53 protein-coding genes and 2 tRNA genes (2 of these 55 cut by a window edge) are annotated in these 54343 nt (G+C 67.9%); 18 read left to right on the forward strand and 37 right to left on the reverse strand.

Annotated features, from left to right (window positions below):
* Positions 1–660 carry the start of an EAL domain-containing protein gene (locus tag METRZ18153_RS0119065; RefSeq protein ID WP_020166243.1) on the reverse strand. Its footprint begins 873 nt before the window's first position, so the window shows 660 of its 1533 coding nt (coding positions 1–660); the start codon lies at positions 658–660; its stop codon lies beyond the left edge, outside the window.
* 153 nt (positions 661–813) lie between these two features.
* On the reverse strand, positions 814–1728 hold the full coding sequence (locus METRZ18153_RS0119070; RefSeq protein ID WP_020166244.1) for an asparaginase: 915 nt from the start codon (positions 1726–1728) through the stop codon (positions 814–816).
* 189 nt (positions 1729–1917) lie between these two features.
* Here METRZ18153_RS0119070 and METRZ18153_RS0119075 point away from each other — a divergent pair, with 189 nt between their 5' ends.
* Positions 1918–2148 carry a hypothetical protein gene (locus METRZ18153_RS0119075; protein WP_020166245.1) on the forward strand — a complete coding sequence of 77 codons (231 nt, stop codon included), beginning with the start codon at positions 1918–1920 and terminating at the stop codon, positions 2146–2148.
* A gap of 30 nt (positions 2149–2178) precedes the next feature.
* On the forward strand, positions 2179–3024 hold the full coding sequence (locus METRZ18153_RS0119080; protein ID WP_020166246.1) for an EamA family transporter: 846 nt from the start codon (positions 2179–2181) through the stop codon (positions 3022–3024).
* A 10-nt stretch (positions 3025–3034) separates the two neighbouring features.
* On the opposite strand, the gene METRZ18153_RS0119085 is transcribed toward METRZ18153_RS0119080, so the two are convergent.
* The 16 genes from METRZ18153_RS0119085 to METRZ18153_RS20720 all read right to left on the reverse strand — a co-directional run bounded on the left by METRZ18153_RS0119085 (position 3035) and on the right by METRZ18153_RS20720 (position 16705).
* Positions 3035–3919 (reverse strand): helix-turn-helix domain-containing protein, encoded by an 885-nt coding sequence (locus METRZ18153_RS0119085; RefSeq protein ID WP_020166247.1) that lies wholly within the window; start codon positions 3917–3919, stop codon positions 3035–3037.
* Between the two features lie 139 nt (positions 3920–4058).
* Positions 4059–5114, reverse strand: coding sequence for an alpha/beta fold hydrolase (locus METRZ18153_RS0119090; protein ID WP_020166248.1), 1056 nt, complete (start codon positions 5112–5114; stop codon positions 4059–4061).
* Between the two features lie 87 nt (positions 5115–5201).
* Complete coding sequence (locus tag METRZ18153_RS0119095; protein WP_020166249.1) at positions 5202–6848, reverse strand: flavin-containing monooxygenase; 1647 nt, start codon at positions 6846–6848, stop codon at positions 5202–5204.
* A 670-nt stretch (positions 6849–7518) separates the two neighbouring features.
* A tRNA-Lys gene (locus tag METRZ18153_RS0119105) sits at positions 7519–7594 on the reverse strand.
* A 36-nt stretch (positions 7595–7630) separates the two neighbouring features.
* Positions 7631–7706, reverse strand: a tRNA-Lys gene (locus METRZ18153_RS0119110).
* Positions 7707–7787: 81 nt separating this feature from the next.
* On the reverse strand, positions 7788–8903 hold the full coding sequence (locus METRZ18153_RS0119115; protein WP_020166251.1) for a YeeE/YedE family protein: 1116 nt from the start codon (positions 8901–8903) through the stop codon (positions 7788–7790).
* Between the two features lie 46 nt (positions 8904–8949).
* On the reverse strand, positions 8950–9642 hold the full coding sequence (gene queC / locus METRZ18153_RS0119120; RefSeq protein ID WP_020166252.1) for a 7-cyano-7-deazaguanine synthase QueC: 693 nt from the start codon (positions 9640–9642) through the stop codon (positions 8950–8952).
* Positions 9639–10391 (reverse strand): tol-pal system protein YbgF, encoded by a 753-nt coding sequence (gene ybgF, locus METRZ18153_RS0119125; RefSeq protein ID WP_020166253.1) that lies wholly within the window; start codon positions 10389–10391, stop codon positions 9639–9641. The genes queC and ybgF overlap by 4 nt, the downstream gene beginning before the upstream one ends.
* Complete coding sequence (gene pal, locus METRZ18153_RS0119130) at positions 10391–10951, reverse strand: peptidoglycan-associated lipoprotein Pal (RefSeq protein ID WP_020166254.1); 561 nt, start codon at positions 10949–10951, stop codon at positions 10391–10393. Before pal ends, ybgF begins: the two co-directional genes overlap by 1 nt.
* Before the next feature lie 47 nt (positions 10952–10998).
* Complete coding sequence (tolB, locus tag METRZ18153_RS0119135) at positions 10999–12273, reverse strand: Tol-Pal system beta propeller repeat protein TolB (RefSeq protein WP_020166255.1); 1275 nt, start codon at positions 12271–12273, stop codon at positions 10999–11001.
* Between the two features lie 34 nt (positions 12274–12307).
* The gene (locus tag METRZ18153_RS0119140) at positions 12308–13141 is read right to left on the reverse strand and encodes an energy transducer TonB (RefSeq protein ID WP_020166256.1); all 834 of its coding nucleotides are present in this window, start codon (positions 13139–13141) and stop codon (positions 12308–12310) included.
* Entirely contained in the window at positions 13141–13551 is a 411-nt protein-coding gene (locus tag METRZ18153_RS0119145; RefSeq protein ID WP_020166257.1) for an ExbD/TolR family protein, read from the reverse strand. Before METRZ18153_RS0119145 ends, METRZ18153_RS0119140 begins: the two co-directional genes overlap by 1 nt.
* 24 nt (positions 13552–13575) lie before the next feature.
* A complete protein-coding gene (gene tolQ, locus METRZ18153_RS0119150; RefSeq protein ID WP_019916233.1) occupies positions 13576–14253 on the reverse strand; it encodes a protein TolQ in 678 nt (225 codons plus the stop codon).
* On the reverse strand, positions 14250–14696 hold the full coding sequence (gene ybgC, locus METRZ18153_RS0119155; protein ID WP_020166258.1) for a tol-pal system-associated acyl-CoA thioesterase: 447 nt from the start codon (positions 14694–14696) through the stop codon (positions 14250–14252). Before ybgC ends, tolQ begins: the two co-directional genes overlap by 4 nt.
* Positions 14697–14994: 298 nt before the next feature.
* Complete coding sequence (locus tag METRZ18153_RS0119160) at positions 14995–16536, reverse strand: cryptochrome/photolyase family protein (protein WP_020166259.1); 1542 nt, start codon at positions 16534–16536, stop codon at positions 14995–14997.
* The gene (locus METRZ18153_RS20720) at positions 16529–16705 is read right to left on the reverse strand and encodes a DUF2256 domain-containing protein (RefSeq protein WP_232416093.1); all 177 of its coding nucleotides are present in this window, start codon (positions 16703–16705) and stop codon (positions 16529–16531) included. The genes METRZ18153_RS0119160 and METRZ18153_RS20720 overlap by 8 nt, the downstream gene beginning before the upstream one ends.
* Before the next feature lie 99 nt (positions 16706–16804).
* On the opposite strand from METRZ18153_RS20720, the gene METRZ18153_RS0119170 reads away from it, so the two are divergent.
* The gene (locus METRZ18153_RS0119170; protein ID WP_020166261.1) at positions 16805–17911 is read left to right on the forward strand and encodes a sensor domain-containing diguanylate cyclase; all 1107 of its coding nucleotides are present in this window, start codon (positions 16805–16807) and stop codon (positions 17909–17911) included.
* Between the two features lie 3 nt (positions 17912–17914).
* Here the strand turns inward: METRZ18153_RS0119170 and METRZ18153_RS0119175 are convergent, their stop codons facing one another.
* From METRZ18153_RS0119175 to gshA, 3 genes are read right to left on the reverse strand one after another with little or no spacing between them, the layout of a single operon-like run.
* A complete protein-coding gene (locus METRZ18153_RS0119175) occupies positions 17915–18949 on the reverse strand; it encodes an FAD:protein FMN transferase (protein WP_020166262.1) in 1035 nt (344 codons plus the stop codon).
* The gene (gshB, locus tag METRZ18153_RS0119180; RefSeq protein ID WP_020166263.1) at positions 18933–19883 is read right to left on the reverse strand and encodes a glutathione synthase; all 951 of its coding nucleotides are present in this window, start codon (positions 19881–19883) and stop codon (positions 18933–18935) included. The genes METRZ18153_RS0119175 and gshB overlap by 17 nt, the downstream gene beginning before the upstream one ends.
* Positions 19884–19890: 7 nt before the next feature.
* Positions 19891–21213 carry a glutamate--cysteine ligase gene (gshA, locus tag METRZ18153_RS0119185; protein WP_020166264.1) on the reverse strand — a complete coding sequence of 441 codons (1323 nt, stop codon included), beginning with the start codon at positions 21211–21213 and terminating at the stop codon, positions 19891–19893.
* 132 nt (positions 21214–21345) lie between these two features.
* On the opposite strand from gshA, the gene METRZ18153_RS0119190 reads away from it, so the two are divergent.
* On the forward strand, positions 21346–22968 hold the full coding sequence (locus METRZ18153_RS0119190; protein WP_020166265.1) for an ABC-F family ATPase: 1623 nt from the start codon (positions 21346–21348) through the stop codon (positions 22966–22968).
* An 8-nt stretch (positions 22969–22976) separates the two neighbouring features.
* Entirely contained in the window at positions 22977–23837 is an 861-nt protein-coding gene (locus tag METRZ18153_RS0119195; RefSeq protein ID WP_020166266.1) for a DUF3293 domain-containing protein, read from the forward strand.
* Between the two features lies 1 nt (position 23838).
* Here the strand turns inward: METRZ18153_RS0119195 and METRZ18153_RS0119200 are convergent, their stop codons facing one another.
* From METRZ18153_RS0119200 to METRZ18153_RS0119215, 4 genes are all read right to left on the reverse strand, one after another.
* Positions 23839–24336 (reverse strand): FxDxF family PEP-CTERM protein, encoded by a 498-nt coding sequence (locus tag METRZ18153_RS0119200; RefSeq protein WP_020166267.1) that lies wholly within the window; start codon positions 24334–24336, stop codon positions 23839–23841.
* Between the two features lie 149 nt (positions 24337–24485).
* Positions 24486–25208 (reverse strand): anti-sigma factor, encoded by a 723-nt coding sequence (locus METRZ18153_RS0119205; protein ID WP_020166268.1) that lies wholly within the window; start codon positions 25206–25208, stop codon positions 24486–24488.
* Positions 25205–25777, reverse strand: coding sequence for a sigma-70 family RNA polymerase sigma factor (locus tag METRZ18153_RS0119210; RefSeq protein ID WP_020166269.1), 573 nt, complete (start codon positions 25775–25777; stop codon positions 25205–25207). The genes METRZ18153_RS0119205 and METRZ18153_RS0119210 overlap by 4 nt, the downstream gene beginning before the upstream one ends.
* Positions 25778–25816: 39 nt before the next feature.
* The gene (locus tag METRZ18153_RS0119215; protein ID WP_020166270.1) at positions 25817–26224 is read right to left on the reverse strand and encodes a COG4315 family predicted lipoprotein; all 408 of its coding nucleotides are present in this window, start codon (positions 26222–26224) and stop codon (positions 25817–25819) included.
* Between the two features lie 198 nt (positions 26225–26422).
* On the opposite strand from METRZ18153_RS0119215, the gene METRZ18153_RS0119220 reads away from it, so the two are divergent.
* Together METRZ18153_RS0119220 and METRZ18153_RS0119225 are read left to right on the forward strand one after the other, a co-directional pair.
* On the forward strand, positions 26423–27970 hold the full coding sequence (locus METRZ18153_RS0119220; protein ID WP_020166271.1) for a hypothetical protein: 1548 nt from the start codon (positions 26423–26425) through the stop codon (positions 27968–27970).
* Positions 27967–29592: a hypothetical protein gene (locus tag METRZ18153_RS0119225; protein WP_020166272.1), complete on the forward strand. Its 1626-nt coding sequence runs from the start codon at positions 27967–27969 to the stop codon at positions 29590–29592. The genes METRZ18153_RS0119220 and METRZ18153_RS0119225 overlap by 4 nt, the downstream gene beginning before the upstream one ends.
* A 10-nt stretch (positions 29593–29602) precedes the next feature.
* Here the strand turns inward: METRZ18153_RS0119225 and phoR are convergent, their stop codons facing one another.
* On the reverse strand, positions 29603–30907 hold the full coding sequence (phoR, locus tag METRZ18153_RS0119230; protein WP_020166273.1) for a phosphate regulon sensor histidine kinase PhoR: 1305 nt from the start codon (positions 30905–30907) through the stop codon (positions 29603–29605).
* Positions 30908–30964: 57 nt separating this feature from the next.
* Positions 30965–31654, reverse strand: a complete 690-nt coding sequence (phoB, locus tag METRZ18153_RS0119235) for a phosphate regulon transcriptional regulator PhoB (RefSeq protein WP_020166274.1) — start codon at positions 31652–31654, stop codon at positions 30965–30967.
* Positions 31655–31804: 150 nt separating this feature from the next.
* Here phoB and METRZ18153_RS0119240 point away from each other — a divergent pair, with 150 nt between their 5' ends.
* From METRZ18153_RS0119240 to METRZ18153_RS0119255, 4 genes are all read left to right on the forward strand, one after another.
* Positions 31805–32242, forward strand: coding sequence for a gamma-butyrobetaine hydroxylase family protein (locus METRZ18153_RS0119240; RefSeq protein ID WP_020166275.1), 438 nt, complete (start codon positions 31805–31807; stop codon positions 32240–32242).
* A gap of 7 nt (positions 32243–32249) precedes the next feature.
* Positions 32250–32987, forward strand: a complete 738-nt coding sequence (ubiE, locus tag METRZ18153_RS0119245; protein WP_020166276.1) for a bifunctional demethylmenaquinone methyltransferase/2-methoxy-6-polyprenyl-1,4-benzoquinol methylase UbiE — start codon at positions 32250–32252, stop codon at positions 32985–32987.
* A gap of 100 nt (positions 32988–33087) precedes the next feature.
* Positions 33088–33975 (forward strand): Tim44 domain-containing protein, encoded by an 888-nt coding sequence (locus tag METRZ18153_RS0119250; RefSeq protein ID WP_020166277.1) that lies wholly within the window; start codon positions 33088–33090, stop codon positions 33973–33975.
* A gap of 2 nt (positions 33976–33977) precedes the next feature.
* Positions 33978–34562: a ubiquinone biosynthesis accessory factor UbiJ gene (locus tag METRZ18153_RS0119255; protein ID WP_020166278.1), complete on the forward strand. Its 585-nt coding sequence runs from the start codon at positions 33978–33980 to the stop codon at positions 34560–34562.
* Here METRZ18153_RS0119255 and glpD read toward each other — a convergent pair.
* The 10 genes from glpD to METRZ18153_RS0119305 all read right to left on the reverse strand — a co-directional run bounded on the left by glpD (position 34547) and on the right by METRZ18153_RS0119305 (position 43075).
* Entirely contained in the window at positions 34547–36022 is a 1476-nt protein-coding gene (gene glpD, locus METRZ18153_RS0119260; RefSeq protein ID WP_043364336.1) for a glycerol-3-phosphate dehydrogenase, read from the reverse strand. The two genes, METRZ18153_RS0119255 and glpD, sit on opposite strands and share 16 nt — an antisense overlap.
* A 79-nt stretch (positions 36023–36101) precedes the next feature.
* Complete coding sequence (locus METRZ18153_RS0119265; RefSeq protein ID WP_029143885.1) at positions 36102–36524, reverse strand: F0F1 ATP synthase subunit epsilon; 423 nt, start codon at positions 36522–36524, stop codon at positions 36102–36104.
* Positions 36525–36592: 68 nt separating this feature from the next.
* Positions 36593–37996 carry a F0F1 ATP synthase subunit beta gene (atpD, locus tag METRZ18153_RS0119270; RefSeq protein WP_019916204.1) on the reverse strand — a complete coding sequence of 468 codons (1404 nt, stop codon included), beginning with the start codon at positions 37994–37996 and terminating at the stop codon, positions 36593–36595.
* A gap of 34 nt (positions 37997–38030) precedes the next feature.
* A complete protein-coding gene (atpG, locus tag METRZ18153_RS0119275; protein WP_008063739.1) occupies positions 38031–38900 on the reverse strand; it encodes a F0F1 ATP synthase subunit gamma in 870 nt (289 codons plus the stop codon).
* A 21-nt stretch (positions 38901–38921) separates the two neighbouring features.
* Positions 38922–40460, reverse strand: coding sequence for a F0F1 ATP synthase subunit alpha (atpA, locus tag METRZ18153_RS0119280; protein WP_020166281.1), 1539 nt, complete (start codon positions 40458–40460; stop codon positions 38922–38924).
* A gap of 10 nt (positions 40461–40470) precedes the next feature.
* A complete protein-coding gene (locus METRZ18153_RS0119285; protein ID WP_020166282.1) occupies positions 40471–41007 on the reverse strand; it encodes a F0F1 ATP synthase subunit delta in 537 nt (178 codons plus the stop codon).
* 4 nt (positions 41008–41011) lie between these two features.
* Positions 41012–41485: a F0F1 ATP synthase subunit B gene (locus METRZ18153_RS0119290; RefSeq protein ID WP_019916201.1), complete on the reverse strand. Its 474-nt coding sequence runs from the start codon at positions 41483–41485 to the stop codon at positions 41012–41014.
* Positions 41486–41530: 45 nt separating this feature from the next.
* A complete protein-coding gene (atpE, locus tag METRZ18153_RS0119295; protein ID WP_008063733.1) occupies positions 41531–41773 on the reverse strand; it encodes a F0F1 ATP synthase subunit C in 243 nt (80 codons plus the stop codon).
* A 59-nt stretch (positions 41774–41832) separates the two neighbouring features.
* On the reverse strand, positions 41833–42723 hold the full coding sequence (gene atpB, locus METRZ18153_RS0119300; RefSeq protein WP_019916199.1) for a F0F1 ATP synthase subunit A: 891 nt from the start codon (positions 42721–42723) through the stop codon (positions 41833–41835).
* 1 nt (position 42724) lies between these two features.
* Entirely contained in the window at positions 42725–43075 is a 351-nt protein-coding gene (locus METRZ18153_RS0119305; protein ID WP_020166283.1) for an ATP synthase subunit I, read from the reverse strand.
* 274 nt (positions 43076–43349) lie between these two features.
* Between METRZ18153_RS0119305 and METRZ18153_RS0119310 the strand changes: the two genes are divergently transcribed.
* The 7 genes from METRZ18153_RS0119310 to METRZ18153_RS0119340 form a co-directional block, all read left to right on the forward strand.
* Complete coding sequence (locus METRZ18153_RS0119310) at positions 43350–43661, forward strand: ArsR/SmtB family transcription factor (RefSeq protein ID WP_019916195.1); 312 nt, start codon at positions 43350–43352, stop codon at positions 43659–43661.
* Positions 43658–44845, forward strand: a complete 1188-nt coding sequence (locus METRZ18153_RS0119315) for an alanine racemase (protein WP_020166284.1) — start codon at positions 43658–43660, stop codon at positions 44843–44845. The genes METRZ18153_RS0119310 and METRZ18153_RS0119315 overlap by 4 nt, the downstream gene beginning before the upstream one ends.
* Positions 44846–44860: 15 nt before the next feature.
* Positions 44861–47002, forward strand: a complete 2142-nt coding sequence (aas, locus tag METRZ18153_RS0119320) for a bifunctional acyl-ACP--phospholipid O-acyltransferase/long-chain-fatty-acid--ACP ligase (RefSeq protein WP_020166285.1) — start codon at positions 44861–44863, stop codon at positions 47000–47002.
* 23 nt (positions 47003–47025) lie between these two features.
* A complete protein-coding gene (locus METRZ18153_RS0119325) occupies positions 47026–48243 on the forward strand; it encodes an amidohydrolase family protein (protein WP_232416095.1) in 1218 nt (405 codons plus the stop codon).
* A gap of 63 nt (positions 48244–48306) precedes the next feature.
* Complete coding sequence (locus METRZ18153_RS0119330) at positions 48307–49884, forward strand: hypothetical protein (protein WP_020166287.1); 1578 nt, start codon at positions 48307–48309, stop codon at positions 49882–49884.
* Positions 49881–51755 (forward strand): MFS transporter, encoded by a 1875-nt coding sequence (locus METRZ18153_RS0119335; protein ID WP_020166288.1) that lies wholly within the window; start codon positions 49881–49883, stop codon positions 51753–51755. Before METRZ18153_RS0119330 ends, METRZ18153_RS0119335 begins: the two co-directional genes overlap by 4 nt.
* A 28-nt stretch (positions 51756–51783) precedes the next feature.
* Positions 51784–54343 carry the 5' portion of a DUF2339 domain-containing protein gene (locus METRZ18153_RS0119340; protein WP_020166289.1) on the forward strand. 155 nt of this gene lie beyond the right edge of the window, so the window shows 2560 of its 2715 coding nt (coding positions 1–2560); it begins with the start codon at positions 51784–51786; its stop codon lies beyond the right edge, outside the window.

Raw genomic sequence — 54343 nt, forward strand, 5'->3', positions numbered from 1 at the left:
CTGCGCGCCGACGGCGACGATGGGCAGCTGCGCCGACTGCGCGACGGCATACAGACGGTCACCCTGGATGCGCTCGCGACCGGTCACCGCGGTGTCGATCATGCTCGGCAGCAGCGGCTGGTCGAGGTGGGCGAGCGGCAGCCAGTCGGTGGTGCTGAGCACCGCCAGCTGGGTGTCGCCGACCGCGCGCGCCTGGAAGTGGCTGGCGTGGATCAGCGCGATGTGGCTGCCGCGACCGATGGCTACCGACGGCCGCGCGTCGTCCAGCGTGTGGGTGACGCGGAACCAGATCTGCCGCCCCTTGCCGTCCGACCAGTCGGCCGCCGGCAGCACGCGATGCGCGTCGCTGCCCATGCTGCTGCAGGCGATCTGGCCGTTCTCGACATAGGCGATCTCGCGCACGAAGGGCGTGCAGTAGGCGATCTGCCGCAGCCGCTCGACATGGGCCGGCGAGCAGGCCGGCTGCGGAAAACTCTGCAGGCCGCCCAGTTCGGACTGCGCGTCGTCGAACACCTGTTCGGCGCGCGCCAGCGCCTGCTGCGCCAGCGCATCGAGATGCTGGGTTTCCACCCGCAGCGTGTACGCCCAGGAGAAATAGAGCGCAGCCGCCACCGGCAGCAGCCCGGCAAGCAGGGCGGCCACGGTCAACAGCGTGGTCAATGCGCGACGTCGCATCGGAGGCGTTCTTCGATTATGGCGGCCGCTTGGGCGACCTTGTTCTTGATGTGCACAGAGCCGGAAGTTTAAGCGCTTGCGACCCCGTCGCAGCGCGCCCACGGCGGAATCTTCGTGCTTTTTTGTGAATGCCCGGCGTCAGCGCAGGCTGAGCATCAGTTCGATGCGCGCCTGCACCGGCGTCAACGCGCCGGCCGACGGCAGTGCCGGCGCGGTCGTTTCGACGATGCAGCCACGGCCGATGCGGGTCGCGCGCAGCACCGCGACACCCGCCGCCTGCGCGCGCAGCAGCGCACTTTCGAGCGCGGCGGACAGCGTGCCGTTGCCGGTGCAGGCGGCGACGATGCCGCGTGCACCGAGCGCCACCAGCGCGTCGACCAGCACGCCGTCGACACCGGCCGCGCTGACGACGATGTCGACGCGCGGCCAGTCCTCGCGCTGCGTGCAGGCCAGGCCGAGCGCCTCGCCCGCGGGCCAGTCGCGCAGCTGCCGCAGATGCCCCTCCTCGATATAGCCGAGCGCACCGGCGTCACCGGAATCGAAGGCGTCGATGCGGAAGGGGTGCACCTTGCGCACATCGCAACCGGCGTGCACCGCACCGGCGATGCAGGCGAGCACGCCACGCGCGCCGGCCAGCGCGGCGACCCGCACCGCGTCGAGCAGGTTCTGCGGGCCGTCCGGTGCCAGCGCGTTGGCCGGGCGCATCGCCGCGGTCAGCACCACCGGCTTGGCCGGTGCCAGCACGCGATGCAGGAAGTAGGCGGTCTCCTCCAGCGTGTCGGTGCCGTGCGTGATGACGATGCCCGCCACCTCGTCGCGTGCGAGGTGATGCGCGGTGCGTGCGGCCAGCGCCCGCCAGATGGCGAAGGACATGTCCTTGCTGTCGACCTGCGCCACCTGTTCCGCTTCCAGCGCGAAGCCGGCCAGCGCCGGAATCGCCGCCAGCAGGTCGCCGACGGCGATCTGCGCGGCGGTATAGCCGACGTTGTCGCCGGCCTGCCGGGCCTGACCGGCGATGGTGCCGCCGGTGCCGAGGATGACGATGCGTTTCATCGTGTCGGTTCGCGAGTGAAGTTGCCGCATTCTCGCGGAGCGCTCGCGGCACGCGCAAGCGCGCGCGTGGTCGAAGCCGGCGATGCGGCTTCACAGGTCGCCGCCGCTTCGGACACAATGCAGGCCGCCGGGCACCCGCGGCGGCTTGCCCGCCGTCGGCGCTGCGCCACCTCTCACTGGATCTCATTCATGCGCGTACTGTTCTTCTTCGCCGCCCTCGGCTTCGCCATCGTCGGCATGTCCGGGGTGACGCTGAGCCTGCTCAACCTGATCGACGAAAGCCAGACCGGCGGCTGGCCGCTATGGCAGTCGCTGATCATGACCGCGGTCGGCGTCGCCGGCTTCCTGTTCTGCCTGATCAAGGTGATACGCGGCGTGCGCGAGGAAACAGCGCCCGCGCCGCCGAAGCAGGTCGACTGATCCGGCGCCCGCACGGCGGAGGACGACGGCATGCCCCTGGACGTGATGGCGGTCGTACTGTTCGCGGCACTGCTGCATGCCGGCTGGAATGCGCTGGTGCGCAGTTCGCAGGACACCTTCGCCGACACCGCCTTCATGGTCGGCGGCGCTGCGCTGTGGGCGGCCTGCCTGCTGCCGCTGCTGCCCATGCCGGCGCCGGCCAGCTGGCCCTGGCTGGGCGCGTCGGTGGTGATCCACGTCCTCTACTTCTCGCTGGTGGCGCTCGCCTACCGCGGCGGCGAACTGGGCCTGGCCTATCCGCTGATGCGTGGTTCGGCACCGCTGCTGACCGCGCTGGCGGCGACGCAGCTGCTCGGCGAACGGCTGTCGCCAGGCGCCTGGACCGGCATCGTGCTGATCGGCGGCGGCATCCTGCTGCTGGCTGGCGACGCCCGGCGCCGCGGCCACCTGCACCTGGGCTCGGCCGCGCTGGCGCTGGCCAATGGCGCAGTGATCGCCTGCTACACGCTGATCGACGGCCGCGGTGCGCGCCTGTCCGGCAGCGCCTTCGGCTATACGGCGTGGATGCTGCTGCTGAGCGGTCTGTTGATGCTCCTGCTTTTCTGCCTGCGACGTGGCCGACCCGAGCTGGCGCGGCTGCGCGGCAGCGGCCGACGGGCAGTGATCGGCGGGGCCGGCACGCTGGCGTCCTACACGCTGGTGCTGTGGGCGATGACGCGCGCGCCGATCGCGCTGGTGGCTGCGCTGCGCGAAACATCGGTGGTATTCGCGCTGCTGATCGCCGCTGGCGTACTGAAGGAAACGGTCAGCCGGCTGCGCCTCGCCGCCATCGTCGTGGTCGGCGCCGGTGCGATCGCACTGCGGCTGCTGCAGTGAGCGGTGCGTCCTAGCCGCGCGCGGCGCGCAGCTTGGCCGGTGTCGTGCCGAGCCGTGCGCGCAGCACGCGGGTCATGTGCGCCTGATCGGAAAAACCGCAGCTGGCGGCCACCTCCTTGACCGCCAGATCGCCGGCGGCGAGCAGCTGGCGCGCACGCTCGACGCGACGGTCGATCACGAAGGCGTGCGGCGCACGGCCCTGCGTCTCGCGGAAGCGGCGGTGGAAGGTACATACGCCGAGACCCGCCGCCTCGGCCATGTCTTCCAGCGTCAGCGCTTCGTGCAGGCGGCTGTCTATCAGGTCGAGCACGCGGCGCATCTGCGCCGGCGACAGGCGGCCGCCCGGCAGGTCGTGACGGAAGGTGACCTGGGCATACCTGCGCAGCAGGTGCACCGCCAGCTGGGTGCCCAGCGTCTCCGCATACAGCGGACCGCCCATTTCGGGCTGCACCGCCTCCTGGGTGATGGCGTCGGTGATGGCGAGCAGCGTCGGGTCGCGCGCGCACAGTACGTCGTGCAGCCGCACCTCGGCCACCGGCCTGTCCATCACCTCGCCGGCCACGCGCGACATCAGGCTGTTGGACAGATAGACGTGCGACACGTCGATCTGCTGTGTCCAGTGCCAGTGCGAGGCCTCTGACATGGTGAGCAGCGAGGCGTCACCGGGACGGCAGTCGGCACGCGACCAGCGCTGGTCGAAACAGCGGTCCATCGGCGTCTGGCCGGCGGCGTAGCGCACGACCATGAAGTGGTCCAGCGGCGGAATCGGTACGTCGAGGCCGGCGTATCGGTAAGAACGATGACCGACGCCCTTCCAGCCGAGGTTGTCGCTCGACGAAAGCACCTCGCCGGGCACCCACTGGGGCAGTTCTTTCGGCGTGATGATGTTCGGCATGTCGTTCTCCCCCGACGAGAAGGCCGGACGCGGTCCGCTGCGCCGCCGGTCGCGCCTGCCGGCACACGCCGGCAGGCAGGGGCAGCTTAGCAGAGCGTCCGGCGCGCCGAGGTTGCAGCGCAGCGAAGCGGCCGCCTGTTCAGCCGGCCGGTGTGGCGAGCAGTTCCGCCAGGTGGCCGTCTACCTGCGCCACCATCGCCGGGTCGGTGCCGAGCAATGCGAAGTGACCGTCGATGCTGTCCAGCACACGCAGCTCGCTGCCGGCCACCAGGCGCTGTTCGCGGCGGCAGTCCTCGGGCGGGAAGAACATGTCGTGGCTGATCGGCATCACGTACATCTTCGCGCGCACGCGGGCGAGCGCGGCCGCGAGATCACCGCCGGCATGGCGGCTGACGTCGCCGCGCTGCCACTTCCACGCCATGCACAGCAGGTCGTTGGCGTCCATCGGCCCGAAGTAGCCGACCATGAAGCGCTCGACGAAATCGGCGACCGAGTCGAAGCCGAGCACGCGGTGCCGCCCTTCGCGGAAGAAATCCACGCTCCAGCCCATCACCGTCCACAGCTTGGCGTGACGGCGCAGACCGTCGATCACGTCGTACGAGGCGGCGTAGCGGCCGCCCTTGAAGTTCGGGTCGGTGACGATGGCTTCGATCAGCGTTTCGGCGAACAGGTAGTCGTGTTCGCTGTTCTTCGCGGTGCCGGCGATCGGCGCCGCGCGCAGCACGCGGTCGGGAAAGCGCACCGCCCACTCCCAGGTCTGCTGCGCGCCCATCGAGCCGCCGACCACCAGCGCCAGCTTCTCGATGCCGAAGTGCTGCGACAGCAGACGCTGCTGCGCGCGCACGTCGTCACCGATGCGCACGCGCGGAAAGCGCTCCATCGCGATGGCGCCGTCGCTGTTGTGCGGTGAGCTCGACAGGCCACTGCCGATCTGGTTGATCTGCACGATGAAGTACTTGTCCGGGTCGAGCGCGTGGCCCTTGCCGATGTAGACCTGCGCGATGATCTTGCTGGTGCCCGAGTACCAGGTGGGCACCAGGATGGCGTTGTCCTTGCGGGCATTCAGCGTGCCGTGCGTAACCACGGCCAGCCGGCAGTCGGGAATCGTGCCGCCCTCCTCCAGCTCGAGCGCGCCGATGCTGATGAGCTCGTAGGGGCCGTGCATGTCCTGGCTGTAATAGTCGTTCTGGATCATCTTCCTGCTCCTCCGTCGTCGCCGTCACCGGGCGGTGCGGCGCTGTGTCCGGGCCCGGCCGGCGATGCCGGCCGGGTGCATCGCCGATCAGGCGAAGGTGAAGCCGCGATAGCCGCTGGCCGCGACCTCGTCGCACTTCTGGCGGTAGGTGCCGACGCCGCCGATGTAGGACAGCAGGCGACGCGGCTTGCCGGCGACGTTGGTGCCCATGTACCAGGAGTCGGTCTTCACCACGAGCGTCCTGTTCGCCGTCTCGTCGTGGTGGGCGACCCACTGGTCCTGCAGCGCCTGAGACGGCTCGATCACCTGCTGGCCCTTGTCGCGCATCGAGCGTATGCAGGCGGTGATCCAGTCGACCTGCTGCTGCAGGCAGGTGGTCATGTTGCACAGCGCGGCCGACGGCGCCAGCGGCGCGCCGGTGGTGAACATATTGGGATAGCCGTGCACCTGCAGACCCATCGTGGTGCGGATTTCCTGGCCCCACTCCTCCTTCAGCGAACGGCCCTCGCGGCCGCGGATGTCGATGCGGGTGAGCGCGCCGGAGCCGGCGTCGAAGCCGGTGGCGAGCACCAGGATGTCGAGCTCATGCACGGTGCCGTCGGCGGTCATGACGCCCTCGGGCACGATGCGCTCGATCGGCGCCTGCTTGACGTCGACGATGTCGACATTGGGCTGGTGGAACACCTCCAGGTAATTGCTCTCAAGCGGCACGCGGTGGGTGCCAAAGCCGTAGCTGGTCGGGATGAGCTTTTCGCACAGCGCCGGGTCCTTGATGCGCGCGCGCATCTTGTCGCGCACGAATTCGGACACCACGTCGTTCACCTTCTCGTCGAAGAACATTTCGGCGAAGGAGGCCAGCCACAGCGACAGCGAGCCGTCGGCCCACAGCCGCTCCAGCACTTCGGTGCGCTGCGCTGGCGTGAGGTCGGCCCAGGCGCCGTTCTCGAAGTCGTATTCGAAGCCGGAGAAGGTGCGCGCCACGCGGTCGCGGATCTGCGCGAAGCGCTCGCCCTGCTTCGCCCAGTCGGCCGGGCTGTACTTCGGGTTGCGCATCGGTATCACGTACTGCGGCGTGCGCAGGAACACCTTCAGGTGGCCGACCTGCGGCGCGATGGTCTGGATCACCTGGATGCCGGTGGCACCGGTGCCGACCACGCCGACCCGCTTCCCGACGAATTCGACCCGCTCCTTCGGCCAGCGTGCCGTGTGGTGGATTTCGCCGCGGAAGCTGTCCTGCCCCGGGAACACCGACGTCAGCGGCGCCGACAGCATGCCGGTGCAGCAGATCAGGAAGCGCGCCGTCACCGTGTCGCCGGCGTCGGTGGTGATCGCCCACTGCCGCCGCGCTTCGTCGTAGCGCGCCGCGGTGACGCGGGTGTCGAAGCGGAAGTGCTTGCGCAGGTCAGCGCGATCGGCGACGTAGTTCAGCCAGCGCTCGGTTTCCGGCTGCGCCGGGAAGCGCTCGCTCGGCTGCCAGTTCTTGAACATGGCTTCGTCGAACCAGTACTGGTAGATCTCCGCCTCGGAGTCGAAACGCGCGCCCGGATAGCGGTTCCAGTACCAGGTGCCGCCGACGCCGGACCCGGCCTCGAAGCCCTGCACCGACATGCCCATCTCGCGCAGCCGATAGACCTGGTACAGCCCGGCCACGCCGGCGCCGATCACCACCGCGTCGAAGGTGCTTGCACCTTCGGTCGCTCCCGCCGCTTTTGCGGCCACAGTTGCTTCGCCCATCTTCCCCTCCGTCATTTTGACTATGTGCAGAACCCGGAATGCCCCCGCGCGGGGCGGGACCATCTGGCGCTGACTGTAGGGATGGGCGGATGGACGGGCTTGAACAATCCCGGCAAATCTTTGAACGATCCGGGAGGTGCTGTACCCAGGGCGGGGGCGCTGCTCAGGCACTTGCCCGGTTCAATGCCTCGATTGACCACGCAACTTCTCGCGCTGTCGCCAGCAAGAGCATATGCTGAGCGGGTCGAGCGCCAGCTGCCGGCAGCAGCCCTCTGAAACGTTGTCCTGCGGGAGACACACCATGACCGACGTATCTGCACTCCCAGTCAGGCTCTGCCAATTCCGCTTCCGATGTGGTGCCAAGTGGGGCGATTTGGCATTGACCGAGGTAGATACCATCCGCTTCTGCCACGAATGTGGAAAGGAGGTCGTCCTGTGCGCAACCGGGACGGAGCTCGTGGCAGCGATGGAGCAACGACGATGCGTTGCGATCGATATCGCGCCTGTCGATTTGGGAAAGCTGGAGCTGGTGCCAGCCCCTCCGGACCAGCCGATTGAGCTGATGACGCGACTGATCGGGGAAGTAGGCTAGATCCAGACCACACGCACGTTGCGACGCCGCAAAAAGAAAAAGGCCAGTTCCGGAGAACTGGCCTTTTGCTTCTGCATCTGGTGGGTTGTGAGTGGCTCGAACACTCGACCTACGGATTAAGAGTCCGCTGCTCTACCAACTGAGCTAACAACCCGGAAACTTGCTTCGCGTACTGCTTCGGCCCACCGAGTGGTGGGTCGGGCGAGACTCGAACTCGCGACCAACGGATTAAAAGTCCGCTGCTCTACCGACTGAGCTACCGACCCTCGCCTTGCGAAGACCGCGGACTATAGGTGAGAGGAAGGGCTCTGTCAACCCGGAATTTGACTCCAGACACACCTCGCAGCTCAGTCGCGCATCAGCCACCACATGGTCGCCTTCATGGTCAGCGCCGAGCCGGCGATGATGGCGAGCAGTGCGATGGCCGAACCCAGCGCGAGCGTCGATACGCCGGTGATGCCCTGACCGATGCTGCAGCCGGAAGCGAGCACGCCACCGATCGCCATCAGCGCACCGCCGATGCCGTGACGCACGACATCGGCGGTGCCGCGGAACCACTCGACGCGGAATTTTCCGCTGGCAATGGCATGGATGAAGGCGCCAACGACGACACCGGCCAGCGCCATCAGGCCGAAGTTCAGCAGTGCGGCATTGGTCGGGTCGAGCAGCCAGCGCGCGCCGTCGGCCATCGGGCCGACAAAGGTGTAGGACTGCGCCTCGACCCGGCTCGGCACGACGTCGGCGAATTCGGCCCATTCCTTCCACGCCGCGGCGCGCGGGCCGGCGGTCAGCCACCAGCCGGCCAGCACCGCCAGACCGAAGCCGATACCGCCGGCCACGTGGTCGATGTTGCGGCGGAAATCGGCCGAGGCGAAGGCCCACACGGCCAGTGCGGCGGCGATGATCCAGGCCAGTGCACGATTCAGCGTGGCGGCGTCACCGCCGACCGCAGCGGCAACGACGGAACCGAGCGCCTGCGAATCGATGCCGCGCGCGTCGAGCGACAGCGTCCAGTCGTTCATCCAGCCGAAGGCGCTGGCGTAGAAATCGGTGAAGATCATCAGATAGGCGAACACGGCGCCGACCGCCAGCACGAACAGCGACTTCAGGTTGCCGCCGCCGATGCGCACCAGCGTCTTGTTGCCGCAGCCGCTGGCCAGCGTCATGCCGACGCCGAACATGAGGCCGCCGACGATGTAGCGCAGCCAGGCGAGCTGCGGCGTGCGGTAGGGCGGATAGGTGGTGCTGAGGTCGACCACGCCAGCCGATTCGAGCCCGACCAGGCCGGCCATGGCGGTGGCGATCGCCAGCATCCACGAGCGCATGCGGCCGAGGTCGCCGATGTTGATCCAGTCGGACACCGCACCCATGGTGCAGAAGCCGGTGCGCGAGGTGAGCGCGCCCAGCGCGACAGACAGCGCGAACACGGCTGCCAGTGTTTCGGTGTGGATGTTCAGTTCCATCGTCGTTCCGGAGCGGTAACGCCGCCCCGGAATGCGGGACGACGGTTCAGCGGTAGCGCGTCGGGTCCGCCACCCCGGCTGCCGCGAATCCCTCGCGCCGCAGGCGGCAGGAGTCGCACACACCGCAGGCGCGGCCTTCATCGTCGGCCTGGTAGCAGGACACGGTCAGCGCGTAATCGACGCCGAGCTGCGCGCCGGCACGGATGATACCCGCCTTGGTGAGGTCGATCAGCGGCGCGTGCACGGTGAGCCGCGCGCCCTCGACCGCTGCCTTGGTCGCCAGGTTGGCCATCGCCTCGAAAGCCTTGATGTACTCCGGGCGGCAATCGGGATAGCCGGAGTAGTCCACCGCATTGACGCCGCAGAAGATGTCCTGAGCGCCGAGCACTTCGGCCCAGGCGAGCGCCAGCGACAGCATGATGGTGTTGCGCGCCGGCACGTAGGTGACCGGGATGCCCGGCGCCACGCCACCGGTCGGCACGTCGATCGCGCTGTCGGTCAGCGCCGAGCCGCCGAAGGCGCGCAGATCGAGCGCAATGGTGCGGTGGCCGGCCGCACCGAGCGCCCTTGCAACGCGCTCGGCAGCGACCAGCTCCGCCCGGTGCCGCTGGCCGTAGTCGAGTGACAGGCAGTGGCAGTCCAGCCCCTGCGCACGCGCCATCGCAAGCACGGTGGCCGAATCGAGGCCGCCGGACAGCAGTACGACCGCGGCCCTGCCGCCCCTGCCCTGCCCGCTCACTTCTTCTGCGCCGCCTGCTTGATGCGCTGGCGCGCGACGTCGGCCGAAGGCGTGCCCGGATACTGGGCGATCACCATGTCCAGCGTCTTCTTCGCACCCTTGGCATCGCCCTGGATCTGCTGCGTGTTGGCCAGACCGATCAGCGCTTCCGGCGCCCGCACGTCGGCCGGCCACTGCGCATGCACCTGCTGGTACAGCTCGGCGGCCCGCGAGTAGGCCTTGGTCTGGAAGGCAGCGCTGGCGGCCCAGTAATGGGCAGCCGGCTGGAAGCTGCTCTTCGGCCAGCTCTTGATGAAGGCTTCGAAGGCCAGCTGCGCCTCGGCGTACTTGCCGCCCTTGAGCAGGTTCAGCGCCGCCTCGTAGTCGCGCGGCTCGGCGGCCGGATCGACCTCGGGCTCTGCTGCGGCGACCGGCTTCGTCTCCAGTGCACGCAGGCGGGTGTCGAGATCGAGGTAGAAGTCCTTCTGCCGCTTGGTGGACGCCTCCAGCTCGTAGGTGAGCACCTCGACCTGGCCGCGCAGCTTGGCGATTTCGCCGCGCAGCGCCTCGATCTGGTTGTTCAGATCGAGCTGCGTGCGCTGCGACTGTTCGAGCTGCCCCTCGAGCTTGCCGATGCGCGCCTTGGTGTCGGCGCGCAGGTCCTCGATGCGCTGGCGCGCGACCTCGTCATCGAACAGCGCTGCCCGCGCCGGAGCCGCGACGATGAACAGCGCGGCGAGCGCCGCCGCGACCCCGTTGCGGGCCTGCATCAGAACTCACCCGAGTAGAGCATTTCCGAACGGCGGTTCTCGGCGTACGACGCTTCGTCGCTGCCCACCATGCGCGGCTTCTCTTCGCCCAGGCTGACCGACTCCAGCTGCGCTTCCTGCACGCCCAGCAGCATCAGCGCGCGCTTGACCGCCTCGGCACGCTTCTGGCCCAGCGCCAGGTTGTACTCGCGCGAACCGCGCTCGTCGGTGTTGCCCTGGATGAGCATCTTGAACTTCGGGTTGGCGGTCAGGAACTTGGCGTGCGCCGAAATCAGGCTGGCGTAGCTGTCCTTGATCACGTAGCTGTCGTAGTCGAAGTAGATGATGCGCTTGGACAGCGGGCTGTTCGGGTCCTTCAGCTGGGCGAGCAGCGCCTCTTCGGCCGTCATCTTCTTGCCGTCGACCGACGGCGGCGTGACCGGCGAAACGGAGGGACCGGTCGGTGCGGCCGGGGACTTGTCCTCGGTCGGCGCGGCGGGTTGCTCCGGACCGGTGGACGAGCAGCCGGCCAGCACGGCCAGTGTCAGGGCTGCGATGGAAAGCTTGGTATGGGTGCGCATGGTGTTGGCCTCTCTGGTTTCGCTACTGCGTGGGGTTGTGACGGTATTTACGGTTTGTTGAACGGGCCCCAGGCCGGCTCGCGGACATCGCCGCCAGCCTGCCCGGACAGTTTCTGCTTGACGCGGCCGTCGGCCGACACTGCCGACAGCACGCCGCGTCCGCCGATCTCGGAGGCGTACAGGATCATCCGGCTGTTCGGTGCGAAGGACGGCGATTCGTCGCGCGACGAATCGGTCAGGATCTGCGTCTGCCGCGTCGCCAGATCCATTGCCGTGATCTGGAAACGGCCGCCATTGCGCGACACATAGGCCAGCGTCTTGCCGTCCGGCGACAGGCGCGGCGTCACGTTGTAGCTGCCTTCGAAGGTGACGCGTTCGGCGTTGCCGCCACTGGCCGGCACGCGGTAGATCTGCGGGCTGCCGCCGCGGTCCGACGTGAAGTAGATGTACTGGCCGTCCGGCGAGAACTGCGGTTCGGTGTCGATGGAACTGGAGCTGGCGATGCGGGTGAGACCGCTGCCGTCAGCGTTGATCGTGTAGATCTGCGACGAGCCGTCCTTGGTCAGCACGATGGCCAGACGCTTGCCGTCCGGCGCCCAGGCCGGCGCGGAGTTCGATCCCTTGAAGTTGGCCACCACCGAGCGCGAGGTCGAGGTCAGCGAATGCACGTAGATGATGGGCTTCTTCGCCTCGAAGGACACATAGGCGAGGCGCGTGCCGTCCGGCGACCAGGTCGGCGAGATGATGGGATCGGCCGAGCGCAGCGCGATGCGCGGGTTCTGCCCGTCGGCGTCGTCGATGGTCAGTTCGAAACGCGTGCCCTTCTTCACCACGTAGGCGATTTGCGTATTGAACACGCCGCGCTCGCCGGTCATCTTTTCGTAGATGAAGTCGGCGATGCGATGACCGGTTTCCCGCACGGTGGCCGGCGCGAACACGAAAATCATGCCGTCCGGCTTGCCCTGGCGCGCGATGTCGTACAGGCGCATGCGCACTTCGTAGCGACCGCCCGGCACCGGCAGGATGCTGGCCAGCGCCAGCGCATCGGCGCCGCGTTCCTTCCACTGGTTGAGGTCCACGGCAGCGTCCTGATGGACCGGAGTGCTGCCCGGGTCGACCAGCTTGAACAGACCGCTGCGCTCCAGGTCGGCGCGCACGACGCCGACCAGCGCCTGCGGCAGCAGGCCCTCGCCGGCGAAATTGGCGATGGCGATCGGAATGCGGTTGGCACCGGAGCCGGTAATTTCGACCGTGAGCTGGGCGTGGGCGAACTGCGCGGCGAACAGCAGCGCGGCGGCCATCAGTCTGAAGAGCTTGATCATCGGATCCTTTCCGTAAAGTGTCTGCAGGCGCCGGTCACTCGGCCAGCGGCCGGAATTTCAGTTCCAGGTTGCGCTCGAACACGGCCGGGTCTTCCGGCTTGGGCAGCGGCGACGACTTCACGATGGCGCGCAGTATCGCCGCATCCAGCGCCGCATTGCCGGTCGACTGTCTCAATCTGGGCTCGCCGACCACCGAACCGTCAGGCAGCAGCGAAATCGCCACCACCGCTTCCGGATTTCCGGACGCGCCGGGCGGCACCACCACGTTGGGCTTCACCTTGGCGCTGATGCGGCCGGCCCAGGTTTCGCGCGCCTTGCTGCGCGCGCCATCGGCCGCCAGCTTGGCCATCAAATCCGCTTCCTGCGCGGCCTGGCGGCGCATCTGGTCGGCGCTTTCGCGGGCCAGCGATTCCTTCAGCAGCTTGTCCTGCAGTTCCTGCTCCAGCCGATTGTCCGGCTTGGGCGGCACCTTGGGCTCCGGCTTCTTCTCGACCTTCGGTTCCGGCTTGGGTTCCGGTTTCTTCTCCACCGGCTTGGGCGGCTCGGGTTTCGGCTCCACCTTGGGCGGCGTCTTCGGCTTCGGCGGCTCCTTCAGCGCGATGTCAGGCTTCGGCGGCGGAGGCGGCGGCGGTTCCACCACCGGCTCCGGTTGCCTCTCGACCACCGGTTCCCGCGGCGGCGGCGGACGCACCGGTGCCTCGATTGGCGGCAGGCTGCCCACCAGTTCGACCTGCACCGCGGCCGGCTGGCTGGTCTGCCAGCGCACGCTGTAGAACAGGAACAGACCGAGCAGCAGGTGCATGCCGGCGGCCAGTGCGGCCGACTGCCACTTGCCGGGCTGCGGACGGTTCAGTGCGAGATCGCGCATCAGCGGGCCGGTTTCGCGTTCTGCCCGGTCTGCACCAGCAGGCCGATTCGGGTGAAACCATTACCCTGCAACGTATCCATCACGAGCAGGATTTCCTCGTAGCGCACCGCCTTGTCGCCGGCCACGACCAGCGCGCGGCTGGCGTCGCCGCCCTGCATGTCGCGCAGGCGGCTCACCAGCGCGTCGCGCGTGACCGCCTCTTCCTTGCCGCCCTTGTCGCGATCGCGCAGCGCCAGCTTACCGTCGGCTTTCACCATCACCTCGATCGGCTGAGCCGGCGTCTGCGAGGCCTGACCGACGCTGGGCAGTTCGATGCTGCCGGTCGGCGTGGCCTGCGGCGCGACCATGAAAATGACGAGCAGCACCAGCATCACGTCGATGTAAGGCACGACGTTGATCTGGTTCATCATGCGGCGCTGTCTTCTCATCGCCGCTTACCGGGCCTGGCGTTGCAGGATGTTGGAGAACTCTTCCATGAAGCTCTCCCAGCGGATGGAAATGCGGTCGATGTCGTGCGCGAAGCGGTTGTAGGCGACCACCGCCGGAATCGCCGCAAACAGGCCGATCGCGGTGGCGACCAGCGCCTCGGCGATGCCCGGCGCCACCTGGGCCAGCGTCGCCTGGCCGACGTTGGACAGGCCGCGGAAGGCGTTCATGATCCCCCACACGGTACCGAACAGGCCGATATAGGGGCTGACCGAGCCGGTCGAGGCGAGGAAGGCGGTGTGCGATTCCAGCTCGTCCAGTTCGCGCTGGTAGGTCGCCCGCATCGCGCGGCGTGCACCGTCGACCGCGGTCGCCGTGTCGATGTTCTGCCGCCCGCGCAGCTTGGTGAACTCGCGGTAACCCGCTTCGAAGATGCGCTCCATGCCGCCGGCGTTGTGGCGGTCGTTGGCCGCGCTCTGGAACAGCGCGTTGAGGTCGCCGCCGGACCAGAACTCCAGTTCGAACTTGTCGGAACTGAGGCGCGCCGCGCGGATGGCGAAGGACTTGCGGAAGATCCAGTACCAGCTCATGAAGGAAATGCCGACCAGCAGCGCCATCACCAGCTTGACCAGCAGACTGGCGTGCATCACGAGCGAAATGATCGAGAGGTCTTCGGAAAGATTCATGTGAGGGTGGAAACGGAAGGCTGGATGGAAGGAAGCAGGCGCTCACGCAGCGCTGCGGGCAGCGATACCGGACGGTTCTTCGCCATGTCGATCGACACCACACGGACCACGCCGTCGAACAGCAGTTCGTCGCCGCGGTACAGGCGCTGCACGAAATCGACCGCGGCGCGCGTGGTCGAGGCAATGTGGCTGCGCACTTCGAGGGCGTCGTTGAAGCGGGCCGGTTTCAGGTATTCGCCCTGCACCGACCGCACGACGAAGCCGACGCCCTGCGCCGCCATCTCGACCTGGTCGAAGCCGAGCGCGCGCAACCATTCGGTGCGCGCACGTTCGAGAAAGCGGAAGTAGTTCGCGTAGTACACCACGCCGAAGCTGTCGGTATCTTCGTAGTAGACGCGTACCGGCCACGAAAAGCCGGCAACGTGCTGCGCTGGTGAAGTCATGGCGCGGGATTTTACCCGACCCGCGCCCCGGGCTTTGCGCAGGGCAGCAAATTCGCTTCGAAAGGGGATGTAACAACCGGCCGGGGGGAGAACCGCACCCCGAAGCGGGCGCCGGGCGCGGATCGGGCGCGATCTCCTTGGGAGCGGCCTTGGCCGCGACAAGGCTGTTGCGGGCCGCCGGCTTCGATAGCGGCCGCTGTCGGGGTCAGAAGATCCCTCCCACAGAACCCTGGACCGGGCCCCGGCCGCTCATCGTGCGCATCCCTGCGCCTCCTGGCAGGGACCGACCAGCCCTCGCTTACAGATCGTCGAGGCCATCCAGCATCTGCCGGGCACGGTCGCCTATCGCCGTCCGCTCGGCCGGCGCGAGCTTCTGCAGATTCTTCGCCATCAGCGCGGTGCGCGGATTGGCGGCGAATTCCGCCTCGTGGCGGTCGAGGAAATGCCAGTACAGCACGGTCACCGGGCAGGCCGCTTCGTCGCTGCGTGCCGACGGGCTGTAGCGACAGCCGTCGCAGTAATTGCTCATGCGCTGGATGTAGGCACCGCTGGCGACGTAGGGCTTGCTGGTGAAACGGCCGCCGTCGGCGTACAGCGCCATGCCCGCCACATTGGGCAGTTCCACCCATTCCACCGCGTCGACATAGACCGCCAGATACCAGTCCTCGACCTGCTGCGGCGCGATCTCCGCCAGCAGCGCGAACTGGCCGGTCACCATCAGGCGCTGGATGTGGTGGGCGTAGCCGTGGCGCAGCGTCTGGCCGATGGCGGCGCGCATGCAGTTCATGCCGGTGTCGCCGGTCCAGTACCAGCGTGGCAGCGCGCGGGCGTGGCCGTAGTGATTGGCGTCGCGCATCCGTGGCATGTCCAGCCAGTACATGCCGCGGATGAATTCGCGCCAGCCGATCACCTGGCGCACGAAGCCCTCGACCGACTGCAGCGGCAGGCCCCGCTCACGCCAGGCGGACACCGCGGCGGCGACCACTTCGCGTGGCGACAGCAGCTTCAGGTTCATCGCCGCGCTGAGCCGTGCGTGCCAGAGCCAGGGCTGACCGGTCCACATCGCGTCCTGGTGATGGCCAAACAATTCGAGCCTGTGCGAAACGAAGTCCGCAAGCGCTGCCAGCGCCTGCTCGCGCGTGACCGGCCAGTCGAAGTCGGCGGTCGAGCCCGGGTGGTCGGCGAAGCGCACCTCGACTTCGGCAATGACCTCGCGGGTGATCGCGTCCGGCTCGAAGCGCAGTGGCGGCGGCACCAGGCCGGGCCCCTTGCGGCCGAAGCCGCTGCGGTTGTCGGCGTCGAAGTTCCAGCGGCCGCCGGCCGGTTCGTCGCCATCCATCAGCACACCGTGCCGTTGGCGCATCATGCGGTAGAAGAATTCCATGCGCGGCTGCCGGTACTTCTTCGCCCAGTCGGCAAAGCCGGTGCGCGAAATCATGAAGTGAAGGTCGTCGCGCAGGTCGAGCGCCACCCGCTCACGCTCGCACAGCGCCCGGATCGCCTGTTCCAGGCGCCACTCGCCCGGCTCGACCAGCACCATCTTGCGGGGCACGTGATCGCGCAGCCGCGCGGCGAGGATGTCGACCAGGTCTTCGCTGTCACCGTCGCCCAGCGCGCGGTAATCGACCGTCCAGCCGCGGCCGCGCAGCGCGTCGGCGAAATGGCGCATGGCAGACAGGAAAAGCGCACTGCGCGCCTTGTGGCTCCAGACATGGGTCGATTCACCCGCCGCCTCGATCATCAGCACGCGGTCACGGCCCGGATCGAAACCGTCGAAGGCGGCCGATGCGTGATCGAGCTGGTCGCCGAGCACCAGCACCAGATGACGGACCTCAGACATGTTGACCGCCCTTGCGGCGGCAGGCCTCGGAACAGTACTTCACCGCCTCCCAGTTGTTGCGCCAGGCGCGCCGCCAGGTCATGTCACGGCCGCAGACCGCACATGGCTTGCTTGGAAGAAAGGTCTTGTTGCCCTTGTGTCTGGATTGCATCGCTGCCGTCGCGCTCATGAGTACCGCCTCTGGACAGGCAGCGCGGCCGCCGGTTTCATTGCGGCGCCGACAACCACGTATCCACTCAAGCGAGCCGCCGGGCCGCCCGATAATCGAATGATGAAAACTGCTCCGCTCCCCGAAGACGAGGCGCAGCGCCTGCAGGCACTGCGCGACCTGTGCGTGCTCGACACGCCGCCGGAACCGGCGTTCGATGCGCTGACCGCGCTGGCGGCGCAGCTGTTCGACATGCCGGTCGCGCTGGTGAGCCTGATCGACGAATCCCGCCAGTGGTTCAAGTCGGCGCATGGGCTGTGCCTGCGCGAAACGCGGCGCGACGCCGCGCTGTGTACGCACACCATCGTCGCGCCGCAAGGACGCATGGTGATCGAGGACACGCTGAACGACGCTCGCTTCGCCGACAACCCGCTGGTGGTCGGCACGCCCGGCATCCGCTTCTACGCCGGCGTGGCCCTGCTCAATCCGGACGGTCTGCCACTGGGCACCTTCTGCCTGATCGATTTCAGGCCGCGCAGCCTCGACGTTCGCCAGCTGGACCAACTGGGCGCGCTGGCGGCGCAGGCCGAGGCGCAGCTGCATCTGCGCATGCGCGTGCAGCAGCTGCATGCGCTGACGCGGGAAATGCGGCAGCAGCACGAACTGCTCGAACGCCAGCGTCAGGCGTTGCAGACGCGCTGCGAGGAGCTGGCGACCGAAGCTCACGTCGATGCGCTGACCGGCAGCGGCAACCGTCGCGCCGGCGAGGCGCGGCTGGGCGAGGAATTCGCGCTCGCCAGCCGGCTGCAGCTGCCGCTGTCCGTCTGCCTGATCGACGTCGATCACTTCAAGGACGTGAACGACAGCTACGGCCACCCGCACGGCGACGAGGTGCTGCGTCGCGTGGCCCGGCTGATCGGCGAGGCGCTGCGCGCCAGTGACTACGTCGCGCGCTTCGGCGGCGAGGAGTTCCTGGTCGTGCTGCCCGGTGCCGAACCGGCGACCGCGCGCGCCGTCGCCGAACGCATCCGCACGCACGTCGCAGACGCGCACTGGGAGCGCCCGCCTGTGCTCACCATCAGCGCCGGCGTTGCCAGCCGCAGCTCGACCACCACCTCGCCCGAACACCTGCTGCAGCAGGCGGACAAGGCGCTCTACCGCGCCAAGGCCGGCGGCCGCAACCGGGTCGAATCCGGCGCCGCACCGGCGGGCACCCACGGCGACTGACGCTCAGCGCTCCGGGGCCGCCGTGCGCTGCGCCATTGCTGGCGTCATGTCCACCGAACCGTCGGCGTCCACGCGCAGCGCCATCGTCACGCCCATGCGTTCCGCCAGAGCCCGCCAGCCTTCGCGACCGACGATGAACAGCGGCTTGCTGTCGGCGTCGGAACGGGCGCCGGCGTGCGGACCCGCCGGCATCAGCACGGTCAGCGACTGGGTATGGCGCACCGGCTCGCCGCTGCGCGGGTCGATCAGGTGGCACAGGCGCTCGCCGTCCAGTTCGAAATAGCGCTGGTAGTCACCCGAGGTGCCGATCGCCTCGCCGTCGTGCAGTTCGACCGTGGCCAGCGCCTCCGGCTTGCGCGGATGCTGGACGCCGATGCGCCACGGTGTGCCGGCCTTGCTGCCGAGCGCCATCACATTGCCGCCGATGTTGACCAGCGCGCAGCAGACGCCGCGCGCGCGCAGGATGGCGGCGGCGCGGTCCAGCGCATAGCCCTTGCCGTAGCCGCCGAGGTCGAGCTGCACCGCCGGGTTGCGACTGGACACCGTGGCGCTGCCGTCGGCGCGCGGCGTGATCACCAGATCGGCCATGCGCGGCTTCGCCGCGACCAGCGCGTCGCGCCGGGCGGCTTCGGGCCGCCGCGGCACGAATTCGTCGGCGTGAAAGCCCCAGGCCTCGACCAGTGCGCCGGCGGCCGGATTGAACAGGTCCTCGCCGCGCGCGGCGGCGGCCTGTACCTCGACCAGCAGCGCGGCGGTCTCGGCATCGACGTCGGCCGTCTGCCCGGCCGCGAAGGCGGTGTTCAGTCGCGTCAGCTCGGACGGCTGCCAGGCGTGCAGTTTGCGGTGCAGGCGGTCGAACTCGCGCAGCACCTCACCCAGCGCGTCGCGCGCCTGCGCGCGGTCGAGGCCGTACACGACCACTTCGACGCGGGTGCCGAAAACGAAGGATTCCTGGCGCTCGATCTGCTCCTTCGCGCCGCAGCCGGCGAGCAGCGCAAGCAGCAGTGCGGCGGCGAAACGCTCAGCGCGTCGTCGCACGTTCGAGCGCGTCGACGAACATGGCGGCCACGTCGAAGCCGGTCTGTTCGGTGATTTCGACGAAGCAGGTCGGGCTGGTGACGTTGATTTCGGTCAGCCGGTCGCCGATCACGTCCAGCCCGACCAGCAGCAGCCCGCGCGCCGCGAGTACGGGCCCGAGCTTGCGCGCGATCGCGAGGTCGGATTCCGAGAGGGGCTGGGCGACGCCGCGACCGCCGGCGGCCAGGTTGCCACGCGTTTCGCCCGCCTTCGGGATGCGCGCCAGACAGTAGGGCACCGGCTCGCCGTCGATCAGCAGCACACGCTTGTCGCCCTGCGCGATCTCCGGGATGAAGCGCTGCGCCATCAGCGTGCGTGCGCCGTCCTCGGTCAGCGTTTCGATGATGACGTTGCGGTTGGCGTCGTCGGCACGCACGCGGAAGATGCGCGAACCACCCATGCCGTCGAGCGGCTTCAGGATGCAGTCGGCGTGCGTATCGATGAAGGCATTGATGGCGGCGACGTCGCGGCTGACCAGCGTTGGCGTGATCAGGTCCGGGAATTCGCAGATCGACACCTTCTCCGAGTGATCGCGGATCGCACGCGGATGGTTGAACACGCGCACGCCGGCGGCGGCCGCGCGCTCCAGCATCCAGGTCGCGGTGATGTACTCGAAGTCGAACGGCGGGTCCTGCCGCATCAGCACGGCGTCGAATTCGCGCAGCGCGCGCGGCTGCGTGTCCAGCGCAACGTACCAGGACGCATCGCTGCGCTGCGGCTGGATGCGGGTGGCGGTCACCATCACTTCGTCGCCGTGCAGGCTCATGCTCTGCCGCTGGATGGTCCAGATCTCATGACCGCGGCGCGCTGCCTCGCGCATCATCGCGATGCTCGAATCCTTGGCCGGCTTGAGCTTGTCGAGCGGATCGACGATGAAGGCGAGGCGCAGGTTCATGTCGGTCTCAACCCCGCAGTTCGGCTTCGAGCGCCTCTTCCGCCGGCGTCATCGGCAGACCACGCTCCAGTTCCAGGCTGGCCGCGACCAGCGCAAGACGAGCGACGACGCCATAGGCGTAGAAGCGGTTGGGCGGCGCGTCCGGCGCGCAGCCCGGGTCCGGCATCGAGCAGCAGGATTCGAAAGCCAGCGGCTTGAAGTGCATGCCCGGCGCGTTCAGGTTCTCGTCGATGCCACGCTCGCCGTGCACGCGGTAGAAGCCGCCGACGACATAACGATCCATCATGTAGACCACTGGTTCGGCCGCACCGCCATCGACGCTTTCGAAGGTGGGCACGCCTTCCTGGATCAGCACCGAGCTGACTTCCAGCCCCTCCTTCACCACCGCCATCTTGTTGCGCTGCTTGCGATTCAGGCCGACCACCTCGGACGGATCGCGCACCGTCATGATGCCCATGCCGTAGGTACCGGCATCAGCCTTGACGATGACGAAGGGCTCGTGGTCGACGCCGTGCTGCGCGTACTTCTCGCGGATGCGTGCGAGCAGCGCACCGACGCGCGTGGCCAGACATTCCTCGCCGCTGCGTTCCTGGAAGTTGATGTCGCCGCACACGTCGTACAGCGGGTCGATCAGCCACGGATCGATGTCCATGACCGACGCGAAACTGCGTGCGACTTCGCTGTAGGCGTCGAAGTGCTGCGATTTGCGGCGCGTCGTCCAGCCGGCGTGCAGCGGCGGAATGAAGGTCTGCTCATTGACGTTCTGCAGCAGCTCCGGCACGCCGGCCGACAGGTCGTTGTTGAGCAGGATGGCGCAGGGATCGAAACCGGCGACGCCGATGCGCCGACCGCCCGGCAGCCGAATCAGCGGTTCGATGGTCAGCGTCTGACCGTCACCGAGGTCGAGCGGCGTCGGGCCGGCGAGGTCGGGAATCAGGCTGCCGATGCGCACGTTCAGACCGGCGAGCTTCAGGATCTGCGCCAGCCGGGCGACATTGCGCAGATAGAACAGGTTGCGCGTGTGGTTTTCCGGCACCAGCAGCAGGTTGCGTGCTTCCGGGCACAGCTTCTCGACGGCCGTCATGGTGGCCTGCACGCACAGCGGCAGGAATTCGGCGTTCAGGTTGTTGAAGCCACCCGGAAACAGGTTGGTATCGACTGGCGCCAGCTTGAAGCCGGCGTTGCGCAGATCGACCGAGGCATAGAAGGGCGGGCTGTGCTCCAGCCACTGCGAACGGAACCACTGTTCGATGTCGGTCTGGCGTTCGAGGAATCGGCTCTCCAGCGCGAGCAGCGGGCCGGTGAGCGCGGTGGTCAGGTGAGGCACCATGGGCGTGAGCGGGCGCGATCCGCAATGAGGTTCAGGCGCGCGGATTCTACACCCGCAGCCGGGGTCACTTCCCCGGTCCGGTACAATCCGGGCTTCTTGCGCATCCGCGCATGCCACACCCTAGTGAATCCCATGCTGTCCGCTTCCAACATCACCATGCAGTTCGGCGCCAAGCCGCTTTTCGACAACGTCAGCATCAAGTTCGGCGACGGTTACCGTTACGGCCTGATCGGCGCCAACGGTGCCGGCAAGTCCACCTTCATGAAAATCCTTGCCGGCGTGCTCGAACCGACCGCCGGCAACGTGTCGATCGACGCGCACGAGCGCATGGCCTTCCTGCGCCAGGACCAGTTCGCGTTCGAGGACCAGCGCGTGCTCGACGTGGTCATGATGGGCCACGCCGAAATGTGGACCTGCATGAAGGAAAAGGACGCCATCTACGCCAACCCGGACGCGACCGAAGAGGACTACATGCGCGCCGCCGAACTGGAAGGCCAGTTCGCCGAATACGACGGCTACACCGCCGAGGCGCGCGCCGGCGAACTGCTGCTCGGCGTCGGCATCCCGACCGAACAGCACAATGGCCCGATGAGCCAGGTCGCGCCGGGCTGGAAGCTGCGCGTGCTGCTGTGCCAGGCGCTGTTCGCCAACCCGGACATCCTGCTGCTCGACGAACCGACCAACAACCTGGACATCAACACCATCCGCTGGCTCGAACACACGCTGAACGAGCGCAACAGCACGATGGTGATCATCAGCCACGACCGCCACTTCCTGAACCAGGTGTGCACCCACATGGCCGACCTGGACTACGCGACGATCCGCCTCTACCCGGGCACCTGGGACGACTACATCGAAGCCTCGACGCAAGCGCGTGAACGCGCGTCGGCGGCCAATGCGAAGGCGAAGGAACGGGTGGCCGAACTGCAGAGCTTCGTGCGCCGCTTCTCTGCCAACAAGTCCAAGTCCAAACAGGCCACCTCGCGTCTGAAGATGATCGACAAGATCAAGATCGAGGAATTCAAGCCCAGTTCGCGCCAGTATCCGTGGATACGCTTCGACTACGACCCGAAGGAGAAGCTGCACCGGCAGGCGGTCGAACTGGACAACGTGGTGTTCGGCTACGACGGCGGCCCGCAGATCCTGAAGGGCTTCACCGCCACCTTCGACGGCGGCGACCGCGTCGCCATCATCGGCGAGAACGGGGTCGGCAAGACCACCTTCCTGAAGCTGCTGGTCGGCGAACTGACGCCGCAGCACGGCTCGATCAAGTGGGCGGAAAAGGCCCGCCTTGGCTATTTCGCGCAGGACCACTCGGCCGATTTCGACAGCGACGCCAACCTGACCGACTGGATCAGCGGCTATGTGCGCGAGGGTGGCTATGAGGGCGACGACGCGATCACGCTGATCCGCGGCACGCTCGGCCGCCTGCTGTTCGGTGGCGACGACGTGAAGAAGGCGGTGCGCGTACTGTCCGGCGGCGAACAGGGCCGCATGATGTTCGGTCGACTCATGCTGCAGCGGAACAACGTGCTGCTGCTCGACGAACCGACCAACCACATGGACATGGAATCGATCGAGTCGCTGAACGCCGGCCTCGACGCCTTCGACGGCACGCTGTTCTTCGTGTCGCACGACCGCGAGTTCGTGTCCACGCTGGCCACCCGCGTGCTCGAAATCCGCGGCGACGGCCAGATCATCGATTACCGCGGCGGCTACGAGGACTACCTCGCCAGCCAAGGCATCGACGACTGAGCCCGTCTGTGAGCAATACGCCGAACACCTGTCCCATCTGCGACGACGCGCCCGGCCATCACTGGCTGTGGCGCGACGACCGGTTGCGCGTGATCGACGCGCGCGACGCTGACCATCCGGCCTTCCTGCGGGTGATCTGGAACGGTCACGTGCGCGAGATGACCGATCTGGCCGACGCCGACCGCGATCACCTGATGCACGTGGTGTGGCAGGTCGAGCGCTGCGTGCGCGAAATCGCGCAGCCGGAAAAGATCAACCTCGGCAGCCTCGGCAATATGGTGCCGCACCTGCACTGGCACGTGGTCGCGCGCTGGCAGGACGACGCCCATTTCCCGGGTTCGGTGTGGAGCGCGAAGCAGCGCGACGGCGCACCGCGGCCTCGCGTACCGGCCGCGCTGTGGCGCGCCACGCTGCTGGCCCGTCTCGGCCTGCCGACGGTGGCCGTCAGCGACGCGCTGACCGGCGCCTACGAAGGTACCGACTACATCGTTGCGCTGCCCGACGGCGAAACGACACTGCACGTCGGTGCACCGTCACCGGCGCTGGACCGCTGGCTGGCGACGCAGAACGCAGCACAGTGGGCGCTGCTGGCGGCCGCCAATCCGTGGTCGGCACGCTGCGACGACGACGCCAACCGCGCCGCCCACACGGCACTGCGCGCATTGCTGACGCAGCGCGGTCTGCCGCTGCTCGACGCCGAGAACCGCACGGCCGAAGCCGGCTGGACCGAGCCCTCGCTGCTGTGCGCCGGCCTGACGGCCGAAGAGGCACTGCGCATCGGCGCCGCCTTCGGCCAGAACGCGGTGCTGACCGGCGATGCCGGCGGCACGGCCCAGCTGCGCTGGTGCGTGCGCCGGCAGACCGACTGACTTAGCGAAGCTTCATGCGCCGGCGCGCCACTGCGCCGACCGCCGCCAGCCCGGCCAGCAGCATGGCCGCGCTGGCCGGCTCCGGCACCGCTGCCGTGATGCCCAACCGGTAGCTCGCGTCGGCCAGCGTGTTATCCACGCCATCGACGGTCACCAGGAATTCGGTGCCCGTGGCGAACGGAAAGGTGCTGCCACCGCCGGTGAAAGGTCCCCACGCGAAGGTGAGATTGCGGCCGAAGGTGCCGACGATTTCGTTGCCGTTCAGAAACACCGACAGCGAGGCGCGTGAGCCCAGCCCGAGGTTGGAGAAGTCGAGCGTGAAATCGACCGGCTCGCCGACGGTGAAGCTGAAGCTGTCGGCGAAGCTGCCGAGCTGCTGTTCGAAGCTGAAGGACTGGCCGGCGACCAGAGTGCCCAGATCGACGCTGGCTGCGCTGGCGTGTGCGGCGGGCAGGACGGTCAGCGCGGCGATCAGTGCGGTGCGGATGGAAGTGTTCATGACGGACTCCGTAGGATGAATGAAGGATGAAAGCGTCTGCTTTCATTCGTCATCTACGAAGCCGGACACGCAACGGAGACAGGCAGGTGACGACGGACTTGCCGGCAGCGTGACGGATGTCACCGTTGCCGCCCGAGACCGCGATCAGATCACCACAGCTTCACGCAATGACCGCGCAGCAGGAAGCCGCCCGACGGCTGCGCCGCGGCCGCGCCGACCGGCTCGATCGACACCGCCAGTTCATCCACCGTCGCCAGCAGCGCTTCCGACGTGCCAGCCATCGTGATCACCTGTTTGGCGTCGGCGCGCAGCACGCCGAGCCGGAAGGGCGCTGCGTCTTTCGGCAGTGCCCACAGCACCGCCTGAGCGCCATCGGGCACCAGCAGCGGCTGCAGCAGCTTCACGCTCAGTTCCACCCCGTGCCGGCGCGACGACGCCAGCGCGGCGGGCTTGCCGGCGGCGTCCTGCAGCAGACCGACATAGCTGGCCGGAAGCACCGCGTGCTCAGGCAGGTCGGACGGCAGCACCCACTGCGGCTGCTCGCGTACCACGCCGACAGCCACCAGCAGGCCGAAGGCGAAGCCGAGCGCCGGGCGCAACCAGTCGCGCCAGCGCCGCTGCGCCACCGGCCGGGGGCGCGGTGCAGCGCCGGTGCGCCGTTCGACCTCCGCCCACACCGCGGGCGAGGGCTGCACCGGCGGCACGGCCGCCGCCAGCGCGGCGCCATGCATTTCCCAAGTACGCAGCGCGCGCGCCGCCGCCTCGTTCGACCGCACCAACCGCTCGAAGCGGCGGCGCGGCAGCCGGCCCAGCGTGCCGAACACATAGGCGGCCGCGAGGCGGTCGAGCAGTTCCGGGTGGTCGTATTTCATGCCAGCCGCTCCATGCAGCGGCGCAGCTTGTCCAGGCCCCGGCGCAGCCACACCTTGACGCTGCCGATCGGCGAACCGAGGTGTTCCGCCAGTTCCGAATGCGACAGGCCGTGGTAGTAGGCCAGCGCCAGGCACTGGCGCTGCGGCCCGTCGATGTCGTCGATGCAGCGGCGCAGATGCAGCGCGTCGGCCGCCTGTTCGAGCAGGCCGAGCGGACTGGGCCGGTCGTCGCCCAGCGCGGCGACACCGCCCTGCCCGTCATCGTCGTCGTCCAGCGATTCGGCCCGCCGCAGCGATTCCGCACGCAGCAGGTCGAGCGCCCGGTTGCGCACGACCGAGGTGAGCCAGGTCATCGGCTGGCTGGCGTCGGCGCGGTAGCTGTCGGCGCGGTGCCACACGCTGGTGAACGCATCCTGCAGCACGTCTTCAGCCAGATCGCGCCGGCGCAACAGACGCAGCGCGACCCCGAGCAGCTGCGGCGCGCAGGCATCGTAGAGCTGACGGAAGGCCTGCCGGTCGCGCAGTGCGACGCGCGCCAGCAGCCTCTCAAGCTGGACCGGATCGAGCATGCCTGCATGATGCCATGCTCATCGATCGCCCGCGGACCATCAGTAGTCCCGCGGCCGGTAGCTGCCGGCCTCGGCCGGCGCCTTGGCGCTGTCGCGCACGACGTGCCAGACGCCGCCGCGCCCGTCGCCGGTGGTCTGTCCGGCCTCGTTGTCGCCCACGTAGTAATAAAGCGGCTTGCCGCGGACCGCCCATTGCCGGCTGCCGTCGCTGCGCGTGACCAGCGTGTGCTCGCCGGTCGCGCGCGCATCGGCGGCCGCGACGAAGGGCGGCCACAGCGCGGCACACCGGTCGTAGCAGGCACTTTTCCCGGTGCTGTCCTTGTCGAAGGTGTACAGCACGCGGCCGGCAGCGTCGGTCAGCAGTCCTGCCGTGCCGACCACGGACTGGGCATGGACTGTGCTGCAGACGGCTCCCAGCAGTGCAGCGTAGAGGGCACTCCTGATCATCGTGATTCTCCTTCCTTGCAGAGGTTCGACACCCGGAAATCGTGTGTCCGGATCGATATACGGACGGATGAACACATCGGAGACAGGAGCGGCGGAAATTTGCTGTCAAAAAGAATGTCCGCCGTGCCGGCCTCCCGCGCGCAAACTGCGGCGTACACATAGAATTGGTTACATTGGCTTACATCGCCCCCCGATTTCATGCACGCCTTCGCTCTGCCCGCCCTCAGCCACAGCACGCACCTGCCGGAGTTCTCCGACGCGCGGGCTGCGCGTGACTGGCTGCAGGGCGTGGACAGCAACCAGCCGCTCGCCACGCAGGCCCGTCTGCTCGGTCAGCTCAACCTGCTGAACCGCTGCAGCATCAGCGCCGGCGAGCGGCTGCGCATCGCCGAGGAGCTGCGCGACACGGTGCTGGAAGTGCAGACCGCCACCGCCAACCGCTTCGTCGGCCGCCCACTGCCGCTGTCCGCCGGCGAACGAGCGGCCTTCGATGCCAATCAGGGCATGTGGGACACGCTGGTCACCGCCTATCTGCACTGCCTGTCTGCCGCGCTCGACGGCGACGGCGCAGTGGTGGGCCAGACCGGCCTGATCGCCCATCGAGCCTTGAGCGCGCTGGCGCTGATGCAGCTCGACGCGCTGCGCACCGCCCATCTGCCGCCGCCCGGTTACTGGCGACGCGTGCACGCCTGCTACGACGCGGCCGCCCGGCTCGGCGCGGCGGAGCGCAAGATCCGCGACGACGCCATCCATGACGAACGCCCGACCAGCGTGCGTGCCGCCTACGTGCTGTGCGTGCTGCTGCACACCTCCAGCCCTTTCGGTCTGACCCACCGCCAGCTGCGTGTACTGCATCGCTGGCTGGGCAAGTGGGCTGGCAAGGTGGCGCTGTTCGACACACCGGTACCGAACAGCGCCCTGCCTCCCCTGATGCTGGACCTCAGCACCGACGAACCGGTGGCCCGCACACCGCAGCCGGACAGTCGCCTGCGCTGGCTGGTGCTGGACGAGTTTTCGCACAGCGTGCGCAAGCGCATGGCGCTGCTGGCGCAGGGCGAAACACCGCTGGCGCTGCGCCTCGGCGACGAACTGAGTCCGGCCCAGGCCGACCGCCTGCTGCGCCATCTGCATGCGCACTGCTGCCGCGGCGGCCTGACCCGCGCCGAGGCGCGCCGGCCGCTGCAGCAGAACGCGTCGGTGGTGATCGGCATGGGCGCGGTACAGCAGTTCCTCGGCAGCGGCGAGTGCGCCATCGGCGACTCCGGCAACCGGCCGGAAACGGTGGCGACCGGCTATCTGGTCGAGGACTGGCGCATCCTTGACGACAGCCCGACCGGCCTGCGCCTTGGCCGCCGTGCCAGCAGCGACGGCGCGCGCATTGGCAGCGGCATGTTGCTGGCGGTGCGGCCCGACAACAGCCCGCACTTCATGCTCGCCCACGTGTGCTGGATCATGGCGGTCGAAGGTGAGTTGCAGATGGGCATCAGCATGCTGGCCGGCGCGCCGCGTCTGGTCGATCTCGCGCGTACCCCCGACGGCAGCGGCGAACACGAGGCGCGCGGCGTGCTGATGCCGGAAGTGCCGCGCATCGGTCAGCCCGAATGCGTTGCGCTGCCCAGCGGGTGGTACCGCAAGTCGCGCGACATCCTGCTCACTGCAGACGACAGCAAGCGGCGCGTGCGGCTGGTCGAATCCATCGAACGCGGGGCCGACTTCGACCTCGCCCGCATCGAGCCGTCAGCATGAACGCGCCCGCACCGACGCCGGGCATGCTGAACTACCGCGACGCGCAGCAGTGCCGCGCGCTGATCGCCGAGCTGCCGCTGACCAACGTTCCGCGCGTGCGCGACACCCTGACGCGCATGCTCTACGGGCTGCGCCAGACACCGCCGCGCAGCGCCGACTACCTCGACGTGCTGGAAGCGATGCGCGCGCCGCTGCACTTCCTGCAGGAAAGCCTGGGCAAGCGCTACAGCAGCCGGCCGGTCGCGCCGGGCAGCACCGAGGACGGCGTGCTGCGCCAGGTGGTCGCACTGTGGATGGCGATGGCGCAGGCGTACGCGCAGGCTGCCGAGAAGGCTGACCTGCACCCGCTCACCGACGCCCAGTTGGCGCTGGTATGCCAGCGCTGCGTGCTGTACGCCAGCCGCGCGGTGATCGAGTATTTCCGCGCCCGACGCACGCTGCCGCGCGGCCTCTGGCTGGAACTGCACGGCTACTACAGCACGGCCGAGGAATGGGGCTTTGCCACCCAGCCGGTGGCCGACAGCCTGAAGGAAGGCGGCTACCCGCAGAGCGCGGCCGAGTCCTACTGCAGCGTGCTGCTGGTCGACCTGGCCAACCCCTACGGCCGCAGCCCACGCGAATTCGAGTGGGTGTGCCGCTGGGCCGACCAGTACGCCGGCCTGACCGAAATCATGCCGGTGTTCGGTGGCACCGATGCCCGCACCTACGCGATCGACCTGAACCTCGACAGCGGCGCCAAGCCGCTCGAAGTGTTCGCCCGCACGCCCAACCTGCGCCGGCTCGGTTCGGCGCGGCTGGCCAGCGAGATCGAGCGCGTGGTGGCCGGCCTGAAGCAGGGGCTGTCACCGGAAACGCTGGGGCTGGGCGCCGACTGTCACCCGCTGTCGGCTGGCCGCCTGCTGCTGCAGCTGTACAAGCCCTGGTGTCATGCGGCCAACCCGCGCCGCTTCCAGCGCCGCAGTGGCGACGGCGAGATAGATATCGCGATCAGCCAGGAGGCGATGCATTACCTGATCGCCGGCGAAGAGTTCGTGCAGCCGCCGCCGGCGCGCATCTACAGCCACAGCGATTTCGTCGACATCGCCACCTTCGGCGAACGGGCGACCGACGGCGCCGGCCTGGCCGTGCGTCAGGCCAGCGCCCGCGCGCAGTACCCGACCCAGCACTGGGCGGTGCTGGACCACAGCGTGATGGGTTATCGCCTGCGCGCACCACGCGAGACTGCTGCGATCGAGTATTCGCAGATGCTGGCGGTGTTCGGCCCGGACTCGGAACACTGGCGCCTGGCGCGCGTGTCCTGGCTCATGTACGAGCACGACGGCCATCTGATGACCGGCCTGCACGTGCTGCCGGGTACCCCGCGTGCGCTGTCCGTGCGTCCGCTGGCCGACGAAGGCATGCCGGCCGAGCGCTTCATTCGGGCCTTTCTGCTGCCGGCCGTGCAGGTGATGGGCGAAGAGGCGTCTCTGGTGCTGCCGCGCGGCTGGTTCCAGGCCGATCGCAAGCTCGAAATCTTCCTGAATGGCGCGCTGCGCGCAGTGCAGCTGACCCGCCTGCTCGCTTTCGGCGTCAATTACGAACGCGCCGCCTTCAGCGAGGAAACACCCGCAAACGGCGTCTGAGCGACGCCGCTCAGAGTGCGGGCAGCGTGCGGCGGGCGGGAAAGCGGACGGTGAAGCGGCTGCCCTGACCGGGCTGGCTGTCGATCTGCAGCGTCGCCTGATGCCGTTCGAGCACATGCTTGACGATGGCCAGACCGAGGCCGGTGCCGCCGGTTTCGCGCGAACGGCCGCGGTCTACGCGGTAGAAGCGTTCGGTCAGTCGCGGAATGTGCTGGGCATCGATGCCGATGCCGTTGTCGGTCACCGAATACTCACCACAGCCACCCACCACGCGCCAGGCGAGCTTCACGCTGCCGCCGTCCGGCGTGTAGCGCACCGCGTTGCTGGCGAGGTTGCCGAGCGCGCTGCGCAGGTCGCGCGCGCAGCCGAGCAACGCACCGGGCGCACCATCGACGTCCAGCGTTACCGTGTGCCGGCCGGACGACAGCGCCCGCGTCTCGACCAGCACGATGTCCAGCAGGTTGCGCATGTCCACCGGTTCTTCCGGTGTCGGCGTGTCGGTTTCCAGCGCCGACAGCGTCAGCAGGTCGTCGACCAGGCGCTGCAGGCGCACCGACTGCTGCTGCGCCATGCGGATGAAGGACAGCGCCTGTTCCTGCGGCAGTTCGGGCAGCGCGTCCTCCAGCGTTTCGAGGAAGCCGTGGATCACCGTCAGCGGCGTCTTCATCTCGTGCGACACGTTGGCGACGAAGTCGCGCCGCATCGTTTCGAGCTTTTCGAGCTGGGTGATGTCGCGCGTCAGCAGCAGCTTCTGATCGTCGCCGAAGGCCACCACCCGCAGTTGCAGCGTGCGGCCGGGCTGACGCGGCGAGGGCATCGACAGAGGCTCGCCGTAGTCGCCGGACTGCAGGTACTCGGCAAACTCGGGCTGGCGCACGAGGTTGAGAATGGGCATCGCGATGTCGCGCCGGCCATCCAGCCCAAGGTGTTCCTCGGCCATCGGGTTCAGCCACTCGATCAGTTCGTCGCGCGACATGATGAGTGTGCCGTCGGGCATCGCGCGGCTGGCTTCGCGCATGCGCTCCAGCCGGCTGCGCAGGTCCTCGCGCTGCTGGCGGGCGTTGCGCTCGCGCCGTGCCAGCTTGGCGAACAGGAATTCCCACTGGCCGGCACCGTCCGGCAGTTCGGCGTCGCTGGTCGAGTTGAGCCAGCGGTCGAAGCGGCCGATCTCGTACTGGTCGCGCAGACTGCCGGCGAGCAGCAGCGCGCAGGCCAGCGCCAGCGCCGGTGCCAGCGCGTCGGCCGCCAGGCCGATCAGCACGCAGATGAGGATGAGCGCGACGCGCAGGGCGGCGCGGAACCAGAATTCACGCATGAGGAGCGTATCGAGCAGTCACGGCGCCGGATTATGGGCGCTCACGCGCAAAACGGCTCACTCCTTCTGGCAGGACAGGCGATAGCCGCTGCCGCGCACGGTCTGGATCAGCGCGTCGTGTCCGCTCGCTTCCAGCGCGCCGCGCAGGCGGCGGATGTGCACATCCACCGTGCGCTCCTCGACGAACACGTGGTCGCCCCACACGCTGTCGAGCAGCTGCGCACGCGAATGCACGCGCTCGGCGTGGGTCATGAAGAAGTGCAGCAGGCGGAACTCGGTCGGGCCGAGCACCACGGCCTGGCCGCGGGCGGTGACGCGATGCGTGGCCGGATCGAGGCGCAGGCCGTCGATCTCGACCGGGTCTTCGGTCGCCTGCGGCTTCTGCCGGCGCAGCACGGCCTTGATGCGGGCTGCCAGTTCGCGCGGCGAGAAGGGCTTGGTGACGTAGTCGTCGGCGCCGGTTTCGAGACCGGTCACCTTGGACTGTTCGTCGCCGCGCGCCGTCAGCATGATGATGGGCACGCCACGCGTGCGCTCGTCGGCGCGCAGACGGCGTGCCAGATCGATGCCGCTCTGGCCGGGCAGCATCCAGTCGAGCAGCACCAGATCGGGCAGTTCGGCCTGCAGCAGGCGCAGCGCGGTTTCGGCGTCCGCCGCGCGCAGCGGATCGTGGCCGGTGCGGGTGAGCGTGACGCTGATCAGTTCCTGGATGGACGGTTCGTCCTCGACGACGAGTATGCGGGCCATGACGGTATGCGAGCGTGGGATGACGGGAACGCGACGCAGTCTATTTCAGTATGGTGACGGTTTAGTGACAGGGTCTTCGGTCTGTCTGCAGGGCCATCCTGACGGGCCCGGGGTATCATTCCCGACTCTTTGCAGCGGACACGGAACATCATGGCAGGACTGGACAAGGACACCCCCATCCCCACCGAGATCAAGGTGCAGCAGAAGTCGAAGGTGATGGAAGTCAGCTTCGACAACGGCCGCAGCTTCAGCTTCAGTTTCGAGTTCCTGCGCGTGTGCTCGCCCTCGGCAGAGGTGCGCGGCCACGGGCCGGGGCAGGAAACGCTGCAGATCGGCAAGCGCGACGTCGACATCACGCGGGTCGAACCGGTCGGCGCCTACGCGATCAAACCGGTGTTTTCCGACGGCCACGACAGCGGCATCTACTCGTGGGATTACATCTATCTGCTGGGTGAGAATCAGGAAGCGCTGTGGGCCGACTACCTCGCCCGGCTGGACGCCGCCGGCGCTAGCCGCGACCCGGCCCTGGTGCCGCCGCCGGCCGCCAAGGGCGGTTGCGGCAGCGGCGGTTGCGGCCATCACCACTGAGCCTGCGATGAGCGACAACTCCACCGATTTCGGCTTCGAGCGCGTACCCGAGGCGGCCAAGGCCCGCCGCGTGGCAAGCGTTTTCTCGTCGGTTGCGCGTCGTTACGACATCATGAATGACCTGATGTCGGCCGGCCTGCATCGCGCCTGGAAAGCCTTCGCGATCGAAATGGCCGGTGTGCGCGCGGGCCAGCGCGTACTCGACGTCGCCGCCGGCACCGGTGACCTGACCGTCGCGCACGCGAAGCGCGCCGGCGCCAGTGGCGAGGTGTGGCACACCGACATCAATCCGGACATGCTGCGCGAAGGCCGCGACCGCCTGCGCGACGCCGGCTTCGTGCTGCCCAGCCTGCTGTGCGACGCCGAGAAGCTGCCCTTCCCCGACAATTACTTCGACTGCGTCACCGTCGCCTTCGGCCTGCGCAACATGACGCACAAGGACCGCGCGCTGGCCGAGTTCCGCCGCGTGCTGAAGCCGGGCGGCCGCGCACTGGTGCTCGAGTTCTCGCGCGTCGCCAAGCCGCTCGAAAAGGCCTACGACCTGTATTCGTTCAAGGTGCTGCCCTGGCTGGGCAAGCGCGTCGCCAACGACGAGGCGAGCTACCGCTACCTCGCCGAATCGATCCGCATGCATCCGGATCAGGAAACGCTGGCCGGCATGATGCGCGAGGTCGGCCTCGGCCGCGTCGAGTACTTCAACATGAGCGCGGGCGTGGTGGCGCTGCATCGCGGTTTCAAGCTCTGAAATCCGACAGGTGAGGCGAACGATCCGCGCATTTCGCGGTCAATTCGTGTGCTAAGTTTCGCTCTCGCGTTTTCGCACCACCTTTGATGGAGACATATCGATGAAGAATTTCCTGTGCGCGCTGTGCGTGGCCGTCGTCGGCCTCGGCGGCGCCATGCATGACGCCGAAGCCGCCAAACGCATGGGTGGCGGCAAGTCCTTCGGTTCGCAGCGTGATTCGACCACGATGCAGCGCGACGCCACGCCCACCTCGCCGACGCAGAACGCCACCACCGCTCAGCGCCAGGCGCAGCCTGCAGCGCCCGCCGCCGCACAACCGGCCAAGCGCTCGTGGATGGGCCCGCTGGCCGGTCTGGCCGCCGGCATCGGTCTGGCCGCACTGGCGTCCCACCTCGGTTTCGGCGAGGAAATGGCGTCCTTCATGATGATTGCGCTGCTGGTCATGGTCGCCCTCTTCGTCTGGCGCATGTTCGCCGCACGCCGCAACGCGCCGCAGCAGCAGGGCATGCAGTACGCCGGCGCGACCGCCGGCCCGGGCACCGCCCCCCAGCGCTTCGAAGCGGTGGCCCCGGTCGCCGCCTCGGCGCCGGCAGCCGCAGCCAGTGCAGGCAACATTCCGGCGGATTTCGACGTCGAAGGCTTCCTGCGTCAGGCCAAGCTGAATTTCGTGCGCCTGCAGGCGGCGAACGACAAGGGTGACGTCGAGGACATCCGTCAGTTCACCTCGCCCGAGGTGTTCGCCGAAATCCGCATGCAGTTGCAGGAGCGCGGTGGCGAAACCCAGCACATCGACATCGTGCAGCTCGATGCTGCACTGCTCGATCTGGTCACCGAGAACGACCAGTACATCGCCAGCGTCCGTTTCAGCGGCCTGCTGCGCGAAGAGGTCACCGCCGCGCCGGCACCGTTCGACGAGGTCTGGCATCTGGCCAAGCCGGTGTCCGGCAACCGCGGCTGGGTGATCGCCGGTATCCAGCAACTGCAGTAATCATGCTCGCAACGGCCGCGCTCCCGGTGTTGAACCACCTGCTCGATCAGGCGCCGGGCGCGCACGCCCGGCTGGCCCGGCATGCGGGCGCGCAGGCAAGGCTGGAACTGGGCGCGCTCGGCGTCGCCTTCAGGGTCGGCGAAGACGGCCGGCTGGCTGCGGCCTCCGATGAGCCGCTGGCGGTCACGCTACGGCTGCCGGCGGATGCCGCGCTGCGGCTGGTGCACGAGGGCGACGCGGTGCTGCGCGATGCGCGCATCGAAGGCGACGCCGCACTGGCCGAGACCCTCGGCCAGGTGCTGCGCGGCCTGCGCTGGGACGCGGCGGAAGACCTGAGCCGGCTGATCGGCGACGCGGCCGCCGAACGAGTAGTAGGTGGCGCGCGAGCGGCATGGGCCGGCGGTCGCGACCTCGGTGCGCGGCTCGCCGCGTCGGCCAGCGAATACGCGGCGGACGAGGCGCAATTGCTGGTGCGTCCGGCCGCAACAGCCGCCTTTGCCGACGAAGTCGATACGCTGCGCGACGATCTGGCACGCCTGCAGAAGCGCCTCGAATTGCTCGAACGCAAAGCTCAGCCGATACGCTGATCGACCCACCAGCGCGCGAAGGTGTCGCGCTGCGCAGCACTCATCCCGACCCCGCATTTCGTCCGCCGCCACAGCACGTCGTCGGCGTTGTACGCCCATTCGTACCGTGCGCACCAGAGCGCTTCCGCCTCGTACAGCCCGCCCCCGAAGTCGCGTCCGGGTCCGCCTGCGCGCGCCACCTGTTCGAGCAGCGGCGACGTCGTCCCGCCGTGGCGCCCGACCAGCGCGGCGATCCAGCCTGGCGACAGTGCGGGGTAACGCTGCGCCAGCGTGCGCACGAGTTCCGAACGCTGCGTCGGACCGGCGGCCTCGGCGCCCGGCAGCAGACGGTCGGCGGTTACGCTGCGTGCATTCGATCCGAGGAATGAGGCCAGTCGATCGACCGCCCGTTCGGCGAGGCTTCGATGCGTGGTGAGCTTGCCGCCCTGTATCGACATCCAGCCACGGCCGCCGCGCTCGCCTTCCATCGTCATCCGGTATTCGCGGCTGGCGGTGCGCGCGCTGCCTCCGCCGCCGTCGATCAGCGGTCGCATGCCGCTGAATTCCCAGCGGATGTCGTGCTCGGTGGGTGCGCGCCCAAAGGCGCGCTGCAGCGCGTCGAGCAGGTAGCGACGCTCTGCCGCCGTGGCGCCAAGCGCCTCGGGTGAGGGCAGATCCGTTTCGGTGGTGCCGACCAGATGGAAATCGTCGGCGAAGGGGATGACGAACACGATGCGTCGGTCCGGCTGCTGCAGCAGCCAGGCGTCGTCGCCAGCGTGCAGACGGGGGATGACGATGTGCGTGCCCTGCACCAGGCGCACCGGCGGCGCCATCGCGCCGCGCAGCGTCTCGACCGCGTTCATCCACGGGCCGGCGACATTGACGACACAGCGGGCAAGCACCGTTCTATCGCCCACCGTGCAGCGCCAGTGCGCGCCCTCGGCGGCCACTGCGCTCAGTGCGCTCTGCGGCAGCACGCCTGCGCCGTGCGCCTGCGCGTCGAGCAAGGAGCACAGGGTCAGCCGCGCATCGTCCACCCACAGGTCGTAGTAGGCGTGCGCCGCGCTCACCGGCGGCTGCGTCTGCTGCAGCAACGGAAAGTCGGCGCGCAGACGTCGCGATCGCGGCAGTGTGCTGCGACCGGCCAGCAGGTCATACAGCAGCAGACCGGTGGCCAGCATCCAGGCCGGCCGCTCGCCGGTGTGCGGCACGATGAAGCGCTGCGGACGCACCAGATGGGCGGCGATGCGCGCCAGCGTTTCGCGCTCCTGCAGGGATTCCCTGACCAGGCCGAATGCACCCTGTTCGAGGTAACGCAGGCCACCGTGGATGAGCTTGGTGGACGCGGACGAGGTTGCGCCGGCGATGTCGCCGCGCTCGCAGACGATGACGTCCAGACCGCGCAGCGCAGCGTCGCGAGCGATCCCGGCGCCGTTGATGCCGGCCCCGACGATGAGCAGGTCGCAGGATTCCCGGTGCATGGGCCAATTCTGCGCCGGACGCGCCAAAAACAAAAAGGCACGCCGAGGCGTGCCTTTCCGGACCTGCTTGAAACCGCGCTCAGTGACGCTTGCGCAGCTTCTGGATTGCCGCCAGCTGGGCGATGGCCGAAGCCAGTTCCGCCTGTGCTGCAGCGTAGTCGACACCTGCCTGACGGTTGGCCAGTGCTTCTTCGGCCAGACGCTTGGCTTCGTTCGCCTTCGCTTCGTCCAGGTCGGTACCGCGGATGGCGGTATCCGCCAGCACGGTCACGAGACCCGGTTGCACTTCCAGCAGGCCGCCGGCCACGAAGATCAGCTCGTCGGCAGCCTGATTCGGCACCTTGATGCGGACTTCGCCCGGACGGATGCGGGTGATCAGCGGAGTGTGGCCGGGCAGGATGCCCAGCTCGCCGCTCTCGCCCGGCAGCGCGACGAATTCTGCGAGCCCGGAGAAGATTTTCTCTTCCGCGCTGACAACGTCGACATGTACGGTCATAGCCATGATTACTCCGTGAATGCTGCCCGCGAGCCGCGCCGGACCGAAGTCCGTCACGGCTCACGCTTGCCGCGTCACTGCAGCGTCTTCGCCTTTTCGAACGCTTCCTCGATGCCGCCGACCATGTAGAAGGCCTGTTCCGGCAGGTGGTCGCATTCGCCATTGACGATCATGTTGAAGCCCTTGATCGTGTCCGCCAGCGGAACGATCTTGCCCGGCGAACCGGTGAAGACTTCAGCCACGTTGAACGGCTGCGACAGGAAACGCTGGATCTTGCGGGCGCGAGCCACGGCCAGCTTGTCTTCCGGCGACAGTTCGTCCATGCCCAGAATCGCGATGATGTCGCGCAGTTCCTTGTAGCGCTGCAGCGTCGATTGCACCTTGCGGGCGACCGCGTAGTGCTCTTCGCCAACGATCAGCGGATCCAGCTGACGCGAGGTCGAGTCGAGCGGATCGACCGCCGGGTAGATGCCCAGCGAAGCGATGTCACGCGACAGCACGACGGTTGCATCCAAGTGCTGGAAGGTCGTGGCGGGCGACGGGTCGGTCAAGTCATCCGCAGGCACATACACGGCCTGGATCGACGTGATCGAGCCGACCTTGGTCGAGGTGATGCGTTCCTGCAGTCGACCCATTTCGTCAGCCAGCGTCGGCTGGTAGCCCACGGCGGACGGCATGCGGCCCAGCAGCGCGGACACTTCGGTACCGGCCAGCGTGTAGCGGTAGATGTTGTCCACGAAGAACAGGATGTCGCGGCCTTCGTCGCGGAACTTCTCGGCCATGGTCAGGCCGGTCAGCGCCACGCGCAGACGGTTGCCCGGCGGCTCGTTCATCTGGCCGAACACCATCGCCACCTTGTCGAGAACCTTCGACTCTTCCATCTCGTGGTAGAAGTCGTTGCCCTCACGGGTGCGCTCACCGACACCGGCGAACACGGAGTAACCACCGTAGCTCTTCGCGATGTTGTTGATGAGTTCCATCATGTTCACGGTCTTGCCCACACCGGCACCGCCGAACAGACCGATCTTGCCGCCCTTGGCGAACGGGCAGATCAGGTCGATCACCTTGATGCCGGTGGGCAGCAGGTCAACCGACGGGCTCAGTTCGTCGAACTTCGGTGCCTTCTGGTGAATGGCACGACGTTCTTCGGTGGCGATGTCGCCCGCTTCGTCGATCGGACGGCCAAGCACGTCCATGATGCGACCCAGCGTGGCGGTGCCGACCGGCACGCTGATCGCGGCGCCGGTACCCTTCACCTTCATGCCGCGGCGCAGACCGTCGCTGGAACCCAGCGCAATCGTACGCACCACGCCGTCGCCCAGCTGCTGCTGGACTTCGAACGTCAGACCCGCTTCAGCCGTGTGCGAACCATCGGCTTCGTCGAGCTGCAGCGCTTCAAACACTTTCGGCATCGAGTCGCGCGGGAACTGGATATCCACCACGGCGCCGATACACTGAACGATGTTTCCGGTATTCATCGTCTATCCCCAATACAAAAATTCGTTTGCGCGATCAGACTGCCGCGGCGCCGCCGACGATCTCGGACAGTTCCTTGGTAATCGCCGCCTGGCGGGTCTTGTTGTAGACCAGCTGCAGTTCGCCGATGACATTGCCTGCGTTGTCGGACGCGGCCTTCATCGCCACCATACGTGCGCTCTGTTCGGACGCCATGTTTTCGGCGACCGACTGATACACCAGCGCTTCAACGTAACGAACGAGCAGCTCGTCGATCACCACCTGCGGGTCCGGCTCGTACAGGTAATCCCAGGTGCCTTCCGGCGTGCCCAGACGATCGCCCGTGAGCGGCAGCAGTTGCTCAAGCACCGGCTCCTGCTTCATCGTGTTGATGAAGCGGGTGAAGGACAGATAGACCGCGTCGAGCTCGCCGGCTTGGAAAGCGTCGATCATGACCTTGACCGGTCCGATCAGCTTTTCCAGATGCGGCGTGTCGCCCAGCTGCGTCACCTGCGACACCACCTTGGCGCCCATGCGCTGCATGAAGCCCAGACCCTTGTTGCCGATGGCGGCAACGCGGATTTCGGTGGCGCCCTTGCCTTCCCACTCCTTCATCGTGTTCAGCGCCAGACGAAGCACGTTGGTGTTCATGCCGCCGCACAGACCCTTGTCCGTGGTGACGACGATGATGCCGACGCGCTTGATCTGACCGACAGTCGCGAGGAACGGGTGCTTGTAGTCGCTGATCGTGGCGGCAGACAGGTTGGCAGCAAGACGGCGGATCGTGTCGGCGTAGGGCCGGGCGGCCCGCATCCTGTCCTGCGCCTTGCGCATCTTGGATGCAGCCACCATCTCCATCGCCTTGGTGATCTTCTTCGTGTTTTGCACGCTCTTGATCTTGGAACGGATCTCTTTTCCGCTGGCCATGGTTATCTCCTGTCCGCGCGCTTACGCCCAGCTCTTCTTGAACTCGGCCACCGCGGCAGCAAGCGTCTTTTCCGATTCACCGTCGAGGTCCTTGGAGGACTCGATCTTGTTCATCAGATCGGAATGCTTCTGCTGCAGGAACTGGTGCAGGGCCGATTCAAAAGCGAGCACGCGGGACACTTCGACGTCGTCGAAGTAGCCGTTGTTGGCGGCGTACAGCGAAACACCCATCTGGGCGACCGACAGCGGCGAGTACTGCGGCTGCTTCATCAGTTCGGTCACGCGGCGGCCACGCTCGAGCTGCTTGCGGGTCGCTTCGTCCAGGTCGGAGGCGAACTGCGCGAACGCAGCCAGCTCACGGTACTGGGCCAGCGCCAGACGGACACCGCCGCCCAGCTTCTTGATGATCTTGGTCTGGGCCGCACCACCGACGCGGGACACCGACACACCGGCGTTGATAGCCGGGCGGATGCCTGCGTTGAACAGGTCGGTTTCCAGGAAGATCTGGCCGTCAGTAATCGAGATCACGTTGGTCGGAACGAAGGCGGACACGTCGCCGGCCTGCGTTTCGATGATCGGGAGCGCGGTCAGCGAACCGGTCTTGCCCTTGACTTCACCGTTGGTGAACTTCTCGACGTAGTCGGGGTTCACGCGAGCGGCGCGCTCGAGCAGACGGCTGTGCAGGTAGAACACGTCGCCCGGGTAGGCTTCGCGGCCCGGCGGACGGCGCAGCAGCAGCGAAATCTGACGGTAGGCCACGGCCTGCTTCGACAGATCGTCATAGACGATCAGTGCGTCTTCGCCGCGGTCGCGGAAGTATTCGCCCATCGTGCAACCGGCGTACGGTGCCAGGAACTGCATGGCGGCCGAGTCGGAAGCGGTGGCGGCGACGACGATGGTGTATTCCATCGCGCCGTACTCTTCCAGCTTGCGCACCACGTTGGCGATGGTCGAGGCCTTCTGGCCCACCGCAACGTAGATGCAGGTCATGTTCTGACCCTTCTGGTTGATGATGGCGTCGACGGCGACCGCGGTCTTGCCGGTCTGACGGTCACCGATGATCAGCTCGCGCTGGCCACGGCCGACCGGCACCATCGAGTCGATCGACTTCAGGCCGGTCTGCACCGGCTGCGAAACCGACTGACGTGCGATCACGCCCGGAGCGACCTTTTCAACCTTGTCGGTCAGCTTGGCGTTGATCGGGCCCTTGCCGTCGATCGGCTGGCCGAGCGAGTTCACGACGCGACCGATCAGCTCGGGGCCGACCGGCACTTCGAGAATGCGGCCGGTGCACTTGACGGTCTGGCCTTCGGAAATGTGTTCGTAGTCACCCAGAACCACGGCGCCGACGGAGTCGCGCTCGAGGTTCAGCGCCAGACCGAACGTGTTGCCTTCGAATTCCAGCATTTCGCCCTGCTGGACATCGTCCAGGCCGTGCACGCGCACGATGCCGTCGGTCACCGAAACCACGGTGCCCTCGGTGCGCGCCTGCGACGACAGCTGCAGGTTCTGGATCCGGCTCTTGATCAGGTCGCTGATTTCAGACGGATTGAGGTTCATCAAAAAACTCCTAGTTCTGTAGCGCAGTGGCCATGGCGGCAAGCTTGCCGCGGACCGAGGCATCGATCACTTCGTCACCGACCGCAACCTTCACACCGCCGATCAGTTCGGGATCGAGCGTGACCCGGGCTTCCAGGCGACGGCCGAAACGCGGCTCGAGGTCGGCCAGCAGGCGCGACACGGTGGCGTCGTCCATCGGGAAGGCGGAACTGATGTGGGCGACGGCGCAGCGCTCGTGCTCGTTCTTCAGCTCGGTGAAGAGCTCCGCGATTTCGGGCAGCACGGCCAGACGGCCGTTCTGCGCCAGCACGCGTGCGAAGCTGCGATGCGCGTCGGCAAGTTCGCCGGGCACTGCGGTGAGGAAGAGGAAACCACGGTCGGTCGAGGTGCGGGTCGGATCGGCCAGCAGCTTCTTGACCTGCGGCTCGGCGGCAGCAGCGGCCATCAGGCCGAGGGCGTCAGCCCAGGCTGCCAGCGAGTTGCCTTCCTTGGCCAGCTGGAACGCGGCTTCGGCGTAGGGTCGCGCGATGGTGACGTTCTCTGCCATGGTGTCAGCTCAGTTCCTGCTTCAGGTTGGTGAGCAGATCGGCGTGGACTTGGGCGTTGATCTCGCGACGCAGGATGCGTTCTGCACCCGCGACCGCCAGCGTGGCGACCTGGTCGCGCAGGGCGTCCTTCGCCTTCTGCGCTGCAGCCGCAGCTTCGGTGGTCGCTGCTTCGCGGGCCGCCGCGACGATGCGATTCGCTTCCGCGCGCGCATCCTCGACCAGCTTGGCCGCCTGCTTCTCTGCACCCGAACGGAGCTCGGCCGCGGACTCGCGCGCTGCGCGCAGTTCCTCGATCGACTTCTTCTCCGCGTTGGCCAGATCTGCCTTTGCCTTGTCCGCAGCCGCCAGCCCGTCAGCGATCTTCTTCGCGCGTTCGTCGAGAGCCTTGACGATCGGCGGCCACACGAAGCTCTTCGTGAACCACACAAAAGTCAGGAACACGACGATCTGGATGATGAGCGTTGCGTTCAGATTCACGGCAACTTTCCCTTCAATAAATCGGTGTTGGGGCGGATGCCGTTCTTACTTCAGGAAGGTCGAAGTGGCGAACCAGAGGGCGATACCGGTACCGATAATGAAGGCGGCGTCGATCAGGCCGGCCAGCAGGAACATCTTGACCTGCAGCGCGTTCATCAGCTCCGGCTGGCGAGCCGAGGCTTCGAGGTACTTACCGCCCATCAGCGCGATACCGATACAAGCACCAATTGCACCCAGACCGATGATCAGACCGCAGGCGAGGGCGACGAGACCGAACACTTGTTCCATAACAGCTCCTTAGATTTAAAAGAAAAACGAAAACAACAAACCGGACTGCAACTGCAAACTCAGTGACCTTCGTGTGCCTGACCGATGTACACCAGCGTCAGCATCATGAAGATGAATGCCTGGAGCGCGACCACGAGGATGTGGAACACCGCCCATGCGAAACCTGCAACGATGTGGCCGAAGGCGAGCAGGAAGCTCGGCGCGTTGGCACCCGTCCAGGCGGCACCCATCAGCGCGATCAGCATGAAGATGAGTTCGCCGGCAAACATGTTGCCGAACAGACGCATGCCGTGCGACACGGTCTTGGCAAGGAATTCGATGACGTTCATCGCGAAGTTGAACGGCGCCAGGATGAGCTTGTCGCCGAACGGCGCCGAGATCAGTTCGTGCGCCCAGCCGCCGGCGCCCTTGATCTTGACGTTGTAGTACAGACACACGAGCAGAACGGCGATCGACATGCCCATGGTCGCGTTGATGTCGGCGGTCGGCACGACGCGCATGTAGGCGTGGTGCGGATCGTGACCTGCGGAGGCGTAGATGCCTTCCCAGATGCGCGGCAGCAGATCGAGCGGCAGGAAGTCCATCGCGTTCATCAGGAAGATCCAGACGAAGACGATGAGGGCGAGCGGTGCCACGGTACGGCGCGATTCTTCGCTGTGGATCAGGCCCTTGGCCTGGTCGGCAACCATCTCGACCAGGATTTCGACCGCTGCCTGGAAGCGACCCGGCACGCCGGACGTCGACTTCGCCGCGGCGCGGTAAAGCACGAACAGCGCGAGAACGCCGAGCAGCACGGAGTAGAAAACGGTATCGAGGTTGACCAGATTCCAGTTGATCAACTCGACCTGCTTCTCGCCGGTGTTGTTCAGGAAGGTCAGATGGTGGGCGATGTATTCGCCGGGGGTCGGGCCGTGGGCCACTTCAGTCGCCAGTTCGGTTCCAGATGCCATGTCAGTGTTTGAACAAGAAAGCAAAAAAACCTGCCTGCAGCGCCGCACCCAGACCTCCCAAGAACCAGCCCCACGACAATCCGGGCACGAGGTAGTGGCACAGCAACAGCAGCCCAATCGTCGAGACGACCTTGATCGCCTCGCCGAGGAAGAATTCAAGCGGGTACGACACCGCGGCCTGCGCCCCTGGGCGCGCCAGACGACCGAGACGTATCGCGAACAGGAGACTCGGCACCGCATAACTCACGCCACCGAGCAGGGCGGACAGTCCAGCCATCCAGCCCCCGACGAACAGCGCGATGCCCACCATGACGAGCACCAGCGAAAGCTGCAGCATGATCGCTTTCAACATGCAGCAGGCCTTCCACGCATCCGCACCACCCAAAGTCCGCGAACCTCGAATCTTCTATAAGACACAAGTGTTCGCACTGCGACGAGCCGAACCAGCACAGCTTCGCGCGCAAAGCCCTTGACGATACATACGCTTACAGCCGCCGTCAAGAAGTTCCCGGATTTTGCCCCGGAACAGTGCGTGTGCATCGGATCGAGCAAAAAGAAAACATTTCGCACGCTCCGCTCGCCGCCGACGCTTGACCTCGATCTGAAAATAGTCGATATTTTTCGACATGAGAAACGACTACGCCCAGACCATTCCTGCCGACTGGCAGGACTACTCCCGTCTGTTCGCCGCGCTCGGTGACCCGGAGCGGCAGCGCATCCTGCTCACCTTCGAGCCAGGCGAAAGCCTCAACGTGACCGAACTGACCCGCGCCTCCTCACTGAGCCGGCCGACCGTGTCGCATCACCTGAAACTGCTGTGCGAGGCCGGCGTGCTCGAACGGACCCGGCACGGCCGAGAAATCCACTTCCGGCTGCAGGCCGACACGCTGATACAGCGGCTGCAGACCGTCATCGACTACCTGGACGCGCACCGGTGAGCAGGTCGGCTCCCGGACTCGCGGCAGACAGACTGTCGGCCCTGGCGCAGCGCGCCGGTTGCACCCCTTTCTATGCCGTCGACAGCGCGGCCGTGTTCGCTCGCATCGACGCCTTGCGCGCCGCCCTGCCCGCCACTTTGCAGCTGTGCTACGCGGTAAAGGCCAATCCCTTGCCAGCGCTGCTGCAGTGCATCAGCACACGGCTCGACGGCGCCGACGTCAGTTCGGGCGGGGAACTGGCGCGCGCGCTCGACGCCGGCTTTTCCGCCACGCACATCGGCTTCACCGGTCCGGGCAAGCGTGACACCGAACTGGCGGCGGCGATCGAAGCCGGCGTGCGCATCTGCGCCGAATCGGTCGGCGAGATCGAACGCATCGCGCACATCGCCAGGCAGCTGGGACGCCAGGCACGCGTAGCGCTGCGCGCCAATCCGGACTTCGCGATCGCCGGCTCACGGGTACGTATGAGTGGCGACAGCTTCTTCGGCATCGACAGCGCGCAACTGGGCAGCGCCATCGCAGCCGTGCGCCGGCACGAACTCGAATTCGGCGGCCTGCATTATTACTGTGCCTCGCGCATGCTGGACGCGGCGGAGATCGTCGCGCTGCACGCCCGCTGTTTTGCCGAAGCCATGCAGATCGCCGACGCGGCCGACCTTGCGCTGCCCTGGCTGAATCTGGGAGGCGGCTTCGGCGTTGCCATCGCCGACGATGAACGGCCACTCGACTTCGCGCCAGTGGCTGCCCATCTGCACGCGCTGGACGAGACGCTGCGGGCGCGTCACCCGCAGGCCCGGCTCGCGCTCGAACCGGGCCGCTACCTGGTGGCCGAGGCCGGCATCTACGTCTGCAGCGTGATCGACCGCAAGACGGTGCGTGGACGTACCTGGCTCATCGTCGATGGCGGCGCACACCAGCACCTGCACGCGACGCTGCAGCCGGATCGGTTACAGCCGGCGAACTTCCCGATGACGCTGCATCCACAGACGCCGACCGATGCGATCGAACGGGTGAGCGTCGCCGGTCCGCTGTGCGCGCCCTTCGACGTGCTGGCGCGCGACATCGACCTGCCGCGCGCGCAGCCCGGCGATCTGCTGGTCGTGCATTGCTCCGGCGCCTATGGCGCCAGCGCCAGTCCGCTCGACTTCCTCGGCCATCCGCATCCGGCCGAACTACTTTTCTGAACCCGCGGAGCATTCATGCTGCGTAGCCTTGTCCGTCCCCTGCTCACCTTCGTCTGCCGACTGCTGTTCCGCATCACGCCACCGGCATCGCCGCCGGAACGGCAGGAACGCCTGCTGGTGGTCGCCAACCACGAATCCTTCCTCGACGGCCTGCTGCTCGGCCTCTTCCTGCCGATGGATCCGGTGTTCGTCGTGCACACCGGTGTCGCGCGCAATCCCTTCTTCCGGCTCCTGCTGTCCCTGGTCGACTACCTCGCGGTCGATCCGACCAGCCCGATGGCGATGAAGAAGGTGATACGCCTGCTCGAATCCGGTCGCCCGGTGGTCATCTTCCCGGAGGGGCGCATCACCACGACGGGCAGCCTGATGAAGGTGTACGACGGCCCCGCCTTCGTCGCCGCAAAGACCGGTGCCACCGTGCTGCCGGTGCGACTCGACGGCGCGTCGCGCAGCTATTTCTCACGCGTGTCCGGCCGCTACCCGAAATCGCTGTTCCCGCGCATCGCGATCACCGTGCTGCCGGCCACGAAGATCGCGATGCCGGAGGCAGGCAGCGCGAAGGAGCGCCGCCGCCGCGCAGGCGAAGCGATGCGCCGGCTGATGCAGGAAATGATCTTCGCCTCGCGTCCGCAGCAGACGCTGTTCGGCGCGCTGTGCGACGCCGCCGAGATCCACGGCCGCAGCCGCCGGCTGGTCGAGGACATGAAGCAGATCGAGTATTCATATGGCGATCTGCTGAAGATGGCATTCGCGCTCGGCCGCATCGTCGCCCGCATCACGCGGCCGGACGAACGCGTCGGCGTGCTGCTGCCCAATCTCGCGCCGACGCTGGGCCTGGTGTTCGGCCTGAACGCGCACCGCCGGGTACCGGCGATGCTGAACTACACCGCCGGCGTCGACGGCATGCAGGCCGCGTGCACCGCCGCCGAACTGCGCATCATCGTCACCTCGCGCGCCTTCGTCGAACAGGCCAAACTCGGCGACAAGCTGGCGGCGCTGCAGGGTGTCGAGCTGCACTACCTGGAGGACCTGCGCGAGCGCATCACGCTGGCCGACAAGCTGTGGCTCATGCTGTGGGCGATGCGGGCACCGCGGCTGGCGGCCGAGAAGCTGTCGCCCGAAGCGCCGGCGGTGGTGCTGTTCACCTCGGGCTCGGAAGGCAAGCCCAAGGGCGTCGTGCTGTCGCATCGCGCGCTGCTCGCCAACATCGCGCAGATCCGCGCGGTGATCGACTTCTCGGTCGACGACAAGATCCTGAACGCGCTGCCGCTGTTCCACTCCTTCGGCCTCACCGCCGGCGGCCTGCTGCCGCTGCTGACTGGCGCCAACGTGTTCCTCTATCCGTCGCCGCTGCACTATCGCGTCATTCCGGAACTCGCTTACGACCGCAACTGCACCGTGCTGCTCGGCACCAGTACCTTCCTCGGCAACTACGCGAAGTTCGCCCATCCGTACGACTTCTACCGGCTGCGCTACGTCATCGCCGGCGCCGAGAAGCTCTCGGAATCGGTGCGCAGCGCGTGGTTCGAGAAGTTCGGTCTGCGCATCTTCGAAGGGTATGGCGCAACCGAAACCGCGCCAGTGCTGGCCGTCAATACGCCGATGGCCTACCGCTCCGGCACTGTCGGTCAGCTGCTGCCCGGCCTGCACGCGAAACTGATGCCGGTCGCCGGCATCGACCGCGGCGGCGTGCTGCACGTCAGCGGGCCCAACTTGATGAGCGGCTACCTGAAATGGGACAGGCCGGGCGTGCTGCAGACGCCGTCGTCGGAAGCCGGCGACGGCTGGTACGACACCGGCGACGTGATCGAATTCGACGACGACGGCTTCGTGCGCATCGTCGGTCGGGTCAAGCGCTTCGCCAAGGTGGCCGGCGAAATGATTTCGCTGGAAACGGTGGAGAAGCTCGCCACCGCCGCCAGCCCGGCCGCGCAGCACGCGGCCTCGACCCAGCCCGACCCCGTGCGCGGAGAGACCATCGTGCTGTTCACCACCGATACCGCACTCGGCCGCGACGGGTTGCAGGCGGCCGCCCGCGAGCGTGGCGCGCCGGAAATCGCGGTACCGCGCAAGATCGTCGTCGTCGACGCGCTGCCGCTGCTCGGCACCGGCAAGACCGACTACGTGACGCTGAAGCAGATGGCGGAAGCCTCCTGACCATGGACCTTCGCCGTCGACACTTGCTGAAATCGGGATTGCTGCTCGGCGGCGCCGTGGCTGGCGGCTGGGCGCTGAGCACGGTGGCGCGCAGCCAGCTGATGAATCCCTGCCTGGCCGCGCTGCCGCCCGAACTGGCTGGCCACGAGCTGATGGCGCAGGTGTTCGACGGTCTCGACACGACGCTGCTGCGCGACGTTCATGTGCACCTCGCCGGCACCGGCGACTCCGGCCGCGGCATCGAAATGACGCCGCGCATGCTGAGCCCGCTGCACCCGGCCGAATACGTGCAGCGCCTGTTCTACCTGAACGCCGGCTGCGCGCACGAAGACCCGGGCCGCGTCGACGCCAGCTATGTCGACCGCCTGCACAATCTGGTCGAAGCGCTGCCGGCCGGCTTCAAGCTCATGCTGTTCGCGTTCGAGCGCGCTTACGACGAGGCCGGCCGTCATCTGCCCGAGCACACCGCCTTCCACGTGCCCGACGCCTACGCGCGTGACGTCGCCCGCGGCAACCCGGACCACTTCGAATGGGTGTGCTCGGTCCACCCCTACCGCGAAGATGCGGTGGACGCGCTCGAAGCGGCGGCGCGCGACGGCGCGCGCGCGATCAAGTGGCTGCCGCCGGCAATGGGTATCGACCCGGCCTCCGGACGCTGCGACCGCTTCTACGCTGCCGCCGCCCGGCTCGGCCTGCCGCTGATCAGCCACGCCGGCGAGGAGAAGGCGGTACACGGCGCGGGCGGGCAGGAACTGGGCAACCCGCTGCGGTTGCGCCGCGCGCTCGATCACGGCGTCACCGTCATCGTCGCGCACTGTGCAACGATGGGCCAGGACGTCGACCTCGACGCCGGCCGCGGCGCGCCGCTGCGCAGCAGCTTCGACCTGTTCGCACGACTGATGGGCGAACGCCGCAGAGGTCGTCTTTATGGCGACATTTCAGCGATCACGCTGCGCAACCGCGAGGTCGAAGTGGTGCGCGCCCTGCTGCGCCGCGAGGACTGGCACGACCGCCTGCTCTACGGCTCCGACTATCCGCTGCCGGGCATCCTGCCGCTGATGTCGCCGGCCTCACTGGCGCGCGCCGGCCTGCTCGACGCGACCGCCGCACCAGTGCTCGAACAGGTGCGCGACCACAATCCGCTGCTGTTCGACTTCATGCTCAAGCGCCTGCTGCGCGACGGCCGGCACCGCTTCGCCAACCGTGTGTTCGAAGCCGCGCGCGCCTTCCCGAACGCCTGACCCTACATCCGACAGACTCCACAACGCATGCGCATTCCCGCCGCCCTCCTTACACTGGCACTCATGACGAGTGCCCCTTCCACGCCCGCCGCACCGCGCGACGCGCTGGCCGACAGCCGCATCGGCCTGTACGCCGGCCAGGACTTCCGCCTCGCGACCGGCCGCTGCACCGACTGCGCGACGCCACCACAGGCGCTGTGGTACTTCGCGGACGACACCATCGCCGTGCCGCTGGCCGACGCCGCAGGCTTCGTCGCCACGCTGCCGGCGCAGGACGACGTGCGGCAGTGGGCATACGCGAACGAATGGCAGCCGGACGCGCAGAAGCCCGCGCTGATCTGGCTCGGCTCACCGCTCGTCGCACACGACGCGCAGCTCGACTCCGACGGCCGCATGCTCAGCTTCGCCGACAGCACGCGCGCCAGCTTCACGCTGGTGCCGCAGCTGCCATCCAACGTGTCCTGGTTCAACGCCGACAGCACCGCCTGGCTGCAGGGCCAGCGGCTCTCTCTGCGCGGCGCGCGATCGGGCGACAGCTTCACCGCGCGCACGATCTGGCCGTCGTCCTTCGACATCGACCTCGCCGCACTGACGCCGTCGCCACTGCAGGACGGCGAAACGCTGGCCACGCTGGTGCGCGCCGACGACGGCGGCGCACGCATACCGGCGTCGACGCGTCTGCTGTGGGAGCGCACGGCGGGTGCCGCGCGCGCAGCGGCCGGCAAGCCGGTGCTGGCCATCATGCTCAACGGCGCGCAGGGCGACGACGACGAGGCACACGGCGGTCACTTCGCGATCGCCACCGGCGTCATGGGCGCGCGCGGCGAGTGGAAGGACTGGCTGGTCGCCAACTTCTACAACCTCGACGCGTACAGCGAAAAGGGCATCGTCGCCTCGATGCTGACGATGGACGCCTACCTGACCGACCTCAACGGCGGCCAGAGCTGGTACCGCCCGTCCTACATGCTGGTCGCCGTGCTGCGCGACGACCGCGCGGCGCGCCTGTACGACCAGGGCATCGCGCGCGTGTTCAACCACTTCTACCGGCACGATTTCAGCTACCGGCACGCCAGCGCGAACTGCGCCGGCCTCAGTCTGGACACGCTGCGCTCGCTCGGCTGGAGCATCCCGACCCTGGGCCCGACCTCGAAAGCCAAGGCGTGGCTCGGACTGCCGTACATGGCGATCAAGGACATGAGCGTGAGCAGCGGCCTGCAGGCCTTCGACTACATGATGGCCGAGCGCAGCGGGCTGTTTCCTTTCGTCGCCTTCAACGTCGCCGGCAGCGACCTGCTCGGCAGGCTGACCCAGGGCAAGGTGATGGACCAGGGGCTGGAACGCCTGCTGGCCGACGACGTCGAGGCGGTCCTGTTCGTGCGCGTGCCGCAGATTCCGTCCTCGCGCGCCTTCGGCAGCGCACCGGTCGCCAGCTACGAGGAATACATGGCGCGCGTGCCGGCCGACCGCAGCCAGTGGGTGGTGCGGCCAGCGCCGCCACGCGCCTTCCCGGACGAGTTGCGCGACCCGCAGGCACCGAAGGAGCCGCTGCCGGCGTCGCGTCGCGCGCTGATCGTTTGGCTGGTCGGCGCCGCCGCGGTGATCGCCTTCGTCGCGTACCGGCTGCTGCGGAGAACGTCATGAGCTCGCAATTTCATCTGCTGAAGGAAACGCGTTTCCGCCCCTTCTTCCTGACCCAGCTGCTGGGCGCGCTGAACGACAACGTGTTCAAGACCGCGCTGATTACGCTGCTCACCTTCCGCGCCGGCAGCATCACCGACGTGTCGCCGGCGCTGCTCGCCACCGTGCTGCCCGGCGTGTTCATCCTGCCCTTCTTCCTGTTTTCGGCCACCTGCGGCCAGATCGCCGACAAGTACGACCGCGCGATGCTGGCGCGGCTGTCCAAGGTGATCGAGATCGCGGTGATGGGCCTGGGCGCCATCGGTTTCGTCGCCGCCAGCCTGCCGGCACTGGTGCTGGCACTGTTCCTGATGGGCACGCAATCGACGCTGTTCGGACCGGTCAAGTACGCCTACCTGCCGCAGCACCTGCACGACGGCGAACTGGTCGGCGGCAACGGGCTGGTCGAATCGGCCACCTTCGTCGCCATCCTGCTCGGCCAGATACTCGGCGCCTGGCTGGTCGGCGTGACCGACGCCTGGGGCCTGTCGGCCGCCGTGCTGCTGCTGGCGATCGCCGGCTGGTGGACCAGCCGCGGCATTCCGCGCTCGCCAGCACCCGACCCGGCCATGCGCATAGACTGGAACCCGGCCAGCTCGACCCGTGACAACCTGCGCTTCGCCGTCGGCAACCGCACGGTGTGGCTGTCGCTGCTCGGCATATCGTGGTTCTGGTTCTACGGCGCTACGCTGCTGGCGCAGTTCCCGGTCTACGCGTCCGACGTGCTGGGTGGCGGCGAGAACGTGTTCATCCTGCTGCTGGCGGTGTTCTCGGTCGGCGTCGGCACCGGTTCGCTGCTGTGCGAAAAGCTGTCCGGCGGCCGCATCGAGATCGGTCTGGTGCCCTTCGGCGCGATCGGCCTCACGCTGTTCGGCGTCGATCTGTTCTTCGCCACGCCGTCGGCGCCGCTGCCGGGCGACGGCAGCGTGAGCGCATTCCTGCAGCACGCGGCGCACTGGCGCATGCTGATCGACATCGCGCTGCTCGGCGCGGCAGGCGGCCTCTACATCGTGCCGCTGTATGCGCTGATCCAGACCCGCTGCGAACGCAGCCACGCGGCACGCGTGATCGCCGCCAACAACATCCTGAACGCCGGTTTCATGGTCGCGTCCGCTGGCGTGAGCCTGCTGCTGTTCGAGGCGGGGCTGAACATTCCGCAGCTCTTCCTGGTGGCCGCGCTGTTCAACGCGGCGGTGGCGGTTTTCATCTACACGCTGGTGCCGGAATTCCTGATGCGCTTCATCGTGTGGCTGCTGGTGCACACGGTGTACCGGCTCGACAAGAAGGGACTGGAGAACATTCCCGCCGACGGTCCGGCGGTCATCGTGTGCAACCACGTGAGCTTCGTCGACGCGCTGGTGATCACCGCCGCCTGCCCGCGGCCGATACGCTTCGTCATGCACCACGCCATCTTCCGCCTGCCGGTGCTGCGCTTCGTGTTCCGCACCAACCGCTGCATCCCGATCGCGTCGGCCAAGGAAGACCCGAAGCTGCTGGAGCGCGCCTACGACGACATCGCTGCCGCGCTGGAAGCGGGCGAACTCGTAGGCATCTTCCCGGAAGGACTGATCACCGACACCGGCGACATCTACCCCTTCAAACCGGGCATCACGCGCATCGTCGCGCGCACGCCGGTACCGGTGGTGCCGCTGGCGCTGCGCGGCCTGTGGGGCAGCTTCTTTTCGCGCAAGGGCGGCCCGGCGATGACCAAACCTTTGCGCCGCGGCCTGTTCAACCGCATCGAACTGGTCGGCGCGCCGGCAGTGGCGCCGGAGGCTGCGACACCGGACGCACTGCAGGCCATCGTCGCCGGCCTGCGCGGCGATCGGCGATGACCATCCTCGATCTCGACGGAGCGCGCCGATGCTGACCGCCATTCTCTGCATTCTCGGTCTGATCGCCGGCGCCGCGCACGGCGAGGTCGAAGCCTTCTTCGGCGCCCTCGCCGGCCTTGCTGCAGGCCTGTGGGTGTCGGCGCGCACCGCCGCGCGCGAACGCGCAGTGCAGGATCGCCTGCGCGAACTCGACGACAAGACGCGCTGGCTTTACGAAGCGCTGAAGGCGCGGCCGGCGGCGACAGCCGGCCCGGAAGCCACGAGCGCGGTGCCGGACGAAGCGGCGACAACGGCCGGCACCGAAGCAGCGCCGGCCGTCGCCGCGGCCGCGGTCGAGCCGGCTTCGGTCAGCACACAGGCCGCACCGCTCGACACGCTGCACGCGGAGGGCGTACGCGTCTCCGCGCGCCCGCTGCCGCCGGCAGCCGACGCTGCCGAACGCGACGACATCGCCCGTCCGCTCGCCGCACTGTGGTCGCGCCTGATGGGCAGCAACCCGCTGGCGCGCATCGGCGTCATCGTACTGTTCTTCGGCGTCGCGTCGGCGCTGCGCCTGGCCGCCCAGGCCGGCTGGCTGCCGCCGGAGCTGCGGCTGGCCGCCGCCGTCGCCACCGGCGTGGCGATGATCGGGTTCGGCCTGCGTCTGCCCGGTGACGGACCGCGCCGCATGTTCGCGCTGGCGATCCAGGGCGGCGGTTTCGCGCTGCTCTACCTGGCGGTCTATTTCGCGCTGGCGCGCTACGGCTTCATCGGGCCGGCGCCCGCCTTCCTGCTCTTTGCCGCGCTCGGCGTCGCCTGCGCGGTCAGCGCCGCGCGGCAGAGCTCGCAGGTGCTGGCGCTGCTTGGCCTGTCCGGCGCCTTCGTCGCGCCGATGCTGGCGTCCAGTGGGCAGGGCCAGTACGTCGTGCTGTTCAGCTACTACCTGCTGCTCGACGCATTCATCATCGCGCTGAGCTGGCGGCGCGCCTGGCGCGCGCTCATCTTCGCCGGCTTCCTGTTCACCTTCGCCGTCGGCGCCGGCTGGGGCCTGCGCAGCTATGTGGCGGACGACTACCTGGTGGTGCAGGGCTTCCTGATCGCCTTCTTCGTGCTGTTCACGGCCACCCACGTCGCCCAGACCGTGCTGCGCGCGCCGGGCGCCGCCGGCTGGCAGTCCGGCAGCCTGCTGTTCGGCCCGCCGTTGGCCGCCGGCGTACTGCAGGCGGCACTGGTCCAGCCCTATGAGTACGGCGCGGCGATCAGTGCCGCGCTGGCCGGGCTGTACTACCTCGGACTGGCCGGCCTGCTGCGCAGCCGCGCGCCGGACGAAACACTCACCTTCCGCGCCCACGCCGGCATCGGCGCCGCGCTGCTGACGCTGGCTGTGCCGCTGGCGTTCGACCTGCAGATGACCGCCGCCATCTACGCGGTCGAAGGCGCGGCGGCGCTGTGGTACGGCTGCGCCCGCGCGTCGCGACTGACGCTGTGGGCCGGTGCCGCACTGCAGGGCGCCGCCGGCTTCTGGCTCGCCGCCTCGCTCGACACGCTGACCGTCGCCTGGCCGCTGCTCAACGGCCGCACGCTGGGCTGCCTGCTGCTGGCCGGTGCCGCGTTGTCCTCGGTGCGCGTGCTGCGCCAGACCGGCGCCGGCGCCGACTGGCTGCCGAAAGCGCTCACGCTGTGGCTGGCCGGCTGGTGGCTGTTCGGTGGCCTGGCCGACATCGACGACTTCGTGCCGCACGACCTGCAGCCGGCCATCGCGCTGCTGTTCGGCGTCGCCAGCGCCGCCTTCGCCGAACAGCAGGGCCGCGGACGCGACTTCATCACCGCCCGCGCGCTGGCGGCGCTGACGCTGCCCGTCCTGTGGGCCGGCAGCCTGCTCGGCTGGGACCAGCACGGGCACCTGCTGTACGGTGCGATGGCGCTCGCGTTGCCGCTGGCCTGGGCCACCCATCTGTGGGTGCTGCGCCGGCAGGACGACGACGGCGCGGCGCTGCTGAACACCCCGCGCCACATCGCCACCGCGTGGACGCTGCTGCTGTCGGTCGGCATCGAAGCCGGCGGCTGGCTGGCCGACTGGCTGCCGGGGCAGGACCTGTGGGGCTGGCTTGCCTGGATCCTCGTCTGGCTCATTGCCGGCCGCACACTCCACGCCGCACTGCACGACGAGGAGCAGACGGACGCCTGGCCCTTGGCCGCCGCCCCCGAGGCCTATGCGCGCGCCGTGCTGTGGCCGGTCGCCGGCCTTCTGCTGCTGACGGTCGTCGCGCTGCAGTTCGGCCACGACGGCGGCTCCGCCCTGCCCTATCTGCCGCTGGCGTCGGCGCTCGACCTGGCCAGCGTCGCCGCGCTGCTGTGGCTGGCGCGCAGCGGCCTGCTGCCGGTGCCTCTGGTCGGCGCCGCCGGCCTGCTGTGGGTGTCGGCACTGGCGGCCCGCAGCGTGCATCACCTCGCCGGGGTGGCGTGGTCGGCCACCGCCATGTTCCAATCCACCCTTCTGCAGGCGACGCTGTCGCTGACCTGGGCGCTGAGCGCGCTGGCGCTGATGGTGTACGCGACACGACGCGGTACGCGCACGCTGTGGTTTGCCGGCTTTGCGCTGCTGGCCG

Origin of the sequence: Methyloversatilis discipulorum, assembly GCF_000385375.1 — a bacterium.
GTDB classification, from domain to species: domain Bacteria; phylum Pseudomonadota; class Gammaproteobacteria; order Burkholderiales; family Rhodocyclaceae; genus Methyloversatilis; species Methyloversatilis discipulorum_A.

What these genes read in the sequence shown, in the direction of transcription:
- METRZ18153_RS0119250 (WP_020166277.1), top strand. Translation starts at nt 33,088, where the DNA reads ATGAAGAATTTCCTGTGCGCGCTGTGCGTGGCCGTCGTCGGCCTCGGC.
- METRZ18153_RS0119115 (WP_020166251.1), bottom strand. Translation starts at nt 8,903, where the DNA reads ATGGAACTGAACATCCACACCGAAACACTGGCAGCCGTGTTCGCGCTG.
- METRZ18153_RS0119085 (WP_020166247.1), bottom strand. Translation starts at nt 3,919, where the DNA reads ATGCCGAACATCATCACGCCGAAAGAACTGCCCCAGTGGGTGCCCGGC.
- phoR (WP_020166273.1), bottom strand. Translation starts at nt 30,907, where the DNA reads ATGCGTGAATTCTGGTTCCGCGCCGCCCTGCGCGTCGCGCTCATCCTC.
- METRZ18153_RS0119335 (WP_020166288.1), top strand. Translation starts at nt 49,881, where the DNA reads ATGAGCTCGCAATTTCATCTGCTGAAGGAAACGCGTTTCCGCCCCTTC.
- gshA (WP_020166264.1), bottom strand. Translation starts at nt 21,213, where the DNA reads ATGGTGCCTCACCTGACCACCGCGCTCACCGGCCCGCTGCTCGCGCTG.
- gshB (WP_020166263.1), bottom strand. Translation starts at nt 19,883, where the DNA reads ATGAACCTGCGCCTCGCCTTCATCGTCGATCCGCTCGACAAGCTCAAG.
- ybgF (WP_020166253.1), bottom strand. Translation starts at nt 10,391, where the DNA reads ATGCAGGCCCGCAACGGGGTCGCGGCGGCGCTCGCCGCGCTGTTCATC.
- METRZ18153_RS0119215 (WP_020166270.1), bottom strand. Translation starts at nt 26,224, where the DNA reads ATGATCAGGAGTGCCCTCTACGCTGCACTGCTGGGAGCCGTCTGCAGC.
- METRZ18153_RS0119080 (WP_020166246.1), top strand. Translation starts at nt 2,179, where the DNA reads ATGCCCCTGGACGTGATGGCGGTCGTACTGTTCGCGGCACTGCTGCAT.
- METRZ18153_RS0119090 (WP_020166248.1), bottom strand. Translation starts at nt 5,114, where the DNA reads ATGATCCAGAACGACTATTACAGCCAGGACATGCACGGCCCCTACGAG.
- METRZ18153_RS0119070 (WP_020166244.1), bottom strand. Translation starts at nt 1,728, where the DNA reads ATGAAACGCATCGTCATCCTCGGCACCGGCGGCACCATCGCCGGTCAG.
- METRZ18153_RS0119225 (WP_020166272.1), top strand. Translation starts at nt 27,967, where the DNA reads ATGAACGCGCCCGCACCGACGCCGGGCATGCTGAACTACCGCGACGCG.
- tolB (WP_020166255.1), bottom strand. Translation starts at nt 12,273, where the DNA reads ATGATCAAGCTCTTCAGACTGATGGCCGCCGCGCTGCTGTTCGCCGCG.
- atpA (WP_020166281.1), bottom strand. Translation starts at nt 40,460, where the DNA reads ATGAACCTCAATCCGTCTGAAATCAGCGACCTGATCAAGAGCCGGATC.
- METRZ18153_RS0119305 (WP_020166283.1), bottom strand. Translation starts at nt 43,075, where the DNA reads ATGTTGAAAGCGATCATGCTGCAGCTTTCGCTGGTGCTCGTCATGGTG.
- ybgC (WP_020166258.1), bottom strand. Translation starts at nt 14,696, where the DNA reads ATGACTTCACCAGCGCAGCACGTTGCCGGCTTTTCGTGGCCGGTACGC.
- ubiE (WP_020166276.1), top strand. Translation starts at nt 32,250, where the DNA reads ATGAGCGACAACTCCACCGATTTCGGCTTCGAGCGCGTACCCGAGGCG.
- METRZ18153_RS0119140 (WP_020166256.1), bottom strand. Translation starts at nt 13,141, where the DNA reads ATGCGCGATCTCGCACTGAACCGTCCGCAGCCCGGCAAGTGGCAGTCG.
- METRZ18153_RS0119205 (WP_020166268.1), bottom strand. Translation starts at nt 25,208, where the DNA reads ATGAAATACGACCACCCGGAACTGCTCGACCGCCTCGCGGCCGCCTAT.
- METRZ18153_RS0119145 (WP_020166257.1), bottom strand. Translation starts at nt 13,551, where the DNA reads ATGATGAACCAGATCAACGTCGTGCCTTACATCGACGTGATGCTGGTG.
- METRZ18153_RS0119330 (WP_020166287.1), top strand. Translation starts at nt 48,307, where the DNA reads ATGACGAGTGCCCCTTCCACGCCCGCCGCACCGCGCGACGCGCTGGCC.
- METRZ18153_RS20720 (WP_232416093.1), bottom strand. Translation starts at nt 16,705, where the DNA reads ATGAGCGCGACGGCAGCGATGCAATCCAGACACAAGGGCAACAAGACC.
- METRZ18153_RS0119095 (WP_020166249.1), bottom strand. Translation starts at nt 6,848, where the DNA reads ATGGGCGAAGCAACTGTGGCCGCAAAAGCGGCGGGAGCGACCGAAGGT.
- METRZ18153_RS0119190 (WP_020166265.1), top strand. Translation starts at nt 21,346, where the DNA reads ATGCTGTCCGCTTCCAACATCACCATGCAGTTCGGCGCCAAGCCGCTT.
- phoB (WP_020166274.1), bottom strand. Translation starts at nt 31,654, where the DNA reads ATGGCCCGCATACTCGTCGTCGAGGACGAACCGTCCATCCAGGAACTG.
- glpD (WP_043364336.1), bottom strand. Translation starts at nt 36,022, where the DNA reads ATGCACCGGGAATCCTGCGACCTGCTCATCGTCGGGGCCGGCATCAAC.
- pal (WP_020166254.1), bottom strand. Translation starts at nt 10,951, where the DNA reads ATGCGCACCCATACCAAGCTTTCCATCGCAGCCCTGACACTGGCCGTG.
- atpB (WP_019916199.1), bottom strand. Translation starts at nt 42,723, where the DNA reads ATGGCATCTGGAACCGAACTGGCGACTGAAGTGGCCCACGGCCCGACC.
- tolQ (WP_019916233.1), bottom strand. Translation starts at nt 14,253, where the DNA reads ATGAATCTTTCCGAAGACCTCTCGATCATTTCGCTCGTGATGCACGCC.
- METRZ18153_RS0119160 (WP_020166259.1), bottom strand. Translation starts at nt 16,536, where the DNA reads ATGTCTGAGGTCCGTCATCTGGTGCTGGTGCTCGGCGACCAGCTCGAT.
- aas (WP_020166285.1), top strand. Translation starts at nt 44,861, where the DNA reads ATGCTGCGTAGCCTTGTCCGTCCCCTGCTCACCTTCGTCTGCCGACTG.
- METRZ18153_RS0119240 (WP_020166275.1), top strand. Translation starts at nt 31,805, where the DNA reads ATGGCAGGACTGGACAAGGACACCCCCATCCCCACCGAGATCAAGGTG.
- atpE (WP_008063733.1), bottom strand. Translation starts at nt 41,773, where the DNA reads ATGGAACAAGTGTTCGGTCTCGTCGCCCTCGCCTGCGGTCTGATCATC.
- METRZ18153_RS0119220 (WP_020166271.1), top strand. Translation starts at nt 26,423, where the DNA reads ATGCACGCCTTCGCTCTGCCCGCCCTCAGCCACAGCACGCACCTGCCG.
- METRZ18153_RS0119285 (WP_020166282.1), bottom strand. Translation starts at nt 41,007, where the DNA reads ATGGCAGAGAACGTCACCATCGCGCGACCCTACGCCGAAGCCGCGTTC.
- atpD (WP_019916204.1), bottom strand. Translation starts at nt 37,996, where the DNA reads ATGAATACCGGAAACATCGTTCAGTGTATCGGCGCCGTGGTGGATATC.
- METRZ18153_RS0119210 (WP_020166269.1), bottom strand. Translation starts at nt 25,777, where the DNA reads ATGCTCGATCCGGTCCAGCTTGAGAGGCTGCTGGCGCGCGTCGCACTG.
- METRZ18153_RS0119075 (WP_020166245.1), top strand. Translation starts at nt 1,918, where the DNA reads ATGCGCGTACTGTTCTTCTTCGCCGCCCTCGGCTTCGCCATCGTCGGC.
- METRZ18153_RS0119265 (WP_029143885.1), bottom strand. Translation starts at nt 36,524, where the DNA reads ATGGCTATGACCGTACATGTCGACGTTGTCAGCGCGGAAGAGAAAATC.
- atpG (WP_008063739.1), bottom strand. Translation starts at nt 38,900, where the DNA reads ATGGCCAGCGGAAAAGAGATCCGTTCCAAGATCAAGAGCGTGCAAAAC.
- METRZ18153_RS0119255 (WP_020166278.1), top strand. Translation starts at nt 33,978, where the DNA reads ATGCTCGCAACGGCCGCGCTCCCGGTGTTGAACCACCTGCTCGATCAG.
- METRZ18153_RS0119310 (WP_019916195.1), top strand. Translation starts at nt 43,350, where the DNA reads ATGAGAAACGACTACGCCCAGACCATTCCTGCCGACTGGCAGGACTAC.
- METRZ18153_RS0119200 (WP_020166267.1), bottom strand. Translation starts at nt 24,336, where the DNA reads ATGAACACTTCCATCCGCACCGCACTGATCGCCGCGCTGACCGTCCTG.
- METRZ18153_RS0119170 (WP_020166261.1), top strand. Translation starts at nt 16,805, where the DNA reads ATGATGAAAACTGCTCCGCTCCCCGAAGACGAGGCGCAGCGCCTGCAG.